This is a genomic window from Brucella tritici (genome assembly GCF_902825325.1).
Taxonomy (GTDB): Bacteria; Pseudomonadota; Alphaproteobacteria; order Rhizobiales; family Rhizobiaceae; genus Brucella.
Window position 1 is genome coordinate 173,014 of the sequence record NZ_CADEAR010000009.1, and the last position, 44,908, is coordinate 217,921.

Below are 44,908 nucleotides of genomic sequence, written 5' to 3' on the forward strand. Positions count from 1 at the left end.
GATGGGCCTTGATCAGCCGCTCGTGGTCCAGTTTGTGCACTATGTTGGACAGGTGCTGCACGGTGATTTCGGCAACTCTATTCTGACCCGAAATCCGGTGACGCAGGATATCGCTCGCTATTTTCCCGCGACGTTGGAACTGGCAACGGCGGCACTTCTTGTTGCGGCGCTTGTCGGCATTCCACTAGGTGTTTGGGCTGCTGTCCGACAAGGTTCCATCGTCGATCAAACGATCCGCGTGATCTGTCTTGCGGGGCACTCAGTTCCGGTTTTTATGCTGGCCCTGATTTCACTTCTGGTCTTCTATGCGACGCTCGATATCGCACCGGGACCTGGGCGGCAGGACATCATCTATGAGGGCATGATCCCCCACGTTACCGGTCTGCTCACGATCGACAGTCTCATTGAGGGGGACTGGGATGCGTTCTGGGACGCGGTCTACCATATGGTGCAGCCGGTCCTGATTCTCGCATATTTCAGTATGGCGTATATCACGCGTATGACCCGCGCCTTCATGCTTGATGCGCTCAAGGGTGAGTTCGTGATTACGGCACGTGCGAAAGGTCTGTCTCTCACCTCTGTCATCTGGAAACATGCTTTCCCGACGGTTGCCGTGCAACTGGTGACAGTTCTAGCGCTCACCTATGCAGGTCTGCTGGAGGGGGCTGTCGTGACCGAGACTGTCTTCAGTTGGCCTGGCCTCGGCCAGTATCTGACCGTGTCGCTGATGAATGCCGATATGAATCCGGTTGTGGGTGCTACGCTGCTCATCGGCATCATCTATGTCGGGCTTAATCTGCTCGCCGATATCCTCTATAAAGTTCTGGATCCGCGTGTCCGATGATTTTTGCCAATTTTCATAACTGGGCGCTGGATGAATCGCCCGCTTCCCGCTCTCAGGCCAATTGGGGCAGGCGCTATCGCATCTGGGTAAACCTGCGTGCTAATCCGCTCGCGATGATTGGTCTTTTTATCATTGTCGCTTTCGTCGTTCTGTCACTGGCCGCGCCGTTGCTGGCGCCGTACGATCCGAGTGTCCAGGATCTCGGTAATCGCCTTTCTGCTCCAACTGCAGCGCATTGGTTCGGAACTGATGAACTTGGCCGCGACATTCTTTCGCGCATTCTTTACGGCGGCCGCGTTACCCTCGGAATGGTTATCGCCGTCGTCATTCTCGTCGCACCCATTGGACTCTTCATCGGTTGTATCGCTGGTTATTTCGGCGGCATTGTGGATACGGCGTTGATGCGTGTCACGGATGTCTTTCTGGCGTTTCCGCGATTGATCCTTGCGCTTGCCTTCGTGGCTGCACTGAAGCCTGGTGTCGAAAGCGCTGTGCTTGCAATCGCTTTAACCGCATGGCCACCCTATGCGCGTCTGGCGCGTGCGGAAACAATGACATTGCGCAAGAGCGATTTCGTTGCAGCCGCCAAGCTGACTGGCGCTTCGCCTTTCCGTATCATTCTGCGCCACATCATGCCGCTTTGCGTACCGAGCGTCATTGTACGCATTACGCTAGACATGAGCTCGATCATCATAACCGCAGCAAGCCTTGGCTTCCTCGGAATGGGCGCGCAGCCGCCATCGCCCGAATGGGGTGCGATGATCGCTACCGCCAAGCGCTTTATCTTCGAACAATGGTGGGTTGCCACCATCCCCGGCATCGCGATTTTCCTCGTATCGCTCGCCTTCAATTTCCTCGGCGACGGTCTGCGCGACGTGCTCGATCCGAAGCAGAATTGAGAGAACAGATGCTGGTTGATATTAAAAATCTGCAGATCAGCTTTGAAACGCGCACCAGCCGTTTCGATGCTGTGCGCGGGATCTCCCTTCAGCTCGGTCGTGAAAAACTGGGCATCGTGGGCGAAAGTGGTTCGGGTAAGTCTTTGACCGCGCGGGCCCTCATGAAACTGCTGCCGCCAATCGCCGAAGTGAAGGCCGACAAGCTTTCATTCGATGGCATCGACATTTTGTCAGCCACCGAACGTGGCATGCGTCAGATACGCGGCAAGCGAGCGGGCTTTATTCTTCAGGACCCCAAATATTCGCTTAATCCGGTAAAGACCATTGGCGTGCAGGTGGCTGAAGCGTGGCGCACCCACAAAGGCGGTAGTAAACGTCAAGCGATGGATGCTGCGGTTGATCTTCTCGATCAGGTTATGATCCGTAATCCGCGTGAAGTGGCAAAGCTTTACCCGCATGAAGTTTCGGGCGGCATGGGCCAGCGTGTCATGATTGCCATGATGCTTGCACCCGATCCGGAACTGCTCATTGCCGACGAACCGACATCTGCGCTCGATGCCACCGTTCAGGCAGAAATTCTTCGCCTGATCGACGATCTGGTTTCCAAGCGCGGAATGGGACTTCTCCTTATCAGCCACGATCTTCCACTCGTGTCGCATTTCTGCGACCGCGTCATGGTCATGTATATGGGCCGGGTCATGGAGGAATTGAAAGCTTCCGAGCTTGTGCGCGCAGAGCATCCCTATACGAAGGGACTTCTCAATTGCATTCCGTCACTCATGCATCCCCGTGATCGATTGCCGGTTCTCAATCGTGAAGAAAGCTGGCTGAATTCATGATAGTTATTGATCAACTGCGCATCAGCTTCAACGAGCGTGAAGTCGTCAAGGGTGTATCCTTCAATGTCGAGAAGGGCGGGAGCTTTGGCATTGTTGGCGAAAGCGGCTCCGGCAAATCCACCATCCTGCGTGCAATGGCTGGTCTCAACGAGCAATGGAGTGGCCGCATCGCGTTTGATGGCAAGGATGTTCCCCCGAAGCGCACACCTGCCTTCTTCCGTCAGGTGCAGATGGTGTTTCAGGACCCCTTTGGATCACTGCATCCTCGCCAGACCATCGACCGTATCCTGAGCGAGCTTCTGCTGGTTCATGGTATCGGCGATATCGACAAGCGTATTGAGAAGGTTCTTGACGAAGTCGCGTTGCCGAAAGCTGCGCGGTTCCGTTTTCCGCATCAGCTTTCGGGTGGCCAGCGCCAGCGCGTGGCTATTGCTCGCGCCTTGATTGCCGAACCGGAAGTTCTGTTGCTGGACGAACCGACCTCGGCGCTCGACGTCTCGGTACAAGCTGAAATTCTCAATCTTCTCGCGGACTTGCGCGCGGAAAAGAATCTCACTTATGTGCTGGTGAGCCACAATCTCGCTGTGATAGCGCATCTCTGCCCGCAGGTGGGGGTGATGCAACACGGCGAGATGGTGGAACAGCTTAGCGCCGAAGATTTGCGCGCCGGGCGAACAACACATCCGCATACCACAGAATTGCGCGCGCTAAGCGTCAATCTGGAAGAACCTGCCTGACGGAGTTTTCATGTCAACGCATGCTGACTGGAACGCGGCCTCGCTTGCCGCGAAAGTCTTTTCGAGAACGTGGGCCAAGGATGAGCCGGGCGGCGTTATCATCGGCTTCGGCCCAGACGGTGTTAAGTTTGCCTATGCGAGCGGGCTTGAAAGCCTTTCCACAGGTGTACCGTTTACGGCGAATACTGTTGTTCGCTATGCATCAGTCACGAAACATGCGTTCTGTGCGATGGTTCTCAAGCATAGCGATATCATCAGCCTCGAGGATCGGCTGGGAGACCATCTGCCGGAATTGCAAAGTCCGCTAGCCGATGTCACCGTCGGTCGCGCGCTCGACATGACTGGCGGTCTGCCTGACACGCGGGAATGCCTCACCCTTCTGGGGCTGTCGGTTTACACAGAGACGGAAGCTAGTCAGCTTCTGGATTATCTTGCCTCTCTGAACCGTCTCAATTTCGATGCGGGTTCGGAGATTTCCTATTCCAATACAGGCTACCGTCTGGTGGAAGCCGCGCTGGAGCGGAAGGGGTTTCGCTTCAAAGATTTCGTGAAGTCGGATATTGTTGCACCTCTCGATATTTTCATGGAAGCGCCGGACGTGTGGAATGATCCGGTCGCAGGTTTGGTCCCCGGTTACTGGAAGTCCGGCGAGAAATGGCAGCTCAGCTCTGCTGGTCTGCATATTTCGGCTTCTGGCAGCTTGACTGGGAGCGGCATGGCGCTGACCAAATGGGCGCAGGCGCTCGTCAATGGCGAGGGGCCTTTCAAAGGCTTGCTCGATAAGCTGTCAGCCGATCGCCATCTTGCTGACGGACGGGTGACCGGTTACGGGCTTGGATTGCGGTGGAACGTAGTGGCTGGCAAGCGCTTTGTTGGACATGGTGGCTCGCATCCCGGCTACAAGAGCTACTTTTTGCTCGATCCAGCCGCGAAAACCGGCATGATTGTTGTTTCAAATCGTGAAGACGCCAACACTTATAAGATGGCGCGCGATTGCATGGCCGCACTCAACGGTTTGTCACTGCCGGAGACCAACGGCACGATCCCAGACGGGCTTTATGTGACGGAGAACGGGCCGTTCTGGCTGGAAATGCGCAATGGCATAGCTAACTGGCTCGATTCCGAAGACACGCTTTACGATATTGGCGATGGCTGGTTCTCATCCCTGTCGCCATCTTCACCAGTTCAGCTCCGCTGGACGGGTACGGATTTGGAAGGCGAGATAGGCTATGTGTCTCGCCGGTTGAAGCCGGTCACAGTAAAACCTATCTGCCGGGAATTCGACGGCCACTGGCAGGCGTCGCCCTATGGCGCCAGTTTCGATATCAAGGATGGCCACCTCATCATGGGCATAGGTCCTGTGCGCCGTGCCATGCCGCTGGAAGATTTCGGCCAGGGGCGCGCGCTTTTCACGTTGCATGACGGTCCGTGGACCAAGCGCGTCTGTTTGCATAAACTTGATGATAATCGTGTTGAACTGGTTTTAAACCGCAGCAGAATGATTGAATACGTCCGTTAAATTTGGACATCCGAACGTTATAAATGCGGCGGAAGGGTGACCTTACCGCTGCGCCTTGCATTGTGATAGCTTTCGACAATTGATTCCGAATGTGAGGTGGCGTGATGCTGGAACGGATGATCGATCAGGGTGTAGGTCGGGAGCCCGCCGACATCGTCTTGAAGAACGGACGTTTCTTCGATCTCGTAACAGGAGAGCTTGTCGAAAGCGATGTAGCGATCTGCGGCGACCGAATTGTCGGCACATTCGGCAATTATCAGGGCAAGCGTGAAATCGACATTTCCGGGCGGATTGCCGTGCCTGGATTTATCGATACGCACCTTCACATAGAATCCTCGCACGTAACGCCACATGAGTTTGACCGGTGTGTATTGCCGCAGGGCGTCACTACGGTGATCTGCGATCCGCACGAAATTGCAAATGTGCTGGGTGCAGAAGGCATAAAATTTTTCCTCGATAGTGCGTTGGAAACCATCATGGATATTCGCGTGCAGCTTTCGAGTTGCGTGCCAGCGACCCATATGGAAACGTCTGGCGCTAAACTCCTGATTGATGATCTGTTGCCTTTTGCTGACCATCCCCAGGTGATTGGACTTGCAGAATTCATGAATTTTCCAGGTGTTCTGGCGAAAGACCCAGAATGCATGGCGAAGCTCAAGGCGTTTCAAGGGCGGCACATCGATGGCCATGCACCTCTTCTGCGCGGTTTTGATCTGAATGGCTATATTTCCGCAGGCATTCGTACCGAACACGAGGCGACAACTGCGGAAGAAGCGCTCGAAAAGATGCGCAAGGGTATGCATGTGCTAGTGCGTGAAGGGTCTGTTTCCAAAGATCTAAAGGCGCTTATGCCGATTATGACCGAGCGTCACGCACAGTTTCTGGCGCTATGCACGGATGACCGTAATCCGCTGGATATCGCCGATCAGGGACATCTGGATTATCTTATTCGTACGGCAATTGCAGGCGGTGTTGAGCCGATTGCCATTTATCGAGCCGCGAGCATTTCTGCGGCACGTGCTTTCGGTCTTTTCGACCGCGGCTTGGTTGCGCCGGGCCAGCGCGCCGACCTCGTTGTAGTGGATAGTCTCGAAGGCTGTCACGCAGAAATCGTGCTGTCTGCAGGTAGGGTGGTTTCAGACGATTTATTTGCCACTCGTCAGCCTGTTGCTCCTGTCGGGCGCAATAGTGTCAAGGCACCCAAAGTCAGCGCATCCAGTTTCCGTTCTCACTCAAACAGCGGGAAAACCCGTGCAATCGGGATCATTCCCGGCAAGATTATTACCGAGAGCCTCGAATTCGACCTCAAGGTCGGACCGAACGGCGTCGAGCCTGATTTCGAAAAAGATGTCGTCAAGATCGCCGTTGTCGAACGTCACGGCAAAAATGGAAATATTGCGACCGGCTTTGTGCATGGATTCGGCTTGAAATCGGGTGCTATCGCCTCAACCGTCAGTCATGACAGCCATAATATCTGTGTGGTGGGCACATCCGACGAAGATATTGCGGCGGCTGCAAACCGTTTGGGTGAAATTGAAGGTGGTTTTGTCGTCGTGCGTGATGGCAAGGTGTTGGCTGAAATGCCTTTGCCCATTGCCGGATTGATGAGCGCCGAGCCATACGAAACCGTTCGCGACCAGCTTCGTGTGCTGCGTCACGCAGCCGAAGAACTGGGCTCGGTTCTGGAAGAGCCATTCTTGCAACTGGCCTTCATCGCCCTGCCAGTGATCCCGCATCTCAAGATTACCGACAGAGGTCTCGTGGATGTCGATAAGTTCGAGTTTGTTGGCAACTGATTAGTGCAGGCCGCCGACACCCAGCAGTTCTTCGACAGTTTGTTGGTTTTCGCCGAGTTCTGCCGATGTACCTGACCACGCGATGCGCCCACGTTCCAGTATGATGACATGATCGGCAAAGTCGAGCGCGCTCTGGATACGTTGCTCGACGAGCAGGATCGTCATGTCGCCCTTTTGCGCCAAGGTTGAAAATGCGGTCATCAGTTCTTCGCAGATGACGGGAGCAAGCCCTTCCAGCGGCTCATCCAACAGAAGCACCGTCGGTCGCCCGAGAATGCTCCGCGCGGTGGAAAGCATCTGTTGTTCGCCGCCGGAAAGTTGTGAGCCAAGATTACTGCGTCGCTCCTTCAGACGCGGAAACATCGCATAGGCTTCTTCTAGCGCATCCTTTGGCCGGTTCTTGAGGCCAACGAAGAGGTTTTCTTCGACGGTGAGGGTTGGAAAAACATCCCGAGTTTGCGGTACATAGCCAAGACCGGCAATTGCGCGCGCCGCCGATGGAAGCGTGGCTATATTCTTCCCACTCAGCAGAATTTCACCGCCATAACGACGGGTTTGACCTGCGATGGTAGCAAAGAGGCTGGTCTTGCCGACGCCGTTGCGGCCCAGAATGGCAAGCCGCGATCCCGGTTCCGCCTTGAATGAGACGTCCTCGATGACGCGTGTCGGGCCGTAACCGGAAGAGAGGTTGCGAACTTCAATTGAGGCGGCACTCATTGTGCATAGCTCCCGAGATAGGCTTCGCGGACGCGAGCGTCCTGCACGACATCTTCTGGCAATCCGTCAAAAATTACGGTTCCGGCGGCGAGCACGACCACGCGCTTTGCAAAGCGAAAAACGAGGTCCATGTCGTGCTCAATCATTAGAACTGCGAGATCTGCCGGCAGACGATCGAGCGCTTCTTCAATGCGACCCGTATCGCTTTGCGGAACACCAGCGGCGGGTTCATCAAGCAGTAGCACTTTGGGACGAAGCGCCAAAGCAAGGGCAATTTCCAGAAGCCGCTGTTGGCCATATGCGATATCGCTCACCCTTAATTGCCTTAGATGCAGAAGCCCGAGCGCTTCAAGAATATCGCGAACCTCATCCATGACTTCCGGCATGTTGCTATAGTTGCCGAGAATGCGTCCCGTCTTGCCTTCGCGTTGCAGGACAGCGAGAGCCACGTGTTCTTCGGGCGTCATGTCAAAAAAGAGACGGGTAACCTGAAATGAACGCACCAGCCCGCGTCTGACACGTTGCATGGCGTTAAGTTTGGAGACATTCTCGCCGCCCAATGCCACGGTGCCGGAGGTCGCCGCGAGGTTGCCTGTAACAAGATTGACGAAAGTGGTTTTGCCCGCGCCGTTAGGACCAATGAGGGCGACACGGTCGCCTTTCGCCATGCTAAGCGATACATCGTTCGTGACCGCCAGACCGCCGAAATTCTTGCGCAGTTTCGTTACTTCAAACACTGTGCTCATTTGTGATGCGCCTTCTTTTCGAAGTAATAGGCCACGGTTCCATAGAGGCCGCGCGGCGCAAACAGCACGACGGCGATCAGCAGGGCGCCAACCATCGTAAGCCAGTGGAAGGGGTTTGCAGCAGAGACGAGGTCTTCGAACCACATGAATACAACTGTGCCAATCAGCCCGCCGAACAGCGATCCGGTGCCCCCCAGAACCAACATGACAAGGGCTTCCGCTGACATGGTGAAGCTGAGGCTATCGAGGCCAACGACCTGAGTGGAAATTGCGTTGAGCGCGCCGCCAATGCCGGCGACAGCACCCGAAATGACATACATACGAAGCTGCGTGGACTGAACCGAAGCGCCCATCGCATGAATGCGAGTCGGGTCTTCTTTCACTCCCCGGCAAAGCATGCCGAAGGGTGAGCGTACAACATAACGCAGGAAAATGAAGGAAACGAGCAGCAGGACGACAGCGTAGATATAGACTGTATGTCCGTAGAGATCGAACTCGAACATGCCGAAAATGGGATCGGGCGAAATGCCGCTTAGCCCATCGCTCCCGCCAGTCCAATTTGATGCTTTATTGGCGGCTTCGTGGAACAGATGAACAACGGCGATCGACAGAACGAGTTGTGCCAGTCCATGAGCGCGCAGGATGATCGTACCGGAAATAAGCCCGGTGATGGCGCCTGCAACAAGACCGATAAGTGTCATTAGTATCGGGTCGGTAATACCGAAATGGGCAGCAGCGATGCCAGCACCATAGGCACCAGCTCCAAACAACGCAGCGTGACCAAGCGTTGCTATACCGCAATAGCCTGTCACGAGGTCGAGAGACAAGACAAGTAGGGCAATGGCAATAATGCGGGTCAACAATGCCAGATTGTCGGGGAACAGAAACCAGCCAACCACGCTGGCCGCAGTAATGGCCACGACGCCAATGAGACCTGCATAGGAATGACGAGGTTGGGAAAGATTTTGCGTCATATCGGTCATTTCCGGGCCAGCCTTCCTGCAAGACCGCGCGGGAATAAGGTCACAATGACGATCACCGCCAGATAAAAGAAGAACTCGCCATATTCCGGTGCCAGATAACGACCGGTTGTATCGATTGCACCGAGCAGAAGACAGGCAATCAACGCTCCCGGTATGGAGCCTGCACCGCCAACGGAGACGACAACCAGAAATGTCACCATGTAGCGGAGTGCATAATAGGGTTCGACGGGCAAAAGTTCGGCACCAACAACGCCGCCGAAAGCTGCGAGCCCGATGGCAAGCGCAAAGCTGATCGCGTAAACAATTTCAGTCCGCACGCCGAGGGCTGCCGCCATGTTGGCATTGTCGACGGCAGCTCGCAGTTTCACGCCGAAGGCTGTTCGTTCGATGATGTACCAAAGGCCGAGAGCCACGGCGAATCCGCATCCGATTGCAAAGACGCGATGTTTCGCAATGGAGCGAAAACCAAGGTCAACCGATCCACGCAACATTTCAGGCAAAGGAATGGTCTTCAGCGTCGGTCCGAATATATAATTGGTGAGACCGATGATGCAGAAAGTGATGCCGATGGTCATCAGCACCTGTGTCAGTTCAGGCGCCCCATAAATGCGCCGATAGAGCAGTCTCTCCACCGGAACGGCGATTATCATCGTGCCGACAACGGCGATGATGATCGCAAAGCCGTAATTGAGGCCAAGCTGCTGGGCAGCATAGGATGCGAAGTAGCCGCCGATCATTGCAAATGCGCCGTGAGCGAGATTGACGACGCGCATCAAGCCCATGGTGACTGAAAGGCCGATGGAAATGACGAAAAGCACCATGCCATAGGCGAGGGCATCGACAGCAATGCTGAGCACAGTCTGCATTGAGTGGTCCTGTTGGGCGTACCCCCAAAAGCGGAAAAGGGCTTTCGGGGTACGTGTTAAAATACGCAGTTATGAGCCACGAGCATGCATGCTTTAAGGCTGTTCAGCCATCAAGACGTTGACTATTGAATGCCAGAGCTACTGAGCTTTTAGGCCGGGGTCGCCCTGCTTCTCGAAGGTCTGGATTTCTTTGTTATAGTACGTGCCGTCATCAGCTTTGGCGACTTCACGCAGATAGATGTTCTGCGTCATATGACGGCTTTCAGGGTCGATGGATACAGGGCCGCGGGGGCTAATCCATTCCATGCCTTTCACGGCCTCGACTGCTTTTTCAGCATCTTTTTCACCGCCAGTCGCTTCGATCATCTTGTAGATGACATGCATGCCGTCATAAGCGCCGACTGAAGGGAAAGACAACTCCACAGGATTGCCGATAGCCTTTCGGGCTTCCTCGACAAACTTCTTATTCTCCGGCGAGTCGTGCGAGACTGCGTAGTGGAAAGTCGTAAGAACACCGAGAGCATTCTCTCCCAGTGCCGGAAGATCAGATTCCTGTGTTAGATCGCCAGGAGCGAAAAGCTGGATGCCGGAACCCTTCAACCCGTTGTCGACATAGGACTTCATAAAGCCAAGCGTCGTTGGGCCGGATGGCAGAAAAGCAAAAACGCCTTGCGCGCCGGAATCCTTGATGCGCTGCATGATCGGACTGAAATCGTTCGTAGCGAGCGGCATGCGAATAGCTTCAACCACTTCGCCGCCAGCCTCCGTGAACGCTGCCTTGAAGGCGTTTTCCGCATCCACGCCCGGCCCATAATCGCTCACAACCGAGATGACTTTCTTTACACCCTTATCGAGTGCGACCTTCGCAATCGGGGTTGATGTTTGCCATGTGGTGAACGATGTACGCACCACATAAGGGCTCTTCGTTACGATGGATGAGGTGGCGGCATTCATGACCACCATTGGCACATTGCCCTGTTTGAGAATGGGCGTAACCGCCATGGCGTCAGGGGTGAAGTAAAAGCCGGCGAGATATTGCACGCCTTCCTTGACCACGAGTTCCTGCGCAAGCGCCTTGGACTGCGCTGGATCAGCCTGCGGCACATCACGATAAACGATCTCGACAGTGTCATCGCCGATCTTGTTGCCGTGCTCGGTCATATAAGCGTCGATGCCAGCCTTGAAGTTCTTCCCCTGAAGAGCAAACGGGCCTGAAAATGGGCCGATGACACCGACCTTCACCACATCGGCATAAGCTGCTGATGTTGCAAGTGAAAAGACCGCAAGCGCGGTTAATGTGATTTTCTTCATGTTCTCCTCCCTATCGCCCACCATTCCCGCGCGTGACCGTCTTGTCGCAACAGGGAATGTCCTGATTTCAGCATGCCTATCTAATTGGTCATGTAAAATGAAAAATTCCTTATAAACGATATCCAGATGGTTATGTGTCCGAGGATTGCTCGCTTCCGATCCGAACCACCTTATCGATCAGGGTTGATGCAATCTTGAGAGCACTGCCTGTCGACGCAACGATTTGTGGCAGGATCATCCATTCGATCATCCAGGCCGAGCCGGAGCGCTCCTGCTCGTGCACCATTGCCTGATGAAGACCACCCATTTGGGCTGCATTGAAACGGGCAAGGCTGACCAGTATCTCTGCCGACACCGGATTTTGCTTGTGGGGCATGGCGGATGAACCGCCGCCGCCTGTCAAGGATAGTTCTGTACCCAGTTCAGCCATGAGCGCAATATCTTGTCCAAATTTACCAAGACTACCCGTAATCAGCGAAAGCAGATTGCCGAACTCGACAATGAAAGCCCGCTGGCTATGCCATTGTGGGCTATGGTGCAATCCAAGTTTATCAGCCAGCAAAGCACGTAAAGCTGGTGCCTGATCGCCGAATTTTTCAAGCGTTCCAACGGCTCCTCCGAACTGCACAGGAAAGGCGATGGTATTCAGTTTGGTCTCATAAGCACCAAGCGGAATTTTCCAGCTTGAGATGCGGTCGGATACGTTGATCGGGATAGCGGGCTGCATGCGCGTATAGCCGGTCAAGATATTCTTTCCGAACGCCGTTTCAAGCAAATCGAAACGTATCGTGAGTTGCTGAATTCGCCTATGGAGAATTGTACCGACGCGCTTCAACCGCAAAATCAAGCTCGTATCGATGACATCCTGGCTCGTCGCGCCGAAATGAACATACTCGCCATAATTCGTTCCGACCGCCAGACGCAGTTCTTTTACGAATGAAGGAATGACAACACCGTCCCGCGCAGTCGCTTTTGCCAGATCGGACAGATTGGGCTCAAATGTTTCTACGGCTTGCGCGATTGCGCGTCCGGCTTCTACTGGTATGAGACCCAAGGCAGCTTGCGCTTCAGCCAGAGTCGCTTCGAAGCGAAGCATCTGCATAATGTCAGCTGCCGCCGTAAAAAGGCTTAGTATCTCTTCGTCGTCGCCGAAAAGCTGCGCCAGAAATGGATGTTCGAAGACCGAGATGCTCATGCGTTAAATATCGAAAAAGACGGTTTCTTTATCGCCCTGCAAGTGAATATCGAAATGATAGACGCTATCCTCACGCTGACCGATCAGGGTTTGCACGCGGCTGCGATGTTCGATGCGTGCAAGAACAGGGTCCTCTGCATTGGCATCGGTTTCATCGGAAAAATACATCCGCGTTTGCAAGCCGAGATTAATGCCGCGGGCTACAATCCACAAGGTGACGTGTGGCGCCATAAGGCGGCCATCTTTGAAAGAGACGCGGCCAGGCTTGATCGTCTCGAAAGTAAATTCGCCTGTATCCATATGGCTCGGGCAACGGCCCCAACCACGAAAACCAGCGTCGGCCTTCCCTGTAGTTTCGGAAGGGCTGTTATAAAGGCCTTTCGCATCCGCTTGCCATATTTCGACAAGCGCATCGCGGAGTGGCGCGCCCATGCCGTCAATCACATGGCCCTTGATAGTGATGCGCTCGCCAGCGGTCTTCTCACCATAGAGAGGACCGGAGCCGAGATCTTGCTCAAATACACCGTTGATGCCGACAAAGTTGGGGGTCAGTCCGATATGGACGTAAGGCCCAGCTGTCTGGGAGGCGGTTTCTTTCAGATAGCCGAGAGGTTGAACCATATCAGTTGCCCTCCGGGCGATTTTCAAAGAAGGTCGAACGGCGTCCACGCAACACGATGTCGAATTTGTAAGCGAGCATGTCCATCGGCAGATTAGCGTTCATGTCCAGAGGTGCTACCAGCCGTTCGATAGCGGTTTTATCCGGAATGGTTTTGACGATCGGGCAAATCCAGATCAGCGGATCACCTTCGAAATACATCTGTGTGATGAGGCGCTGCGCAAAACCATGGCCGAACACCGAGAAATGAATGTGAGCAGGACGCCAGTCGTTCACGCCATTCGGCCAGGGATATGGGCCGGGCTTGATGGTCTTGAACCAGTAATAGCCGTTCTCGTCGGTAATCGTGCGACCGACGCCACCGAAGTTGGGATCGATGGCTGCGAGATAGGTTTCTTTCTTATGGCGATAGCGCCCACCTGCATTGGCCTGCCAGAACTCCAGCAAGGCGCCAGGAACAGGACGGTTACTTTCGTCCAGAACACGGCCGTGAACAAGGATGCGTGGACCTATCGGCATTTCGCCAGGGCGCGCATAGTTGAGGATAAGGTCGTTATCCAGTTCTTGCAGCATACTGTGCCCGAATACCGGGCCGGTAATTTCACTTTTGGTGCCTTCTAGCGAAAGCAGAGCACGGGTAGGTGAGCGGAGTACAGAGGTTTTGTACCACGGGGTATAAGCCGGTGGATGCATGGACAGATCGCGAGCAAAGAATGGAGTCGTCTCCGGCAGACTGTTCTTCATTTTTTAGCTTCCTCCGCTTCCATCTGCGCATAGGTCTGCTTGGCGATCTTGAATGCGTGGTTCGATGCTGGAACCCCTGCATAGATTGCGACATGCATCAATGCTTCGCAGATGTCCTCCTTTGTGGCGCCTGTATTTTTTGTGGCACGTATATGCATGGCGACTTCGTCGTCTTGCCCTAATGCCGCAAGGAGCGCTATCGTCACAATGGAACGTTCCCTTTTGGTCCAGCCAGGCCGCGACCAGACCGTTCCCCATGCGGCTTCCGTTATAAGCTCCTGAAATGGGGCATCAAGGTCGGTTGCGCTGTTCGAAGCGCGATCCACATGCGTATCGCCCAAAACCGAACGGCGCACATCCATGCCGATCTTGTAACGTTCTGACAGCACGGCATTATCAGCCATGGTTGTTCTCCATGCTAGAATCTGTTTGAAATAAAGTTACGCAGCAGCGAGACATAAGCATCTGGCTGTTCAACGCAGGGAATATGGCCGCTGGCAGCGATATCTGCGAAGTCGGCTTCAGGAATAAGGCTTGCCAGTTCGCGCACCAGAGTAGGCGGCGTGGAGCCGTCCTGATCGCCGACCAGACAGAGTGTCGGCACTGAAATACTCTTGGCTGCTTCGGTTAAATCCACATCACGCAGCGCAGCGCAGGTGGCCGCATAGCCGTCGAGCGGTTGTCGAATGAACATATTGCAATAGGCCCGATAAGCGGGATTATCAGAGCGCCGATAGACCGGCGTGAACCAGCGCGGCATCGTTGCGTCGAGGATGCTTGCCAGACCGTCCTGCTGAATAGCTGCTATACGAGCATCCCACATCTCTGCAGTGCCGATTTTATGCGCGGTATTTGACAGGACGAGCCCTGTCACCAGATCTGGTCGCGCTGCATAAACACCCTGTGCAATCAGTCCGCCGACAGAAAGGCCGCAAATGATTGTCCGCTTTATCGATAGCCTGTCGAGTAGCCCAACGAGATCGGCAGCGAGCAGTTCGATAGTGTAGGGAGTGTTTCCGATATCTGAAAGGCCGTGACCGCGCTTGTCATAAACGAGTGTCGATATGTCGTTGTGCAGGCGTGTGCGAACTTCATCCCAGATGCGGAAATCAGTTCCGAGTGAATTTATGAAAACCAGAACGGGCTTTTCGTCTGCTACCCGTTGAAAATCATAATGAACAACGATGTCGTTTATGTAGGCAAACTGCACGGCTTTCTCCTCTTATGCAGTACTGTCACGCTTTAAACTGGTTAAGTAAAATGATATTATTGCCAAAAATCATAACTACAGGGTTATAGTTAAGTGATTGGGAACAGGGTCAAGTTTCGTCATCTTCATACGTTTGTTGAGGTTGCGCGACAGAAAAGTGTGGTCAAAGCCTCCGAAATCCTGAGTATCAGCCAGCCTGCTGTTACCAAGACAATACGTGAGCTGGAGGAGATTCTTGGCGTTCCTGTGATAGAACGTGATGGTCGCGGCATAAGGATAACGCGGTTCGGCGAAGTATTCTTGCGCCATGCGGGGACGGCGCTGACGGCCTTGCGGCAAGGACTGGATTCCGTCTCCCAAGAATTGGATGGATCAGGACCACCCATCCGTATCGGTGCATTGCCGACGGTGTCGACCCGCATCATGCCGAAAGCAATGAGCTTGTTTCTTGCTGAGAGAACATCCAGTCGGGTTAAAATCGTGACGGGTGAAAATGCGGTTCTTTTGGAGCAGCTGCGGGTGGGCGATCTAGATCTGGTCGTTGGGCGCCTCGCTGCGCCTGAAAAGATGACAGGGTTTTCATTCGAACACCTTTATTCTGAGCAGGTTCGGTTTCTTGTGCGGTCCGGGCATCCCCTGACTGATGGACGTGCCGTTTTTGAAAACCTGGCCAACTATCCGGTTTTGATGCCGACACGCAATTCGATCATTCGCCCGTTTGTGGATCGATTGCTGATTACAAACGGCATCGGTGCCTTGCCTGTTCAGATTGAGACGGTGTCTGATGCTTTCGGACGTACATTCGTCCGTGACAGTGATGCTGTATGGATTATTTCGGAGGGTGTTGCGGCAAGAGACGTGTCTGAAGGCAAGCTTGTTGCGCTCCCAATTGATACAAGCGAGACAACTGGGCCGGTAGGGCTAACCATGCGTACAGACATGGTGCAGACAGCGGCGATGCAAATTCTAATCCAGACATTGCGTGAGGCTGCCGGTTTTAAGTCGTAGAAATCAACACGGTCAGCTACCTCAAAAAGTAGCTGACCGCGCTAGAAGCGAGAAGTTCTGGCCGGAACTTCTCGCCGGGGGTGACGATAATCAGAATTCTATATCAATGCCAAAATAAAACATCAGTTTTTTATGTTACTCTTAAGCAATAATAGATGGATTTTGATAGTATTAGCTTTATCTGAATTGTAGTGTTCATCCTTAAAACGGTAGTCCTACATAGTTTTCAGCAAGTGCCGTCGAAGCAGCTTCCGACGTGCAAAAATAATCGAGCTCTGCTTCTTGTACTTTCTGATCGAATAGAACCATATCTGGAAACCGGTGCAGCATCTTGGTCATGGACCATGAAAAGCGCTCAGCTTTCCAGATACGCGCGAGCGCCTTGGCAGAATAAACGCCGATGCCCGCTTCCGAACTATCCAAATAAAACTCTCTCAGTCCTTCATAGAGATAGTGCACATCGCTGGCAGCAAGGTTTAATCCTTTTGCTCCAGTAGGAGGAACAATATGGGCGGCATCACCGACAAGGAACAGCCGTCCGAAGCGCATCGGTTCAGCCACGAAAGAGCGCAGAGGCGCGATGGATTTCTCGAAAGAGGGGCCAGTTGCCAGAGCCTCGGCATGATGCTCCGGAAGACGTCGGCGCAATTCATCATAAAAGCGCTGGTCACTCCAGTCGTCGATTTTTTCGTCAAGCGAACATTGAATATAGTAGCGGCTGCGTGTCAACGAGCGCATGGAACATAGTGCAAAGCCGCGTTCGTGGTTCGCATAAATCAGTTCATGAGCGACTGGTGGAATATCTGCCAGTATCCCCAGCCAGCCAAATGGGTAAATCTTTTCGAAGGTTTCGATTGCCTTGTCCGGTACGGATTTGCGACTTATGCCGTGATATCCGTCGCACCCGGCGATGAAATCGCAATCTATCCGATGGGGTCTGCCCTCTTTCTCATAAGTGACATATGGCGATATCGTATCGAAATCATGAGGTGTTACGTTGGCGGCTTCGTAAATGCTAGTCGTATTCGACTTTCGCCGTTCATCCATGAGATCATGCGTCATTTCGGTCTGGCCATAAACCGTAACGCGCTTACCGGTCAATTTATGCAAGTCGACGCGGTGGTCCCGTCCGCCAAAGGCGAGCGAGAAGCCGTCGTGAGGTAGTCCTTCGACGTGAAGGCGCGCTGATGCTCCGGCTTCATCCATTAGATGCACAGTGCCATCTTCTAGTACGCCCGCACGAACACGACCCAGAATGTAATCCTCGCTGACGCGATCCAGTACGACATTGTCTATTCCGGCTTTTGTCAGAAGTTGGCCGAGGAGCAGGCCGGACGGGCCAGATCCAATGATTGCGACCTGAGTGCGCATATGTTCCTCCCAATGCAAGTCCGCCTTTATTCTTTAGCGAACCTTCAATCTGGCAATGGATAATTCCGGCAATTTATTGTACAAATCGAACATTATTGGAGGGCGCGTGTCGGATAATTCTGTTCCAACATACGAGCTTTATGGAGAAGAAACCGAGCAGAAGCCAGATTTCTGGCTGCATTGCGAAACGCTTTTCTCTCGATCAAGCTTGCACAACTTCGAGATCACCCTGCATCGTCACGAAAGTTTTTTTCAACTCTTGTACATTGAAGGCGGTGAGGGACACGCAAATTTCGATGGCATCGTCCGCTCCTTCCAGACACCATGCGCTATTCTGGTGCCGCCCGGTTTCAATCATGGGTTTGCATTTTCAAGAGATATAGTTGGGCATATCGTGACGATTTTGATCCCTCATATACCGTTTGCCGGAGGCGGCGCCGGGGGTATGATGGCGGAGTGGCTGATGCAGCCGCAACTGATATCGATGGCAGGCCTGAGCGATGGAGAGTTGATCTTACTTTCCTCTCTTCTGCGGCAAGTTCAAGATGAGTTTCACGCGAGAAAACCATATAAAAACAGTTTGCTGGAATCTCTTGTTCAAGCCGTATTCGTTTACATTATGCGACATGCATATTCTTCAAATCTCTCAAAGCAGGAAGATCGCCAGATATATGGGCATGCTCGCATCGAGCGTTTGCAGGAATTGATTGACCGCTATTATCGAGAACACAAACCTGTTTCGTTCTATGCGAAATCACTGGGTGTTTCATCGACGCATCTTAACCGGACTGTCAAAAAGCTGACAGGAACAACGACGCAAGACATGGTTGCAAAGAGGCTCATTGAGACGGCTAGGCGTGATTTGATTGCCATGCCGTCGTCGGTGCAGCATATTGCCTATAGCCTTGGTTTTTCAGATCCCGCATATTTTTCACGCTTCTTCCTGAAGATGACAGGCGAAACACCGCGTACATTCCGCTTGAGGGAACGTGAGCGTTTGGCCGCTCTGGATTCCTCATCATAGAATAAATTGGATTTTTCATCCTCCACGGTTATCTTAGCAAGCTACGCAAATCCGACTGGATCTGAAGCATCGCGGGCAGGAAGCGTTCCACCAGTTCACTTGTTTCGATATGGGCCACGGGTGCCCCGATGTTGAGTGCTGCGACCACTAAACCTCGATGATTGAAGACAGGGACTGCGATGGAGCGCAGTCCAAGTTCCAGTTCCTGATCGTTGATTGCATAACCTTGACCACGAATAATTGAGAGTTCTGCCATGAGTGGGCCAATCTCCACTTTCGTAAATGGCGTCAATGCTTTCAGTTCAGTGCGTTCGAGAAGCGCCTGCGCCTGCGGTTCAGGAAGCCACGCCAGAAGTACCCGCCCCATTGAAGCGCAGTAGGCTGGTAGCCTGCTTCCGGCCATGAGGTTGATGGACATTACGCGCATTTGTGAGGCGCGCGCGATATAAACGATTTCCGTTCCATCCAGAACGGATGCCGATGCACTCTCGCCAACTGTATCGGAGAGCCGATCCAGATGCGGCTGTATGATTGTCGGCAATGGTGTCGAAGAAAGATATGCATGTCCAAGCCGTAGAATCCTGGGCAGAAGCATGAAAAACTTGCCATCATATTCAGCATAGCCGAGTTCGGCGAGGGTCAACAGACATCGTCGCGCGGTTGCGCGATCAAGGCCGGTAATTTTCGAAACGTCCGCTATTGAAAGACGTGGCTGGTCCTCACCAAACGCTTCGATGACTTTCAGTCCTTTGGCAAAGCCTCCAATGAAATCCGTTTCGCGCATGAGATCCCCTTAGTCTGCGTTGTTAATTTGTGCGATATATGAACAAATGTCAAATAGCGCACAAAATGTTTGACCCTTTGCCGACGCGGTGGCTAACTCCAGCCTAATTGAAGCTGGAAGCGCTTAGTCAGGAATGTCGAGCTTTCCGGTATGGAGGTGAAATGGACAAGACAATCGGAAGTCTGGCTGAGGCTGTCGCCGGAATAGATGATGGGGCAACCGTCATGATCGGGGGATTTGGTGGCTCAGGTGCGCCAATAGAATTGATCCATGCCCTGATTGACAAAGGGCCGAAGAATTTGACTGTGATCAACAACAATGCAGGCAATGGGCGCATCGGTATCGCGGCCATGATCGATGCCGGGATGGTTCGGAAGATGATCTGTTCGTTTCCACGGTCTTCTGATCCGCGCGCTTTCACGGACAAGTATATTGCCGGTGAAATCGATCTTGAACTAGTGCCACAGGGAACACTTGCTGAACGCATCCGCGCGGGCGGTGCCGGTATTCCTGCCTTCTATACACCAACGGCCTATGGCACGGAGCTTGCCGAGGGTAAGATCACAGTCGAATTTGATGGAAAACCTTATGTGCAGGAACGTTGGCTGAAGGCCGATTTTGCGCTCATCAAAGCACATCTTGGCGATATTCATGGCAATCTGACCTATCGCATGGCCGCTCGCAATTTCAATCCGCTTATGTGTATGGCCGCAGCCGAAACGATTGTGCAAGTATCTGAAATCGTTCCGCTTGGTAGCATTGAGCCAGAAAATGTCATCACACCGGGCATTTTTGTCGACGGTGTCGTCGAAGTTGCAAATCCGCAGCAGGAAGAAGAACTCATTCGCGCGGGAGTGACCTACGCATGACGATCGATACTCACGAGGACATTAAATTGTCCAATGCCCAGATTGCATGGCGCGCCGCACAGGATATTCAGGATGGTGCCTATGTAAATCTCGGAATCGGTTTCCCGGAAATGGTCGCCCGTTATCAGCCGGAAGGAAGGGAAGCTATTTTTCATACGGAAAACGGTATTTTGGATTTCGGTGAAGCGCCGCCCGAGGGTGAAGAAGACTGGGACCTGATCAATGCTGGCAAGAAGGCCGTCACGCTGAAGCCTGGCGCGGCATTTTTCCATCATGCCGATAGCTTCGCAATGGTGCGTGGCGGCCATCTAGATGTTGCAATCCTGGGTGCCTATCAGGTTGCCCAGAATGGCGATCTCGCGAATTGGCGGGTAGGGGCCAAAGGTGTGCCAGCGGTTGGTGGTGCGATGGACCTCGTGCATGGCGCGAAACAGGTCGTCGTCATTACAGAGCATGTGACCAAGAAAGGCGAGCCAAAGCTGGTCGAAAAGTGCACTTTTCCGCTAACCGGCGTCGCATGTATCACCCGCATCTATACCAGTCATACGGTGATCGACATCGACAAGGGGCGTTTTGTGCTGCGTGAAAAGCTGGCCGCTATGACCCTGGAAGACCTTCAGGCCATGACCGGCGCGAAGCTTCACATCGATGGCCCTGTTGCCGATCTTGTTGTCCCTGAGTTGTGAGGCCGCGCCATGAGTGAAGCCTACATTTGCGATTATATCCGCACACCCATCGGTCGTTATGGCGGCGCGCTTTCTTCAGTTCGAGCTGACGATCTTGGCGCTATTCCATTGAAAACACTTATGGAGCGTAACGGTTCCGTCGATTGGGAAGCTGTCGATGACGTTATCTTTGGCTCAGCCAATCAGGCGGGCGAAGACAACCGCAACGTTGCGCGCATGTCGCTGCTTCTGGCCGGATTGCCGGTGGGCGTGTCCGGAACGACGATCAACCGTCTCTGCGGCTCGGGGATGGATGCAGTCATAACGGCTGCACGAGCTATCAAGTCTGGTGAGGCAGAGCTACTCATCGCTGGTGGTGTGGAAAGCATGAGCCGTGCTCCCTTCGTGATGCCGAAGGCTGACAGCGCATTTTCACGCAAGGCGGAAATCTTCGATACGACGATCGGCTGGCGGTTCATCAATCCCCTGATGAAAAAGCAGTATGGCGTCGATTCGATGCCTGAAACGGGTGAGAACGTTGCCGAGGATTTCAATATCTCGCGACAGGATCAGGATGTCTTTGCGCTTCGTAGCCAGGAAGAGGCGGCTGCCGCGCAGGGCAATGGACGCCTTGCGAAGGAAATCGTTCCTGTTACGATCCCACAACGCAAGGGTGATCCGGTTGTTATCGACAAGGATGAACATCCACGTGCGACCAGCCTGGAAGCACTCGCAAAGCTGGGTACGCCCTTCCGTGAGGGGGGCACCGTGACGGCGGGTAATGCCTCCGGCGTCAATGATGGAGCTGCTGCGCTTATCATCGCATCTGAAGCAGCCATCAAGAAATACAACCTTACACCGATTGCCCGCATTATAGGCGGTGCCGCGGCAGGTGTTCCTCCGCGCATTATGGGTATAGGCCCGGCTCCGGCGACAAGGAAGCTTTCTGCACGTACGGGCATTGCGCCCGATGCATTCGATGTGATCGAGCTGAACGAAGCATTTGCATCGCAAGGTCTTGCAGTGTTGCGCGATCTTGGAATTGCCGATGACGACAAACGCGTCAATCCGAATGGTGGCGCTATCGCTCTCGGGCATCCGCTCGGCATGTCCGGGGCGCGTATCGCAGGCACGGCGGCGCTCGAATTATCACTCAACGGCGGCAAATATGCTCTCGCAACGATGTGCATCGGCGTCGGGCAGGGCATTGCTATTGCACTGGAACGTGCTTGAACGTGATTAAATGATAAATCCGGGCATTTAGCGCCCGGATTTGTTGTTCCTGACAGAGCAGATACGACTTTTGTATTCTTGGGCGACTACAATATTGCCCGCGACTACCGATCAAGTTAGCATGACCTCATTACAACAACGGTCGGAACAACCTGCCGTACCAAAATGGGGAACATGTCGATGAAAATTGCTCGCCTTGCCCTGATGGGTGGACTCCTCGCAACTGCACTTTATACCGGCTCCGCTGCCGCCCGCGACCTGACCGTCGTTTCATGGGGCGGAAACTATCAGGACGCGCAGCGTGAAATTTATTTCAAACCTTTTTCCGAGAAGACCGGCAAGCCCTTGCTAGATGAATCCTGGGATGGTGGTTATGGCGTCGTTCAGGCAAAGGTGAAAGCGGGAAAACCCAACTGGGACGTGGTACAGGTAGAGGCTGAAGAACTGGCGCTCGGCTGTGCGGACGGTCTTTACGAGAAGATCGATTGGGACAAGGTTGGCGGCAAGGATAAATTCCTCGACAGTGCGGTCAATGATTGCGGCGTGGGTGCAATCGTGTGGTCGACGGCAATCGCCTATAATGCGGACAAGCTGAAAGATGGCCCGCAATCCTGGGCTGATTTCTGGGATGTGACGAAATTTCCAGGCAAGCGTTCCTTGCGTAAGGGCGCAAAGTATACGTTAGAATTCGCGCTTCTCGCTGATGGGGTCAGCAAGGATGAAGTTTATGACGTGCTCTCGACACCGGAAGGTGTGGACCGTGCGTTCAAAAAACTCGATGAATTGAAGCCGAACATCGTCTGGTGGGAAGCAGGGGCGCAACCATTGCAATTGCTGGCCTCGGATGAAGTGGTGATGGCATCCGCCTACAACGGGCGTATTACGGGTATAAACCGGAGCGAAGGCAGGAACTTCAAGGTGGTCTGGCCGGGAAGTATTTATGCCGTTGATAGCTGGGTGATCCTGAAAGATGCCGAGAACAAGGATGCAGGGCTGGATTTCATTGCTTTTGCCAGCCAGCCTGAAAATCAGGTGAAACTGCCGAAATACGTCGCTTACGGTCTGCCGAACAAGGAGGCTGCAAGCAAGGTGCCTGCGGAATTCGCATCGGATCTTCCAACAGCGGAAGCCAATCTGAAAGACGCCCTTCCGCTTGATGTCGATTTCTGGATCGATAATTCCGAAGAGTTGACAAAGCGCTTCAACGCCTGGCTGGCGCAATAATCCGTAGTTATGGCCCCGTCGTGCAATATCGGCGGGGTTTCCCCGTTTCCGGAAGATGGAGTGATTCATTGACGGACTGCCGCATCCGCTTCGAGAATATCAGTAAATCCTACGGTGATTTCAAAGTCATAGATGGTTTGAACCTCGATATTGATCGAGGTGAATTCGTGAGCCTGCTCGGTCCTTCCGGGTCAGGTAAGACGACACTTTTGATGATGCTCGCGGGGTTTGAAAATCCAAGCGGTGGAGCGATTCACGTTGATGGCAAGGCAATCAACGCGGTTCCTTCATACAAGCGCAATATGGGCGTGGTCTTTCAGAACTATGCGCTTTTCCCCCATATGACAGTTGGCGAAAATGTCGCTTTTCCGCTTCAGATGCGAGGTATTGGGAAAGCGGATATCGGCAAGCTGGTGGATAAGGTGCTCGATATGGTGCAGCTTTCCACGATGCGCGAACGCAAGCCGTCCCAACTCTCCGGTGGACAGCAACAACGCGTGGCGCTTGCCCGCGCGCTGGTTTTCGAACCAGGTGTGGTTTTGATGGATGAACCGCTCGGTGCGCTCGACAAGCAGCTGCGTGAGCAGATGCAACTCGACATTCGTGCGTTGCACGGCCGGTTAGGACTGACGATTGTTTTCGTCACTCATGACCAAAGCGAAGCACTGACCATGTCGGATCGGATCGCTGTCTTCAACAAAGGAAAAATCGAACAGATTGGTACGCCCCGCGCAATCTATGATGAGCCGCAGACACGGTTTGTGGCCGAGTTCATAGGCGAAACCAATCTCGCCGAAGGGATAATCGAGCGGGTGGAAGGTACCAGCACTTTTATTCGCCTGAAGGATGGCGGAATCCTAACCGCATCATCAAAAGGAACGCTGGCGACGGGACAGAAAGTTCTCCTGTCCATTCGGCCTGAGCGCATTGAACTGGGCCGCGAGGGCGGTTCGGACAATCTTCTTAAAACACGTGTCATCGACAGTGTCTATCAAGGGGATCATCTACGTATCCAGCTTGATGGTAGCGCCCATGATTTTATCGTGCGCCTCGACAGAAAAGCGCGCGAATGGGCACCCGGAACGGATGTCGTGGCGGGGTTCAATGCCGTTGACTGCTGGACTATCGCAGCATGACAGTTCTATCCGGCAAAACTGCCCGAGCGATGTTTCTGATCGCGCCCTTGCTTGTTTTCATTGCTTTGTTTTTCCTGTGGCCACTCGGAGTGATGATGAAGCAGGCCGTATCCGATACGGCGGTTTTGCGTGTTCTTCCCCAGACGGCTGACGCTGTAAGTCTGTGGGACGGACAATCGCGTCCATCACCAGAAATGAAACAGGCTTTGGTGACGGATCTGAAGGCTTCAACCGACCAACAGGCCGTAGGCGATATGGTTCGCCGTTTGAACAGCGCCCAATCGGGTTTTCGGACCCTGATGAGCAAGACACTTTCGGCAATCGAGAAAGGCGATCCAGTTCCGGATCTTGAAATGATCGACAAGCGATGGAGCCGACCGGAGTTTTGGCAGGCAATTGCAAACGCGCTTTCTCCGACAACTGATCGCAATCTGCTCGCGGCCGTAGACATGGAACGCGATGCCTCAGGAGAGATTGTTTCAATGGCGCCCGGTACATCAGCCAACCGGGCGATCATGCTGCGCACATTCTGGATCGCTGCACTGGTGACACTATCCTGTGCAGTGATTGGTTACCCTTATGCTGTATTGCTTGCATCGTCTAAAGGCTGGGTCAGAAACGTGCTTTTTGCGGCTGTTCTGCTGCCGTTATGGACCTCATTGCTGGTGCGAACTGCGGCTTGGTTCATCCTCCTGCAAGACAAGGGCCTCATCAACGATACACTGATTTGGCTTGGTATCACCGATACGCCCTTTCCCCTGATCTTCAACAGGGCAGGGGTGGTTATAGCCATGACCCATGTACTTTTGCCGTTCATGGTTCTTCCAATTTATAGTGTGCTCGCATCGATCCCGAGCAATCTGATGCCAGCTGCTGCATCGCTCGGCGCACCGCCGTGGAGAGCCTTCCTGCGAGTGCTACTTCCGTTAAGTATGCGAGGGATTCTGTCCGGAATGCTACTCGTGTTCATGAGTGCCATTGGCTACTACATCACACCAGCATTGATTGGTGGGCCGAGCGACCAGATGATAAGCTCGATCATTGCCTATTACGCAACCGGTTCGGCCAACTGGGGTATGGCTGGCGCATTGGGGCTCGTGCTGCTCGTCGCCTGTCTCGTACTCTATGCCGTTTACGGACGACTCACCGCCGATGAGCAGGGGAGAGCGTGACTATGGGGCGCTTCGCTAAAATCCTGTTCGGTGTAGCGGCTGTGGTCTTTTTGATTGCACCTTTGTTTGCGATTCTTCCACTTGCTTTCACATCCAGCGTATTCCTGACCTATCCGGTGCCTGGCTGGTCGGTGCGCTGGTTTGAGGAACTTACAACAGCGGACGTCTGGCGGCGCGCAATCGTTAACAGTCTGATTATCGGATCAGGAACGACGATCTTGGCAACTGTGCTGGGAACCATGGCCGCACTTGGCTTGCGCAGCAGGATTTTGTTTCTTTCCGGTCCGATTAAAACTCTGTTCCTCCTACCCATGGTTGTTCCCGCCGTGGTCATGGGCGTCGGTATGCAGTTGTTGTTCGTCCGGCTCGGGATAGCGAATTCCTATCTCGGTGTGATTGTTGCTCATACCGTGATTTCGATACCCTTTGTTCTGGTGAGTGTTACCGGCGCTCTGGCAGGTATCGACCGGCGTGTCGAACTGGCAGCCGAAAGCCTTGGTGCATCGCCCGTGACGGTATTTCGGAAAATTACTCTTCCGCTCGCCATGCCGGGCGTCGCATCTGGTGCAGTGCTGGCGTTTGCTACTTCGCTGGACGAAGTTGTGCTGACTCTGTTCGTGGCCGGTCCAAATCAGCGCACTCTGGCGCGCCAGATGTTTTCGACAATTCGAGAAAATATCAGTCCGGCTATCGCTGCCGCTGCTTTTCTGTTCATCGCAGGCACAGTGCTTTTAGGCCTTGCGACGCTGATCTTTCGCCGAAAGCGTGTGAGTGGGGCAGTCACCTCCTGATGGGTGCGAGAGTCCTCGTTTGCTGCATTGCTAATCCTTGCGCCTTAGCGATCGATCCGTGTCGAAAGGATGATCGATGACATCGTGCGCTCGACGCCTTCCAGCGCGCCTATGCGATCCAGAACAGCATCAAGTTCCTGTATGGATGGCGCTTCCACAACGACGATCATATCGAAATGTCCGCTGACAGAATGGAGCGAACGGACGGCCATCATGCCGCGCAGAGCTGTTTCGACTTTGGGCGCAAGCTTGGGTAGTGCGGTCACCAGCACATGGGCGCGGACCAGATCGCGCTCGAATTCAGGTGCGATTCGTACTGTGTAGCCCTCGATAACCCCACGTTTTTCAAGCTTCTCAATGCGACTTTGGACAGTGGTTCGGGACACGCCGAGGCGCCGTGCGAGGTCGGCTGTCGAGGCGCGGGCGTTTTCACGGAGGAGGGCGATGAGGGTAAGATCAGCTTCTGTCGTCATAATGCATATTAAATACGTCAATGTGCTCAAACAAACAACGTCATATCGTCGGTTTGTATGCTTCTTTTTGCATGGAACTATGCGATTCTTGCATATCCGAATTGCATTCCAAGGGGAAAGTTACATGAAAGAGATCGTTGTTGTCGGCGCAGGCAAAATCGGCGCCACCATTGCCGATCTTCTCGCTTCCACGGGCGAGTATGCCGTTACCGTTGTCGATCGCTCTCAGGCGCAACTCGATGCGCTGGAATCGGGTGCGGAAGTCAAGACTCAGGCCCTCGACATCGAAGATGCCAAGGCTCTTGAAGCTGCTCTGAGCGGTAAATTTGCTGTACTCAGCGCCGCTCCATTCCATCTGACGACCCGCATCGCAGAAGCTGCAGCCAAGGCAGGCGTCCACTATCTCGACCTGACCGAAGATGTTGCCAGCACACGCCGCGTCAAGGAACTGGCGAAGGAAGCCAAGACCGCTTTCATTCCGCAGTGTGGCCTGGCTCCTGGCTTCATTTCCATCGTTGCCTATGATCTGGCGAAGCGTTTCGACAAGCTCGACAGTGTTCGTATGCGCGTTGGCGCTCTGCCGCAGTATCCTTCGAATGCTCTGAACTACAATCTGACCTGGAGCACCGATGGCGTCATCAACGAATATATCGAGCCGTGCGAAGCCATTGTGAATGGCGAGCTGACCGAAGTTCCTGCTCTAGAAGAACGCGAAGAGTTCTCGCTTGACGGCGTTACCTACGAAGCTTTCAACACCTCCGGTGGCCTTGGCACGCTTTGCGAAACGCTGGAAGGTAAGGTTCGCACGCTCAACTACCGAACCATCCGCTATCCGGGTCACGTTGCGCTGATGAAGGCGCTCCTCAACGATCTCGGCTTGCGTCATCGTCGTGAAGTGCTCAAGGACATCTTCGAAAATGCTCTGCCGACGACCCTTCAGGACGTTGTAGTAATTTTCGTGACTGTTTCGGGCACGAAGAATGGTCGTCTGGTTCAGGAAACCTACGCGAACAAGGTTTACGCCGCTCCGGTTGGCAAGATCATTCGCTCGGGCATCCAGATCACCACGGCTTCGGCAATCTGCGCCGTGCTCGACATGCTGGCGAAGGGCGATCTTCCACAACAGGGCTTCATCCGTCAGGAAGACATCACGCTTGAAAAGTTCCTCGCGAACCGCTTTGGCAAGGCCTATTCACAGGAAGATCATTGCGCACGCATGGTTGCCTGATAATTCCTGCCACATGAATGCGGGGCCTGTTGCGTTTGGGCGCAGCAGGCCTCGTTTGCATTTTTGGTATTCGTCAACGCAGTCCTACCAAAGTTGCAATTGAACGGGATCGGATTTAAGCGCATTTCCCGATCCAAACCAGCGGATGGACGTTCATCCGCTTGATGTGTCTCTATCCGCGCATCTTGTCCGAAAACTGCTTCACATTTTTCGGGATGTGCTTTGAAGAAGTAGGAAAGTCATGTTGAAATCAGTTTTGCTGGCCGGTCTGGCCTCTGTATTTCTCGCTTTGCCAGTTCAGGCAAAGGAATGGAAAGAAATCCGCATCGCCAGCGAAGGCGCATATCCTCCGTTCAATTATATGTCTCCGGACGGCAAGCTTGAAGGTTTTGATCTCGACATCGCAAATGCGCTTTGCGAGGCGATGGAAGCCAAGTGCACAATCGTCGCCAATGATTGGGACGGGATGATCCCCGGCTTGCAGGCCAACAAGTTTGACGCAGTCATCGCTTCGATGGCCATCACCGACGAGCGCGAAAAGCAGGTTGCCTTCACCGAGCGTTATTACACGACCCCGCTTGCGGTTGTCGTGCCGAAGGATACGGATATGACCTCGCTCGATCCGTCGGCATTCGATGGAAAGACGGTTGGCGCACAGGCTGGTACGACGCAGGGTAATTACGCTGATGACGTCTACGGCAAGGCAGGTGCGGATGTGAAGCTTTACCCGACTGCCGACGAAGCCAATGCCGATCTCGAAAGCGGTCGTCTGGATGCAATCGCCGCCGATAAGTTCCTCGCCGCCGATTGGCTCAAGAAGCAAGGTGCGAACTGCTGCAAGTTCCTCGGCGACATTCCGGGGTCTGAAACGAAGATCGCTGTGGCTTTGCGCAAGGGGGATGACGACCTGCGTGAACAGTTCAACGCCGCGATCAAGAAAATCCGTGACGACGGCACATACGAAACAATCCGCAAGAAATATTTCGATTTCGACATCTATTGATGTGACAAATTATGCTCCGGGCGCCTTCAAAACCTGCTTGCAGTGAAGGACGTCCGGTGCTTCAGTCATGGCAAGCGCATACAAATGAAGCGCGGCCATTCGCAGGGGGGATTCCCTGCCAATTACAACGATAACAAAGCAGTAAGGGGAATAGTTATGTTGAAAGCCATCCTATTTGCAGGCGTTGCATCTGTAATCGCTGCCTTGCCGGCGCAGGCTAAGGAATGGAAGGAAATCCGCATCGCCACGGAAGGTGCGTATCCACCTTTCAATTTCGTGGCGGCAGACGGTTCGCTTCAGGGGCTTGATGTCGAAATCGCCAACGCTTTATGCAAGGCCATGGATGCCAAGTGCACAATTGTTGCTAACGACTGGGACGGAATGATTCCCGGCTTGAAATCGAACAAGTTCGATGCAGTTATTGCGTCGATGAGCATCACGGAGGAACGCAAAAAGGAAGTAGCGTTCACCGACAAATATTACTCCACGCCGCTTTCTGTTGCCGTGCCAAAGGATAGCCCGATCACATCCGTGGATGCCGAATCCTTTAAGGGCAAATCGATTGGTGCTCAGGGATCGACGACGCAGAGCATTTATGCGGAAGACGTCTACGGGAAGGCTGGCGCTGATGTTAAGCTTTATCCGACAGCCGATGAAGCCAATGCGGACCTGAAAAACGGACGCCTTGACGCTGTTGTTTCCGACAAGTTCCCGATATCCGACTGGATCAAGGGGGATGGTGCTGATTGCTGCAAGCTTATCGGCGATATTCCTAACACACAGACCGATACAGGAATTGCGCTCCGTCAAGGCGATGATGATTTGCGAGAACAGTTCAATGCGGCAATCAAGAAAATTCGCGATGACGGAACCTATGCCACAATCGTGAAGAAATATTTCGACTTCGACATCTACTGATTGCTTGTAAACGACACAGCTCTTTGCTGTAAGCAATAACGCGCCGGCTGCAATCGGCGCGTTTATTTGTTTGATTTTGTGGATGCCGGAAATGCCGATTCAGCAACAAGATGTCATCATTCTGGGCGCGGGTATTGTTGGCGTGTCCACGGCACTACATCTGCAGGCGCGAGGCCGCTCAGTCTGTCTGATCGACAAGAGCGCTCCAGGCGAGGGCACCAGTTTCGGCAATGCCGGTCTGATCGAGCGGTCGAGCGTTATCCCCTATTCCTTTCCGCAAGGCTTCTGGACGCTTATCCGCTACGGTATGAATCGTCGCTCAGACGTTCGTTACAACCCGTTTTACATACCGAAGATGGCTCGCTGGCTGTTTCAATACTGGCGGGAATCGTCGCCGGAGCGGCTGAAGATTGCAACGAATGCCATGTTGCCCTTGATTGAAGCGAGCGTCCGCGAGCATGATATTTTAGTGGCTCAGTCAGGCAGTGAACGGTTGATCCGGTCCCAAGGATGGATCGAAGTGTTCCGGACATCTTCGGCATTCGACGTAGCGGTGCGCCGTTTGCCCGATCTGCAGCGTTTCAAACTGTCCTATGACATTCTGGATGCGGCAGCATTGCGCCAGCGTGAAACGTCGCTTGGCGATGTGGCCGGCGGCATTCACTGGCTCGACCCCAAGACTGTTGTGAACCCCGGTGGGCTGGTTAAAGCCTATGCTGATTTGTTCCGTAGGAATGGTGGCGTCCTCGTTCACGGAGATGCCGCGACATTGGCACAAAATGAGAATGGCTGGCAGGTGATGACGGACGGGGGGACTATCCATGCGCGTGACGTCGTCGTGGCGCTCGGTCCGCAATCCGGCCTCATTTTCAGGAAATTCGGTTATCCAATACCGCTTGGCATCAAGCGCGGTCATCATCTTCATTTCTCCATGAAGGACGGCTCGCGGCTCGGTCATACGGTGGTGGATGAAGAAGCAGGTTATGTTCTTGCCCCAATGGTGCAGGGTGTGCGGCTGTCGACAGGCATAGAGTTCGCTTCGCCTGACGCGCCTGCCAACCATATACAACTCAAGAAGGACGAGAAAATAGCGCGCCAGCTTGTGCCCCAGTTGGGAGAGGCCATCGAAACGACGCCGTGGCTTGGATTGCGCCCCTGCCTGCCTGATATGCGCCCGGTGATTGGGGCTGCGCCAAAACATAAGGGCCTTTGGTTCAATTTCGGCCATGCCCATCACGGATTGACGCTTGGACCTGCGACAGGACGCTTACTCGCTGAAATGCTCGTCGGAGAAGAGCCATTCGTTGATCCGAAACCCTATTCGGCAGAACGGTTTCTATAATTTGATCTAAATGTTTGGTGACAGGCTTGTCAGTCACGGCAAAGCGGGGCTATCAATTGGTCCCGTTCTCATTTCGCGCAGTCGCGAACAATCGATCCGGAAAATTCTCGTGAAAATGAAGCCTTTGGGCCGTACCGGCCTTACTGTCACTGAAATTTGCCTCGGCACCATGACCTGGGGCATACAGAATACCGAGTCCGACGCTCATGAGCAGCTCGACATTGCTCTCGATTCCGGGATCAACTTCATTGATACCGCTGAGGGATATGCCATTCCTATGAGTCCGGAAAGCTACGGCAAGACTGAGACATATATCGGCAATTGGCTCAAGAAATCCGGAAAACGCGACAAGATCGTATTGGCAAGCAAGATTGCTGGCGGCGGCAGACAGAAGTGGATTCGAGACGGCGCCAGGCCAAGCCGTGACAGCGTTCGTGAAGCGGTGGAAAATAGCCTAAAGCGGCTTCAGACGGACTATATCGATCTTTATCAGGTCCATTGGCCGATGCGCGCTCATTACCACTTTGGCCAGAGCTGGAGCTTTGATCCGTCTAAGACAGACGGAACCGCAGAAACCCAACAGATGCATGACGTTCTGCTCGGACTCGGAGATATGGTTCGGGATGGAAAAATCCGGCATATTGGTCTTTCGAATGAGACAGCCTGGGGAACGATGCAGTGGCTTCGTTTGGCCGAACAGCACAGCCTGCCGCGCATCGCCTCAATCCAGAATGAATATAGTCTTCTGCAGCGACAGTTCGATTTTGACATGGCAGAACTGGCGCTCTGCGAAGACGTTGGATTGCTTGCCTATTCGACGCTTGCAGCTGGTGTGCTGACCGGGAAATATCTGGGCGGCAAGCTGCCGGCCGGTTCTCGCGCAGCCATTTCTGAAGGCGGCATCTGGCGGAACAATGTTCACTCAGAACCCGCAATTCGCGCCTATATCGATGTTGCGAAGAAGCACGGTCTCGACATTGCCCAGATGGCGATAGCCTTCACACTGACACGTCCGTTCATGACCTCGACCATCATCGGCGCCACAACCGTCGATCAGTTGAAGACCGATATCGCGGCCCATCAGGTCAAGTTGTCTGATGATGTTCTGAGCGACATTGAGAAGGTCTATCGACAGTATCCACGTCCGCTTTAAGCCAATTAAAAATGCATGATAGAAAAAGCCCGCCAACTGGCGGGCTTTTTCTATCCGGCGAGATAAATTTCGTGTTTGACGATCCATTGATCGATTGGCGTCTCGCTTGAGGAACTGACGATCACCATCCGGTCGAAGCGCAGATTGCGACCAGCAAGTGATCTTGCCAGGCGAGCCATCTCTGTTGCACGCAAAGCCTTATCGATAACGCCATAGGCAAGCGAAACATGTGGGAGGAAAGTTGAGATGTCTTTCTCTCCGGATACGCCTAGTGAATCCTGTTTCAGTGCCATCAGTGCAGGTGTTTTCTGCAGTTTGGCGTAGAAAGAACGGAAATAAGCTTCTGTTCCTGTCACGTCCTCAATAAGGACATCCAGAGGTTTGCGGCCGACCGCAAGGCTAAGCGCCAGCGGCAATAATTCGTCTGCCGAGCGTTTCATATCGGGTATGAGTGTCGCATGTGGTTCAAATACGGGCGAAGCAAAGCGACCTGCCAGTTCTGCGACAATGGATTCAAGAAATTTGAGGTCATCGCGTGCAGGACGCAACCAGATGGAGTGGAAAGTCATTGATTTGGCATCCCTCGAACGCTGCGTTCGCTTTTAAGTGGTCTGACGCTGTTCCGCAGAATGAGTGGTAGTTCGAGTACAACTGTCTGAGGCGGCGCATTTGGCGCAGCCTGCCTCTCATCGAGCAGGCGGATGATTTCGGCAGAGAGGCGTTCCGCATTCTGGTCGAATGTTGTTAGCCGATAGGCCCCCCAGCGTGCTTCTGTGACATTGTCGAAACCAACGACTGAAATATCGTCGGGAACGGAAAGATTGAAAACGTCACGCGCGCAGTCCATCAGGCCGAATGCCATAAGATCGTTGACGCAAAAAACACCTTCGACACGCTCTCGCTCACCGAGTAGCAGAGACGCTGCGCCGTAGCCGCCGTCGTAATCGGTCAGGTTGCCGCGCTGAACACTGACGCTCAATCCAAGGCTCTTGCCTTTGGCGATGAAAGCTTCCTCACGTTCAACCAGATTGAGGCTGCCGACATTCGACGTTATGAGGCCGAGATTTTTCATGCCTCGTGCAGCGAAAATTTCGACAGCCGTTTCGGCGGCAAGTCGATTGTTGATATGAATATGATCGGCTCCCTCTTCGGTTCGCCCGACGAGGATCACGGTCTGGCCGTTTCGCTGCGCCAGCTCGACAAATGAAGAGGAGGGCATGCCGGAAAGAACCACCGTCGCTTCGGCGCGATAACGCAGCAGCGTTTCGTGGGCGGCAGAGAGATTTTCTCCATGCTGGCCGGTCGGGATCAACACCGGCACACTGCCGCGTGCTGCAAGCCGACGGGAAAGTGCTGCAATCTGGCGTGAACGAAAAGGGCTATCCGGGTCTGCCGCAATCATTCCGACGATACGACTGCGATTGGCTAGGAGGCCGCGCGCAAGGTCGTTGACCTGATAGCCAAGCTTCTCGGCGGCTTTCAGCACTTTCTCGCGTGTTGCAGGCGAGACACTGGCACCCGGTGTAAAGGTTCGGGACACCGCAGAGCGAGAGACGCCTGCCTCAAGTGCGACTTCATGCGCACTGATAAACCGTGGTTGATTATCCGCGCTGTCCTGTTCTCGCTGCGTTTCTTTATCTGGCATTTTATCGCCCTACTTTTGAAAGGACATCGGCCCTGAGGAAGCGCTCGACCACGAACATGAAGGCAATTGATGGCACCAACAATATCAATGCGCTGATGGAAGCGATTTGATAATTGCCGCCGGAACTCGCTGTATAGAGCAGCAAGGGCAGAGTGGAAATATCAGGGGCGCCGACGAAATAAGTACCGGTGAACTCATCAAGGGATTCAAGAAAGACGAAGATCGCGCTTGCAAGCAAACCGGGTGCGGCTATTGGCAGGGTGATGTCGAAGAATGTCTTGAGGGCTGAAGCGCCCATTGAGCGCGCGGCTTCTTCAAGCTCACGATCAATTGCTGAAAACGCCGCCGTTGCGATCCATACAGCATAGACCAGCCCATGGGTCACATGGACCAGAACGACACCTGTGATCGTGCCATTCAGTCCAAACGAGTAGAACATCTGCGCGATGTTTACGTAAACGGGCAGGTTTGGAAAAGCTTGCGGGATCAGCAGCGTCAGCAGGATCAGCCCGCGAAACGGCAGTTTCAATCGCGCGAGAGCATAACCGGCTGGAATGGCGAGGCCGAGTGAAACGATCACTGTCAGGCCTGCAATAAGCACGCTCGTGCCAAGTGACGAGAGCGCGTTGCCACGAGGCGAAAACACATTCGCCCAGAATGAAAATCCATATTGAATCGGCAGTGTATGTGGAAAATACCAACGCTCAGCCACGGCCCACAGAAGCAGATTGGCAAGCGGTCCGAAAATCGCAAAAGCGAGCAGGCCAAGCAATATGCCGCGTGGTATCCAGCGCCAGTCAATGGTTTTGCTCATTGGCCGTGTTCCTTCATGGTCTGGCGGAGGTAAACCCAGGCGACGAGGCTGGTCATGAGAAGGGAGATCGTACCCAGCGCATTTGCGACGCCGTAATCTCCGTAAGCATTGATACGAAATGCCATATTCGCTGTGATCATCGTCGGCGACTGGGCGTTGATCATCAAAGGCACGGACAAAACGGACATCATGGTGACAAAGCTCAGTATCAACCCAACGAGCAATGTCTGGCGGACTTGAGGGAGGACGATCTCGATGAGAATACGCAGCCGTCCAGCGCCAAGATTGCGAGCGGACTCGATTGTGCTGCGGTCAATGGATGCCATGGCACCGGCCAACAGCAGCGTGACAAATGGTGTCTGTTTCCAGACGAATGCTATGACGATCCCACGCCAGTCAAGGAAGCTCATGGCCTGTAGGGGCGTTAAAAGCCCTGTTTCGATGAGCAGGCTATTCATTAACCCGTTCTTGGCAAGGAAGGTGCGAAGTATCTGGCCAACGACGATGAAGGGGATGAAAAGCGGCCACCGATACAGCCAGCGCAAAACAGTAACAGCGCGCGGGTTGGAGCCGAGTGTCAGATAACCACCGATAGCGATAGAGAATAACGAGATCAGCAGCGACGACAGCGTGACAATGACAAAAGTGAAGATGATGTCGCTGGAATACAGTTCGAATGCTTTGGTGAAGTTGCCGGTTCCCCATCCACCGGAAACGTAGAAAGCCCCGGTGATAGCGCCAAAAAGCGGTACGATGAACAGCAACAGGACGATCGCCAGTGCGGGTGCGACAAGAAGAATCCCCGTCAGTCGATGCGACATTCGAAACCTCATGACAATGTGGAGTGCCGGACAAGCTCGTGGTGCCTTGATTGCATATCCGGCATCGACATCAGAGCGCTTTGCATGGAACCAAGTTCGTCAAAGCGCCCCGATAGAAAGCAGGATTGTCGGGCTTAGTTACCGACCTGGCGCTCATAAGCTTCCAGAATCGCGGTGTTATAAGGTGCGATCGGGAATGGCTTACCGTATTTCGCAAGGTCATCCGGCGAAATATCGGTGAAGAGCTTGTTCCAGGTTTCACCGTCAAGCTCTGCCTTGACGTGGTCGGCATCGATGCCCGGATACCAGTTGAAGCGCTTCACAATACCTTCGGCCTGTACTTTCGGGCTCGTCGCCAATGCGACGAATTTTTCTGCCAATTCCTTGTGCGCGCTCTTTTCCGGGATCACATAATGCATTGGCTGACCGGGCATGCCGGGAGCAGGCAGGACAAGCTTCATTTCTGGCGGAAGCTGACCATTCGCTTTCCACGAATAGAACATGTCCACCCAGACTGGTCCCATCGCGATTTCGCCGCGGCTCAACATGTCGAGTGTGCCAGCATTGCCGGGGGTGAGGGTGGCATTCTTCGTGAAGTCCTTGAGCGAGGCGAATGCCTTGTCCCAGTTCTTCGCTTCGCCCTCTTCGAATGGCCCCTTCATCAGCTTGTCTGCGTCGCCGCCATAAGCATAAATCCAGCCCATGACAAAGCTTACGCCCGAGGCACCGCCCTTGATGCCGTTATAGCCGAATTGCTTTGGGTTTTCCTTGGCCCATGCGACGAGTTCGTCATAGCTCTTCGGAGGGTTGGCAACGAGAGCAGGGTTGTAAGCAAGTGCGGTCTGGCTGTTGAACATCGGCATGACGTAACCGTCGACGTCGGTGCCGAGCGCCATTTTCGCGTTCTCGCGTGTCACCAACTTGCCACTGTCTATTTTGCCGCGATAATTTTCGAGAAACTTTGCCGTTACCATCGGTCCGACGAATTTCTCGTGGACGACAGCAACGTCGGTGTCCCATTTCTCCACGCCGGCCTTGGATTGGGCTTCAAAACGCTCGAGCACCTTTTGCGAGCCTGCATCGCCGGGACCTGTGCCAACAACACGAACGGTCGTTCCGGGGTTCTCTTTCTCGAACAACGGTCCAAGATATTGATTGATATAATCGACCATGTTCTGGTCGCCTGCGGTGATGACGGTAAGCTCATCAGCAGCGGCGGGTGCAACGGTAAGGCCGATTACCATTGCCGCGTTCAGGATAGTTCTCATGAAAAGGACTCCTGTCTGAACCGGGAACCCCGGTCTTATGATTGAAAGAAGATGCAGCGCATCAGTGGTGTTTATCGGGAACAATGGCATCCGCGGGCAAAATTGCCCGTGAAAAGGAATTTGAACGGGGTTCCCCGTATTGGCGTCGGCAGAAATCAAGTTACTATGCACAGCTGTGCATCTGAAATTTGACGGCTGCCGTATTCCGCTCTCTGGCCTTCTTCAACTAAACGACGCATTATCACGCTTGCGAAAACGCCACAGGCGCTTGGCTATTTGTCGAATAGAAACAGAGCATGCTCGGGTATGCGGATTTCTACATTGGATCCGGGTTGGTGGCTTTCCTGAGCGTCAACCATGATGTGTCGATCTCCAACGCGGATCATATGCCTCCAAAGGCCGCCGGGATAACTGGTCTGCTCGACCGTACCGTCGAGCGCTAGTTCGGGCGTCGGGGTGTTTCGATCGGTCCCTGGCGCACAGAGGTGGGCAGCTTCGCTGCGGAAACGTGCCGATGCCATACCGTCGGACAGATTTCGGCGTCCTGCCGAAATGGTACTGGCTTTGTTGTTCGCCCCTGCTGCGATCTCGATACGGTCAGCCTTGATCTGGATTGGTACTTCGATCAGATTTTCAGCGCCCATAAATGCTGCGACGAAATCCGAAGCCGGGTGGTTGTAGACCTCTTCAGGAGCGCCCGCCTGGGCGATTTCGCCCTCGTTGAGGATGACGATGCGGTCGGCCATGACCATGGCTTCTTCCCGATCGTGCGTTACATGAACTGCAGTGATGCCGAGGCGACGCTGCAAGGCGCTGATCTCATGGCGCACCGATAGCCTGATGCGTGCGTCGAGATTGGAGAGCGGCTCATCAAGAAGCAGGATGTCAGGCTGAATGGCGAGGGCGCGCCCGAGGGCGACACGCTGGCGCTGTCCACCGGAAAGGGCGGCGGGTTTGCGCTCCAGTAAAGAGTTCAGCCCCAGCAGGCGAGCGACTTCTTCGACCTTCTGCTTGATCGTCTCCTTCGAAGCACCGCGAATACGCAGGCCATAGCCCATATTCTGTGTGACAGTCATATGCGGCCAGAGCGCGTAAGACTGGAAGACAAGTGCCATGCCGCGCTTGTCCGGCGGCAGTCGGGTGACATCTCTGCCGTCTACCCGGATTGCGCCGCCTGATGGCATGTTGAAGCCCGCTATCGTGCGCAGCAATGTTGTTTTACCGCAACCGGAAGAGCCGAGAAGTGCGACGAACTCACCCTTCTTGACGGATAGGTTCACGCCTTTGAGAACTTCATTATTGCCATAGCGAACGCGCGTGTCCGCCACCTCCAAAAACGCTGGCATAGGCGTCTCCTCCCCAGGATCGCCGGCTGATTTTATTTTTTCTGCACAGCCGTGCAAATCGGATTGAAGCATCTTTAAACAACCTCGACAAGCCGCAAATTGAAATTGCGCGGGAAAAACTGTCTTGAGTTCCATTATGGAGCGTCATTTGAAGGCTGTTTAACGAGATTTCATAACAGCTGTATGACGTAAAGGCGAAGACGTGGACAGCTTTGCAAAGCTATCCACGTCGCACGCAAGCGGGCCTGACGGAGAGTGTACAGGAACCGGCTTGTTATCAGCCGTCAGCAAAACTCTTCTGCACGCTCTTCGAATTTGGCATTTCGCCGGGAAGAGTAGATGAACGCGGCGAAGAACATAACAGTCATCAGCAGAACGATTGTTGGAGCGGGTGCGCTGTCGATAAAAAAAGACAGATAGACACCGAAGAAGGATGCGCTGACTGCAATTGTCACGGCGAGCAGCATCATGGTGCTGAACTTGCGTGTGAGCAGAAACGCAATTGCACCTGGCGCAATCAACATGGCGATGGCCAGAATGATACCTACGGCTTTCAGAACGCCGACAATCGTCAGCGAAATCAGGCAAAGCAAACCGTAATGCAGAAGGCGGACCGGTAAACCGACCGCTCTGGCTTGTGCCGGATCGAAAGCGTGCAGCAGGAAGTCTCGCCATTTGACGACAAGAATGCCGGCGGTCAGTGCGGCGATAATGGCCGTTTCGATCAGGTCGCCGGATGTTATTCCGAGCATGTCCCCGAACAGGATATGATCGAGATGCACTGTCGAGCGGATCGCAACATAAAGAACCAGACCGAGGCCGAACATACCGGAGAATACGATGCCCATCACCGTATCCTGCTTAATACGGCTGTTTTCAGTGAGGTAGCCGGTTGCAAGGGCGCAGGCCATGCCCGCTACGAAGGCTCCGATCCCGAAAGGTATTCCAATGATATAGGCGACAACCACACCTGGAAGAACCGCGTGGCTGATCGCGTCACCCATCAATGACCAGCCCTTGAGGACCAGAAAGCACGACAGCAATGCTGTTGGTATCGCGATGAGCACGGAAATAGCCAGTGCATAGCGCATGAACTCGAACTGAAACGGCGAGGCCAGCATATCTAGAATGGTCATTGCTGGAACTCCCTGAGAGCAATTACAGCTTTGCGGCGTGCAGCCAGCAGTCCGTGTTTTGGAGCAAGCAAAAATACACTGAGGAAAACCAGCGTCTGGAGAACCACGATGATGCCTCCCGTCGCGCCATCCAGAAAATAGCTCACATAGGCACCTGTGAAGCTTGTGATGGCGCCGATAGCGACAGCAATCCATAGCAGTCGCGAAAATCGGTCGGTCAGCAGATACGCGGTTGCGCCGGGCGTCACTACCATGCAGATGACGAGAAAGGCGCCTACCGTCTGCATGGCGGCGACAGTCGATGCCGACAGCAATGTGAAGAACATGATCTTCAACAGATTGGGCTTGAGACCAATCGAACGTGCATGGTTTTCATCGAAGAACACCACCATCAGGTCTTTCCACTTCAAAAGAAGAAGCGACAGAGAAACGAAGCCGATGATTGCCAACTGCAGCGTGTCTTCTGGCGTGATGGCGAGGATATTACCAAGAACGATGGTTTGAATGCTGACAGCCGTTGGCTTCAGCGAGATCATGAAGAGGCCAAGCCCGAAGAACGACGAAAAGATCAGGCCGATGATCGCATCTTCCTTCAGCTTTGTCCGCTGGTTGAGAAAAAGCATTGCCGCTGCAGCGAGGCCACCTGAAAAGAAGGCTCCAATGGAGAAGGGCAGTCCGAGCATATAGGCGCCAGCGACGCCGGGAACGATGGAATGTGAAAGGGCGTCGCCGATGAGCGACCAACCTTTCAGCATGAGATAAGCTGAAAGAAAGGCGCAGACACCGCCAACCAATGCCGAAACCCACATCGCATTCAGCATGTAGCTATAACTGAATGGCTCAAGCAATAGGGTCATTGTTCCTGGCTCCGTTTACTGGTGGCGGAGTCCTCACCTTCATAAACAACGAACGGGCGTTCATCGTCTGTGATAACACTGACTGCAGCCCGACCTGAACGATCGGTCTCGCCGAGTACGAGATGGCGCAACACCCCGCCGAAAGCCTTTTCGAGATTTGCCTGTGTGAACACTTCAGCGGTCAGTCCGTAGTCAAGAACCGTTCGTTTCAACAATACCGTTCGGTCGCAGAATTCAGGAACACTGCCGAGATTGTGCGTCGAAACCAGCATCACGCGCCCCTCATCTCGCAAACTGCGAAGAAGCGTGATGATCGCTTCTTCGGTCTTTACATCCACACCAGTGAAGGGTTCGTCCAGAAGAATGACGCGCCCATCTTGTGCGAGTGCTCGTGCGAGAAACACCCGTTTCTTTTGTCCACCCGAAAGTTCCCCGATCTGCCGATGGCGAAACTCAAGCATATTCACGCGAGTAAGCGCTTGCTCTACTGCTTCCTTGTCAGAGCGGCGCGGGATGCGCATCATGCCCATATGGCCATAGCGGCCCATCATGACGACATCTTCGACGAGAACCGGAAAGTTCCAGTCAACGTCCTCACTTTGTGGGACATAAGCCACAAAGTTCTTCTTGAGCGCAGTTCCAACCGGCATTCCGAGAATGGATATCTCGCCTTTGGCGAGCCTCACAAACCCCATGATCGCCTTGAAGAGGGTCGACTTGCCGGACCCATTGATGCCGACGAGCGCTGTAATCGTTCCGGTTGGGATTGCGAAACTTGCATTGTGCAGAGCCGTATGACCGTTGCGGTATGTGACGGTCGCCTCCCTCACATGGATACCATCGGTCGCGCTCTTATTCGGCGCGACGGAGGTATTTGCGTGAAGGTCCACGTGAGCATTCATTGTTTGAGGCCTTCAGCAATCGTACCCGAAGTGACCTTCAAGAGGTCGATATAAGTTGGTACGGGGCCATCAGGTTCTGAAAGGGAATCGACATAAAGAACGCCGGCATATTTTGCGCCGGTTTCGCGGGCCACCTGCTCGGCTGGAGCAGGGGAGACGGTGCTCTCCGAGAAGACAGCCGTAATGCCATTTTCACGTACCGCATCGATCACCTTTCGCACCTGTTGAGGAGTACCTTGCTGGTCGGCATTGATTGGCCAGAGATAAAGCTCCTTCAGACCGAAATCCCGCGCGAGATAGGAAAATGCACCTTCACTGGAAACAAGCCAGCGCTTGTCTTCTGGAATAGCCATCAGTTCAACTCGGATGGGATCGATTGTGGCCCTAATCTTCGCCTTGTAAGTCTCGGCATTGGCCTTGTAGATATCAGCGTTATGGGGATCGTTTTTAACGAATGCATCTCGTATATTATCGACATAGATTAGAGCCGCATTGGGCGACATCCATGCGTGCGGGTTTGGCTTGCCGCTATAAGGCCCTTCGCTAATATCGATCGGCTCAACACCGTCAGAGACAACTACACTCGGAATGTCTTTGAGACGTGAGAAGAATTTTTCGAACCATAGTTCCAGCCCAAGACCGTTCCAGAGAACCAGTTTGGCATCCTGCGCTTTGATCAGGTCGCCGGGGGTTGGCTGATAGTTATGAATCTCTGCACCCGGCTTCGTGATCGACTCAACCGTTGCGGCGTCGCCAGCAACGTTCTGGGCAATATCAGCGATAACGGTAAATGTAGTCACAGCTTTGAATTTCTCCGCAAAAGCAGCATTGGCGCTCGTCCAGAGAAACGCTCCACTTATGAGGCTGAGAGCCGTTGTTCGCAATATACGTTGCAGCATAGTTTAATCCTTATTGCTAATCAGTTGCAGTTGCATAACTGATCGCTGTTCTGCAAGCAAGTGCTATTGCAAAGCATTTGCATTAAATGGTCGACATTCAATATGTAGAATTCCGATTGCAAATCATAAATACACGTATAGATTGTATAAAAGTGCAGCCTTCGAACTTGGGTGCAGTGTATTTCTAGATAAGCAAAAAGCGATGGAACAATTGCAAAAAGTTTATGGGAGTTGCGGGTTTTTAGTTTTCGTTTTCGGGTGGCTCGACTGAAGTGATGATGGGCTTAATGATTGATTGCCGTTGATTGTTTCAGCAAAACAGGAATTTTAGGGGAGGGCTTTATGAGTGCACAGAGGAGTGTGACGAGGTGCGGTTTGACATGCACTACCACCCCGGTCGGACTAGCGACATATCGCAGAAATGAGATGACGATCATTATCCTTCGAGAATATGCGCGCAACCTAAGATGGTTCTCCTCTGTGCCGACGGATGATACGTCTAGCTGTTCAGCTGGAACCGTTTTCATCATTCCGGCTTCGACGGATTTATCAATCAACTGGTCCGAGCCGGTGGAAATAATAATCGGGCAACTTGATGGGTGGGTTCTGCAGGACTTTCTTCTGGAAAATTCATTTTTCGGAAGAGTTGATGACAATGGGAGCGTTTTAAGATCGTTATGCAAAGAGTGCCTACCAATATCCCATATGATCTGGGATGAAATTTGCCAGCGCGACGGACACGACAAATCCTATCTGAATGCTCTCAGCTTGGTTCTGATGCACACGATAGCGCGCGGCGTGCGGAACGATCGCATTTTAATCGATAGTAAAGCCGGGTTAAGCAAGCTGGCGCGCCAACAGATCGAAATTTATCTCAACCAGAATCTTCGTAAATCTCTTTCGGTTCCTGATATGGCTGCATTCTTAGGAATTTCAGCGGGGCATTTTTCAACGTGTTTTCGAGTCAGTTTTGGGCAGACGCCTCATCAGTATCTGCTGGGACTGAGGCTCGATGAGGCTGAGCGGTGCCTTAAAGAGACATCAATGCCAATAAGCGAGATTGCGCGTCATTTGAATTTTTCCAGCCAAAGTCACTTAACGATAGCCTTACGGAAGCATCGTCAGCTGACGCCCGGTGAACTGAGGAGGTAAAATTTAAAAGGATAAATCATTTCAACCGTTGGAACTTGCATCAATTTTGTAGTAAATCATTATATACTCAATTAGTTTTGGCATAGTTATGATTTTTATCAAATAATATTTACTCAATATAATTATTACTTGACTTTCGTTTGAGCCATTTGCGCCAAATGTGAACTTCACTTCTGCGACGCCAACGGCGAACGCGGTGAGAGTCGTGTGAAAGGACGATGAGTCCGAGTGGGAGCATCCAGAAACCGAGAATCGGAAGAAAACCAAGCGAACCGCCGATAACCAGTGAACCGCCAAGCATGCGACGCATCGCGACCGTTTGCGGGATAGGGATTCGCCTACCGAGAATCAGGATAGCTTTTTTTCGAGGTGTTTCGGCGTATTGATCACTCACAGGCGCATCTCTTAGACTGGTATGTTACAATTCACAGGAGAAAAACATCCCAGAGAATATAGGGTTTCGAGGACATAATGCAAAAAGATGAAAAAAAATGGATTTAGCCCTTTGCAAACACGAAATCCTTTTGCTATACGCCACCTCGCTGACGCAGCGAGCACCTGTTCCCCGGTAGCTCAGCGGTAGAGCAACCGGCTGTTAACCGGTTGGTCGCTGGTTCGAATCCGGCCCGGGGAGCCACTGCTTTCGCAATGAAAACAGTAGCTTAAGAATACTCAACACTCCCAAGATTTCGAATTTATAGGCTCCGGGCGACGTCTGGGGCAACGGACGCGCATTTTCGTGATAGTCGCTAATTGGCTGATTGCCGTATCAAATCGAGTTTCTGCAAAGCCTCATCGAGCTTAGTCATGCCTGCGGTAATGACTGCTGAGGCTGATTCTGTTTCAGGTGAAGCAATAAAGGCGTCCCCATACAGCAACAAGCGTATCGGGAAAGGCGTGGCTTATGCCATCGTCACGGCCCAGATCGATGAGGAACTGTTCACCGGCTTCCCGCAGTTCAAATTCGAGATACAGGGCCGCAAGCTCTACGATATTTCGAAGGACAGCACGGCAGGCGGTTCCGGTCCTCAGCGTTGGAGCACACCGTCAACATGGGGCGGCGACGGCGACGATCTGCTTGCGGTACAGGTCTATAACCTGCTTCGCGGGATCATAGAGCAAGGAACGTGGCTGTACGGCCTACAGACGGTCACTGGCGCGCGTTTGCCTGCTGCTGACTGGATTGCGCAAGTCAACAAGTGCCGATTGCAGGTGCAAGGCCCTGACGGGCTAGAACCTCAGTTCGTCACCGGAGGTGAAATCACCGTCGATACGCCGATTGGCGATGCGACCGATAAGCTCCTCACTGGCGGCAATGCGCGTCTGATCGAAAGCGCGGGCGTCTACAAAATCCGTGTCGGGGAACCAGATCCGCCAGTGGCGTTCTTCACCGATGACGAGATTATCTCGACCGAAGAACAGACGTTTACGCCGTTCTTTGGGCTGTCAGAGACCGTCAACGGGATCACGGCGACCTATCCAGAGCCGAATGAAGGCTGGAATACCAAGGCAGCGCCGCCGCTCTATAACGCCACGTTTGAGGTTGAGGACGGCAATAGACGCCTGCTGACCGTGAGCGCAACGAATAGCCCACGTCTTTCGTGATTGACGGAATGGGTTTCCGGCTGGCAGTCAAAACTTTTGCTTTG

General features: G+C 53.4%; 45 protein-coding genes, 1 tRNA gene and 1 pseudogene (1 of these 47 cut by a window edge). 23 read left to right on the forward strand and 24 right to left on the reverse strand.

Translation table 11 applies throughout. The features are described 5' to 3' along the window. The 6 genes and pseudogenes from HWX93_RS14910 to ade form a co-directional block, all read left to right on the forward strand. Window positions 1-844, forward strand: partial view of an ABC transporter permease gene (locus HWX93_RS14910; protein WP_176037788.1) — the 3' portion only. Its footprint begins 170 nt before the window's first position; only the last 844 of its 1,014 coding nucleotides appear in the window; its start codon lies beyond the left edge, outside the window; the stop codon is at window positions 842-844. Then, window positions 841-1,743 carry a nickel transporter permease gene (nikC, locus tag HWX93_RS14915; protein WP_109986523.1) on the forward strand — a complete coding sequence of 301 codons (903 nt, stop codon included), beginning with the start codon at window positions 841-843 and terminating at the stop codon, window positions 1,741-1,743. The genes HWX93_RS14910 and nikC overlap by 4 nt, the downstream gene beginning before the upstream one ends. A gap of 8 nt (window positions 1,744-1,751) precedes the next feature. Beyond that, window positions 1,752-2,582, forward strand: a complete 831-nt coding sequence (locus tag HWX93_RS14920; protein WP_176037789.1) for an ABC transporter ATP-binding protein — start codon at window positions 1,752-1,754, stop codon at window positions 2,580-2,582. After that, window positions 2,579-3,319: an ABC transporter ATP-binding protein gene (locus tag HWX93_RS14925; protein WP_176037790.1), complete on the forward strand. Its 741-nt coding sequence runs from the start codon at window positions 2,579-2,581 to the stop codon at window positions 3,317-3,319. The genes HWX93_RS14920 and HWX93_RS14925 overlap by 4 nt, the downstream gene beginning before the upstream one ends. A gap of 10 nt (window positions 3,320-3,329) precedes the next feature. Next, window positions 3,330-4,838, forward strand: a complete 1,509-nt coding sequence (locus tag HWX93_RS14930; RefSeq protein ID WP_176037791.1) for a serine hydrolase domain-containing protein — start codon at window positions 3,330-3,332, stop codon at window positions 4,836-4,838. 55 nt (window positions 4,839-4,893) lie between these two features. After that, window positions 4,894-6,634, forward strand: a pseudogene (gene ade / locus HWX93_RS14935) (adenine deaminase). On the opposite strand, the gene HWX93_RS14940 reads toward ade, so the two are convergent. The 10 genes from HWX93_RS14940 to pcaD form a co-directional block, all read right to left on the reverse strand. Then, window positions 6,635-7,351 (reverse strand): ABC transporter ATP-binding protein, encoded by a 717-nt coding sequence (locus HWX93_RS14940; RefSeq protein ID WP_109986528.1) that lies wholly within the window; start codon window positions 7,349-7,351, stop codon window positions 6,635-6,637. Further along, the gene (locus HWX93_RS14945; RefSeq protein ID WP_109986529.1) at window positions 7,348-8,097 is read right to left on the reverse strand and encodes an ABC transporter ATP-binding protein; all 750 of its coding nucleotides are present in this window, start codon (window positions 8,095-8,097) and stop codon (window positions 7,348-7,350) included. The genes HWX93_RS14940 and HWX93_RS14945 overlap by 4 nt, the downstream gene beginning before the upstream one ends. Beyond that, window positions 8,094-9,080: a branched-chain amino acid ABC transporter permease gene (locus HWX93_RS14950; RefSeq protein ID WP_109986530.1), complete on the reverse strand. Its 987-nt coding sequence runs from the start codon at window positions 9,078-9,080 to the stop codon at window positions 8,094-8,096. The genes HWX93_RS14945 and HWX93_RS14950 overlap by 4 nt, the downstream gene beginning before the upstream one ends. Further along, window positions 9,077-9,946: a branched-chain amino acid ABC transporter permease gene (locus HWX93_RS14955; RefSeq protein WP_109986531.1), complete on the reverse strand. Its 870-nt coding sequence runs from the start codon at window positions 9,944-9,946 to the stop codon at window positions 9,077-9,079. Before HWX93_RS14955 ends, HWX93_RS14950 begins: the two co-directional genes overlap by 4 nt. Before the next feature lie 138 nt (window positions 9,947-10,084). Beyond that, complete coding sequence (locus tag HWX93_RS14960; RefSeq protein ID WP_109986532.1) at window positions 10,085-11,257, reverse strand: ABC transporter substrate-binding protein; 1,173 nt, start codon at window positions 11,255-11,257, stop codon at window positions 10,085-10,087. Window positions 11,258-11,387: 130 nt separating this feature from the next. Beyond that, window positions 11,388-12,452, reverse strand: a complete 1,065-nt coding sequence (locus HWX93_RS14965; RefSeq protein ID WP_176037792.1) for a 3-carboxy-cis,cis-muconate cycloisomerase — start codon at window positions 12,450-12,452, stop codon at window positions 11,388-11,390. Between the two features lie 3 nt (window positions 12,453-12,455). After that, on the reverse strand, window positions 12,456-13,073 hold the full coding sequence (gene pcaG, locus HWX93_RS14970; protein ID WP_109986534.1) for a protocatechuate 3,4-dioxygenase subunit alpha: 618 nt from the start codon (window positions 13,071-13,073) through the stop codon (window positions 12,456-12,458). A gap of 1 nt (window position 13,074) precedes the next feature. Beyond that, entirely contained in the window at window positions 13,075-13,815 is a 741-nt protein-coding gene (pcaH, locus tag HWX93_RS14975; protein WP_176037793.1) for a protocatechuate 3,4-dioxygenase subunit beta, read from the reverse strand. Beyond that, window positions 13,812-14,219, reverse strand: coding sequence for a 4-carboxymuconolactone decarboxylase (pcaC, locus tag HWX93_RS14980; protein WP_176037794.1), 408 nt, complete (start codon window positions 14,217-14,219; stop codon window positions 13,812-13,814). Before pcaC ends, pcaH begins: the two co-directional genes overlap by 4 nt. A gap of 14 nt (window positions 14,220-14,233) precedes the next feature. Continuing rightward, window positions 14,234-15,025, reverse strand: a complete 792-nt coding sequence (gene pcaD, locus HWX93_RS14985; RefSeq protein ID WP_176037795.1) for a 3-oxoadipate enol-lactonase — start codon at window positions 15,023-15,025, stop codon at window positions 14,234-14,236. 93 nt (window positions 15,026-15,118) lie between these two features. Here pcaD and pcaQ point away from each other — a divergent pair, with 93 nt between their 5' ends. Then, entirely contained in the window at window positions 15,119-16,033 is a 915-nt protein-coding gene (pcaQ, locus tag HWX93_RS14990; protein ID WP_176037796.1) for a pca operon transcription factor PcaQ, read from the forward strand. A gap of 201 nt (window positions 16,034-16,234) precedes the next feature. Here pcaQ and pobA read toward each other — a convergent pair whose 3' ends face one another. After that, window positions 16,235-17,404 (reverse strand): 4-hydroxybenzoate 3-monooxygenase, encoded by a 1,170-nt coding sequence (pobA, locus tag HWX93_RS14995; protein ID WP_109986539.1) that lies wholly within the window; start codon window positions 17,402-17,404, stop codon window positions 16,235-16,237. Between the two features lie 106 nt (window positions 17,405-17,510). Here pobA and HWX93_RS15000 point away from each other — a divergent pair, with 106 nt between their 5' ends. Then, window positions 17,511-18,428 (forward strand): helix-turn-helix domain-containing protein, encoded by a 918-nt coding sequence (locus HWX93_RS15000; protein ID WP_235969114.1) that lies wholly within the window; start codon window positions 17,511-17,513, stop codon window positions 18,426-18,428. 28 nt (window positions 18,429-18,456) lie between these two features. Here HWX93_RS15000 and HWX93_RS15005 read toward each other — a convergent pair whose 3' ends face one another. Then, window positions 18,457-19,212, reverse strand: coding sequence for an IclR family transcriptional regulator (locus HWX93_RS15005; protein ID WP_176037798.1), 756 nt, complete (start codon window positions 19,210-19,212; stop codon window positions 18,457-18,459). Between the two features lie 161 nt (window positions 19,213-19,373). On the opposite strand from HWX93_RS15005, the gene HWX93_RS15010 reads away from it, so the two are divergent. The 7 genes from HWX93_RS15010 (at window position 19,374) to HWX93_RS15040 (ending at window position 26,302) form a co-directional block, all read left to right on the forward strand. Next, window positions 19,374-20,081 carry a 3-oxoacid CoA-transferase subunit A gene (locus HWX93_RS15010; RefSeq protein ID WP_176037799.1) on the forward strand — a complete coding sequence of 236 codons (708 nt, stop codon included), beginning with the start codon at window positions 19,374-19,376 and terminating at the stop codon, window positions 20,079-20,081. Next, entirely contained in the window at window positions 20,078-20,767 is a 690-nt protein-coding gene (locus HWX93_RS15015; protein ID WP_176037800.1) for a CoA transferase subunit B, read from the forward strand. The genes HWX93_RS15010 and HWX93_RS15015 overlap by 4 nt, the downstream gene beginning before the upstream one ends. A gap of 9 nt (window positions 20,768-20,776) precedes the next feature. Continuing rightward, window positions 20,777-21,979, forward strand: a complete 1,203-nt coding sequence (pcaF, locus tag HWX93_RS15020; RefSeq protein ID WP_176037801.1) for a 3-oxoadipyl-CoA thiolase — start codon at window positions 20,777-20,779, stop codon at window positions 21,977-21,979. A 180-nt stretch (window positions 21,980-22,159) separates the two neighbouring features. Next, complete coding sequence (locus tag HWX93_RS15025; RefSeq protein ID WP_176037802.1) at window positions 22,160-23,203, forward strand: ABC transporter substrate-binding protein; 1,044 nt, start codon at window positions 22,160-22,162, stop codon at window positions 23,201-23,203. A gap of 68 nt (window positions 23,204-23,271) precedes the next feature. Then, window positions 23,272-24,339 (forward strand): ABC transporter ATP-binding protein, encoded by a 1,068-nt coding sequence (locus tag HWX93_RS15030; RefSeq protein ID WP_176037803.1) that lies wholly within the window; start codon window positions 23,272-23,274, stop codon window positions 24,337-24,339. Continuing rightward, window positions 24,336-25,511 (forward strand): ABC transporter permease, encoded by a 1,176-nt coding sequence (locus HWX93_RS15035; RefSeq protein ID WP_176037804.1) that lies wholly within the window; start codon window positions 24,336-24,338, stop codon window positions 25,509-25,511. The genes HWX93_RS15030 and HWX93_RS15035 overlap by 4 nt, the downstream gene beginning before the upstream one ends. Before the next feature lie 2 nt (window positions 25,512-25,513). Next, window positions 25,514-26,302, forward strand: coding sequence for an ABC transporter permease (locus tag HWX93_RS15040; protein ID WP_109986548.1), 789 nt, complete (start codon window positions 25,514-25,516; stop codon window positions 26,300-26,302). A 44-nt stretch (window positions 26,303-26,346) separates the two neighbouring features. Here the strand turns inward: HWX93_RS15040 and HWX93_RS15045 are convergent, their stop codons facing one another. After that, window positions 26,347-26,775, reverse strand: coding sequence for an Lrp/AsnC family transcriptional regulator (locus HWX93_RS15045; RefSeq protein WP_061347140.1), 429 nt, complete (start codon window positions 26,773-26,775; stop codon window positions 26,347-26,349). A 124-nt stretch (window positions 26,776-26,899) separates the two neighbouring features. Here HWX93_RS15045 and HWX93_RS15050 point away from each other — a divergent pair, with 124 nt between their 5' ends. The 5 genes from HWX93_RS15050 to HWX93_RS15070 all read left to right on the forward strand — a co-directional run bounded on the left by HWX93_RS15050 (window position 26,900) and on the right by HWX93_RS15070 (window position 32,419). Further along, on the forward strand, window positions 26,900-28,003 hold the full coding sequence (locus tag HWX93_RS15050; protein ID WP_109986550.1) for a saccharopine dehydrogenase family protein: 1,104 nt from the start codon (window positions 26,900-26,902) through the stop codon (window positions 28,001-28,003). A 241-nt stretch (window positions 28,004-28,244) separates the two neighbouring features. Beyond that, window positions 28,245-29,006 (forward strand): ABC transporter substrate-binding protein, encoded by a 762-nt coding sequence (locus HWX93_RS15055; protein WP_176037805.1) that lies wholly within the window; start codon window positions 28,245-28,247, stop codon window positions 29,004-29,006. Between the two features lie 156 nt (window positions 29,007-29,162). Next, window positions 29,163-29,924 (forward strand): ABC transporter substrate-binding protein, encoded by a 762-nt coding sequence (locus HWX93_RS15060; RefSeq protein WP_109986552.1) that lies wholly within the window; start codon window positions 29,163-29,165, stop codon window positions 29,922-29,924. A 91-nt stretch (window positions 29,925-30,015) separates the two neighbouring features. Beyond that, window positions 30,016-31,266: an NAD(P)/FAD-dependent oxidoreductase gene (locus tag HWX93_RS15065; RefSeq protein WP_176037806.1), complete on the forward strand. Its 1,251-nt coding sequence runs from the start codon at window positions 30,016-30,018 to the stop codon at window positions 31,264-31,266. A gap of 115 nt (window positions 31,267-31,381) precedes the next feature. Further along, window positions 31,382-32,419 carry an aldo/keto reductase gene (locus HWX93_RS15070; protein WP_176037823.1) on the forward strand — a complete coding sequence of 346 codons (1,038 nt, stop codon included), beginning with the start codon at window positions 31,382-31,384 and terminating at the stop codon, window positions 32,417-32,419. Window positions 32,420-32,469: 50 nt separating this feature from the next. On the opposite strand, the gene HWX93_RS15075 is transcribed toward HWX93_RS15070, so the two are convergent. From HWX93_RS15075 to HWX93_RS15120, 10 genes are all read right to left on the reverse strand, one after another. Further along, window positions 32,470-32,988: a haloacid dehalogenase gene (locus HWX93_RS15075; protein WP_176037807.1), complete on the reverse strand. Its 519-nt coding sequence runs from the start codon at window positions 32,986-32,988 to the stop codon at window positions 32,470-32,472. Further along, window positions 32,985-34,064, reverse strand: a complete 1,080-nt coding sequence (locus tag HWX93_RS15080) for a LacI family DNA-binding transcriptional regulator (protein ID WP_176037808.1) — start codon at window positions 34,062-34,064, stop codon at window positions 32,985-32,987. The genes HWX93_RS15075 and HWX93_RS15080 overlap by 4 nt, the downstream gene beginning before the upstream one ends. 1 nt (window position 34,065) lies before the next feature. Further along, window positions 34,066-34,878, reverse strand: coding sequence for an ABC transporter permease (locus HWX93_RS15085; protein ID WP_176037809.1), 813 nt, complete (start codon window positions 34,876-34,878; stop codon window positions 34,066-34,068). Next, window positions 34,875-35,699 (reverse strand): ABC transporter permease, encoded by an 825-nt coding sequence (locus HWX93_RS15090; protein WP_176037810.1) that lies wholly within the window; start codon window positions 35,697-35,699, stop codon window positions 34,875-34,877. The genes HWX93_RS15085 and HWX93_RS15090 overlap by 4 nt, the downstream gene beginning before the upstream one ends. Before the next feature lie 134 nt (window positions 35,700-35,833). After that, a complete protein-coding gene (locus HWX93_RS15095; RefSeq protein ID WP_176037811.1) occupies window positions 35,834-36,967 on the reverse strand; it encodes an extracellular solute-binding protein in 1,134 nt (377 codons plus the stop codon). Window positions 36,968-37,239: 272 nt separating this feature from the next. Beyond that, window positions 37,240-38,313: an ABC transporter ATP-binding protein gene (locus HWX93_RS15100; protein WP_176037812.1), complete on the reverse strand. Its 1,074-nt coding sequence runs from the start codon at window positions 38,311-38,313 to the stop codon at window positions 37,240-37,242. A 284-nt stretch (window positions 38,314-38,597) separates the two neighbouring features. Next, window positions 38,598-39,449 carry a metal ABC transporter permease gene (locus HWX93_RS15105; RefSeq protein WP_109986559.1) on the reverse strand — a complete coding sequence of 284 codons (852 nt, stop codon included), beginning with the start codon at window positions 39,447-39,449 and terminating at the stop codon, window positions 38,598-38,600. Next, window positions 39,446-40,306: a metal ABC transporter permease gene (locus tag HWX93_RS15110; protein WP_176037813.1), complete on the reverse strand. Its 861-nt coding sequence runs from the start codon at window positions 40,304-40,306 to the stop codon at window positions 39,446-39,448. Before HWX93_RS15110 ends, HWX93_RS15105 begins: the two co-directional genes overlap by 4 nt. Continuing rightward, entirely contained in the window at window positions 40,303-41,208 is a 906-nt protein-coding gene (locus HWX93_RS15115) for a manganese/iron ABC transporter ATP-binding protein (RefSeq protein WP_235969115.1), read from the reverse strand. Before HWX93_RS15115 ends, HWX93_RS15110 begins: the two co-directional genes overlap by 4 nt. Beyond that, the gene (locus HWX93_RS15120) at window positions 41,205-42,107 is read right to left on the reverse strand and encodes a metal ABC transporter substrate-binding protein (protein ID WP_235969116.1); all 903 of its coding nucleotides are present in this window, start codon (window positions 42,105-42,107) and stop codon (window positions 41,205-41,207) included. Before HWX93_RS15120 ends, HWX93_RS15115 begins: the two co-directional genes overlap by 4 nt. Window positions 42,108-42,533: 426 nt before the next feature. Here HWX93_RS15120 and HWX93_RS15125 point away from each other — a divergent pair, with 426 nt between their 5' ends. Then, window positions 42,534-43,259: a helix-turn-helix domain-containing protein gene (locus tag HWX93_RS15125; protein ID WP_235969117.1), complete on the forward strand. Its 726-nt coding sequence runs from the start codon at window positions 42,534-42,536 to the stop codon at window positions 43,257-43,259. Between the two features lie 109 nt (window positions 43,260-43,368). Here the strand turns inward: HWX93_RS15125 and HWX93_RS15130 are convergent, their stop codons facing one another. Then, window positions 43,369-43,653 (reverse strand): hypothetical protein, encoded by a 285-nt coding sequence (locus tag HWX93_RS15130; RefSeq protein ID WP_176037815.1) that lies wholly within the window; start codon window positions 43,651-43,653, stop codon window positions 43,369-43,371. A gap of 168 nt (window positions 43,654-43,821) precedes the next feature. Here HWX93_RS15130 and HWX93_RS15135 point away from each other — a divergent pair. Together HWX93_RS15135 and HWX93_RS15140 are read left to right on the forward strand one after the other, a co-directional pair. Continuing rightward, window positions 43,822-43,896 (forward strand) — tRNA-Asn (locus HWX93_RS15135). A 170-nt stretch (window positions 43,897-44,066) separates the two neighbouring features. Then, on the forward strand, window positions 44,067-44,864 hold the full coding sequence (locus HWX93_RS15140) for a hypothetical protein (RefSeq protein WP_235969118.1): 798 nt from the start codon (window positions 44,067-44,069) through the stop codon (window positions 44,862-44,864). Window positions 44,865-44,908: the final 44 nt, after the last annotated feature.

What these genes read in the sequence shown, in the direction of transcription:
- nikC (WP_109986523.1), top strand. Translation starts at nt 841, where the DNA reads ATGATTTTTGCCAATTTTCATAACTGGGCGCTGGATGAATCGCCCGCT.
- HWX93_RS14920 (WP_176037789.1), top strand. Translation starts at nt 1,752, where the DNA reads ATGCTGGTTGATATTAAAAATCTGCAGATCAGCTTTGAAACGCGCACC.
- HWX93_RS14925 (WP_176037790.1), top strand. Translation starts at nt 2,579, where the DNA reads ATGATAGTTATTGATCAACTGCGCATCAGCTTCAACGAGCGTGAAGTC.
- HWX93_RS14930 (WP_176037791.1), top strand. Translation starts at nt 3,330, where the DNA reads ATGTCAACGCATGCTGACTGGAACGCGGCCTCGCTTGCCGCGAAAGTC.
- HWX93_RS14940 (WP_109986528.1), bottom strand. Translation starts at nt 7,351, where the DNA reads ATGAGTGCCGCCTCAATTGAAGTTCGCAACCTCTCTTCCGGTTACGGC.
- HWX93_RS14945 (WP_109986529.1), bottom strand. Translation starts at nt 8,097, where the DNA reads ATGAGCACAGTGTTTGAAGTAACGAAACTGCGCAAGAATTTCGGCGGT.
- HWX93_RS14950 (WP_109986530.1), bottom strand. Translation starts at nt 9,080, where the DNA reads ATGACCGATATGACGCAAAATCTTTCCCAACCTCGTCATTCCTATGCA.
- HWX93_RS14955 (WP_109986531.1), bottom strand. Translation starts at nt 9,946, where the DNA reads ATGCAGACTGTGCTCAGCATTGCTGTCGATGCCCTCGCCTATGGCATG.
- HWX93_RS14960 (WP_109986532.1), bottom strand. Translation starts at nt 11,257, where the DNA reads ATGAAGAAAATCACATTAACCGCGCTTGCGGTCTTTTCACTTGCAACA.
- HWX93_RS14965 (WP_176037792.1), bottom strand. Translation starts at nt 12,452, where the DNA reads ATGAGCATCTCGGTCTTCGAACATCCATTTCTGGCGCAGCTTTTCGGC.
- pcaG (WP_109986534.1), bottom strand. Translation starts at nt 13,073, where the DNA reads ATGGTTCAACCTCTCGGCTATCTGAAAGAAACCGCCTCCCAGACAGCT.
- pcaH (WP_176037793.1), bottom strand. Translation starts at nt 13,815, where the DNA reads ATGAAGAACAGTCTGCCGGAGACGACTCCATTCTTTGCTCGCGATCTG.
- pcaC (WP_176037794.1), bottom strand. Translation starts at nt 14,219, where the DNA reads ATGGCTGATAATGCCGTGCTGTCAGAACGTTACAAGATCGGCATGGAT.
- pobA (WP_109986539.1), bottom strand. Translation starts at nt 17,404, where the DNA reads ATGCGCACTCAGGTCGCAATCATTGGATCTGGCCCGTCCGGCCTGCTC.
- HWX93_RS15005 (WP_176037798.1), bottom strand. Translation starts at nt 19,212, where the DNA reads ATGCGCGAAACGGATTTCATTGGAGGCTTTGCCAAAGGACTGAAAGTC.
- HWX93_RS15010 (WP_176037799.1), top strand. Translation starts at nt 19,374, where the DNA reads ATGGACAAGACAATCGGAAGTCTGGCTGAGGCTGTCGCCGGAATAGAT.
- HWX93_RS15015 (WP_176037800.1), top strand. Translation starts at nt 20,078, where the DNA reads ATGACGATCGATACTCACGAGGACATTAAATTGTCCAATGCCCAGATT.
- pcaF (WP_176037801.1), top strand. Translation starts at nt 20,777, where the DNA reads ATGAGTGAAGCCTACATTTGCGATTATATCCGCACACCCATCGGTCGT.
- HWX93_RS15025 (WP_176037802.1), top strand. Translation starts at nt 22,160, where the DNA reads ATGAAAATTGCTCGCCTTGCCCTGATGGGTGGACTCCTCGCAACTGCA.
- HWX93_RS15035 (WP_176037804.1), top strand. Translation starts at nt 24,336, where the DNA reads ATGACAGTTCTATCCGGCAAAACTGCCCGAGCGATGTTTCTGATCGCG.
- HWX93_RS15040 (WP_109986548.1), top strand. Translation starts at nt 25,514, where the DNA reads ATGGGGCGCTTCGCTAAAATCCTGTTCGGTGTAGCGGCTGTGGTCTTT.
- HWX93_RS15045 (WP_061347140.1), bottom strand. Translation starts at nt 26,775, where the DNA reads ATGACGACAGAAGCTGATCTTACCCTCATCGCCCTCCTCCGTGAAAAC.
- HWX93_RS15050 (WP_109986550.1), top strand. Translation starts at nt 26,900, where the DNA reads ATGAAAGAGATCGTTGTTGTCGGCGCAGGCAAAATCGGCGCCACCATT.
- HWX93_RS15055 (WP_176037805.1), top strand. Translation starts at nt 28,245, where the DNA reads ATGTTGAAATCAGTTTTGCTGGCCGGTCTGGCCTCTGTATTTCTCGCT.
- HWX93_RS15060 (WP_109986552.1), top strand. Translation starts at nt 29,163, where the DNA reads ATGTTGAAAGCCATCCTATTTGCAGGCGTTGCATCTGTAATCGCTGCC.
- HWX93_RS15065 (WP_176037806.1), top strand. Translation starts at nt 30,016, where the DNA reads ATGCCGATTCAGCAACAAGATGTCATCATTCTGGGCGCGGGTATTGTT.
- HWX93_RS15070 (WP_176037823.1), top strand. Translation starts at nt 31,382, where the DNA reads ATGAAGCCTTTGGGCCGTACCGGCCTTACTGTCACTGAAATTTGCCTC.
- HWX93_RS15075 (WP_176037807.1), bottom strand. Translation starts at nt 32,988, where the DNA reads ATGACTTTCCACTCCATCTGGTTGCGTCCTGCACGCGATGACCTCAAA.
- HWX93_RS15080 (WP_176037808.1), bottom strand. Translation starts at nt 34,064, where the DNA reads ATGCCAGATAAAGAAACGCAGCGAGAACAGGACAGCGCGGATAATCAA.
- HWX93_RS15085 (WP_176037809.1), bottom strand. Translation starts at nt 34,878, where the DNA reads ATGAGCAAAACCATTGACTGGCGCTGGATACCACGCGGCATATTGCTT.
- HWX93_RS15090 (WP_176037810.1), bottom strand. Translation starts at nt 35,699, where the DNA reads ATGTCGCATCGACTGACGGGGATTCTTCTTGTCGCACCCGCACTGGCG.
- HWX93_RS15095 (WP_176037811.1), bottom strand. Translation starts at nt 36,967, where the DNA reads ATGAGAACTATCCTGAACGCGGCAATGGTAATCGGCCTTACCGTTGCA.
- HWX93_RS15100 (WP_176037812.1), bottom strand. Translation starts at nt 38,313, where the DNA reads ATGCCAGCGTTTTTGGAGGTGGCGGACACGCGCGTTCGCTATGGCAAT.
- HWX93_RS15105 (WP_109986559.1), bottom strand. Translation starts at nt 39,449, where the DNA reads ATGACCATTCTAGATATGCTGGCCTCGCCGTTTCAGTTCGAGTTCATG.
- HWX93_RS15110 (WP_176037813.1), bottom strand. Translation starts at nt 40,306, where the DNA reads ATGACCCTATTGCTTGAGCCATTCAGTTATAGCTACATGCTGAATGCG.
- HWX93_RS15115 (WP_235969115.1), bottom strand. Translation starts at nt 41,208, where the DNA reads ATGAATGCTCACGTGGACCTTCACGCAAATACCTCCGTCGCGCCGAAT.
- HWX93_RS15120 (WP_235969116.1), bottom strand. Translation starts at nt 42,107, where the DNA reads ATGCTGCAACGTATATTGCGAACAACGGCTCTCAGCCTCATAAGTGGA.
- HWX93_RS15125 (WP_235969117.1), top strand. Translation starts at nt 42,534, where the DNA reads ATGACGATCATTATCCTTCGAGAATATGCGCGCAACCTAAGATGGTTC.
- HWX93_RS15140 (WP_235969118.1), top strand. Translation starts at nt 44,067, where the DNA reads ATGCCTGCGGTAATGACTGCTGAGGCTGATTCTGTTTCAGGTGAAGCA.